The sequence below is a fragment of the Streptomyces sp. NPDC126510 genome (genome assembly GCF_040302345.1).
Lineage (GTDB): Bacteria > Actinomycetota > Actinomycetes > Streptomycetales > Streptomycetaceae > Streptomyces.
The window spans coordinates 1-57,671 of sequence record NZ_JBEORR010000011.1 but is presented as its reverse complement, the minus strand read 5'-3'; the positions used below and the strand labels follow the sequence as shown (position 1 = coordinate 57,671).

Below are 57,671 nucleotides of genomic sequence, written 5' to 3'. Positions count from 1 at the left end.
ACCGGTGCGGACGGGCGGGTCACCCCGTTCCAGGGCGGCCGAGTCACCGGCCGGATCCCGCGGACGGCGACGCTGCGTCCCACGGTCATACCCCTCGAATGGCACCGCATGGGTGACCCTCCGGCCCGGCGTCCGGTGCGGGAACTCGGAAACGGCCCGACCGACCTGGCACTGTTGGCCAGCGCGCTGGAAAGGGCGGCACGTGAGGTCGCGGCTGCGAAGGTGCCGTCGCTCCTGTGAGCGGGGAGGGTCATCGGCCCCACCCGCGTCATGGGGCCGCGTCCCTGGTCACGAGGGAGTCACGATCCCCCGCTTGACAGCCGACGCCATCTTGCCGCCCCCGCACACCCGGGCGTAGACCAGATCGCACGGGAGCGCGCTCGACGTTCGACGAGGAACGAAGAAGCGGGGCAGTCATGCGCATGACGAGCAGCACCATCCGGACACGCTGGTCGCCCAAGCGGGACACGGCGACCCCCCAGAGCCGCAGAGCCGTCAAGGCAGCGGCCGCCGTCGCGGCGGGAGCCCTCGCGCTCTCGCTCTCCGCCTGCGGAAGCAGCGACAACGACAGCGGTGGAAGCACGGGCGACACCGACCAGACCACCAGCGACGTCACCCTTCCCAAGCTGGAGGGGACGAGCCTGGAGGTCGCCGCCGTGTGGAGCGGCACCGAACAGGCCAACTTCAAGAAGGTCCTGCAGGAGTTCGAGAAGCGCACGGGCGCCAAGGTCACGTTCGTGCCCGCGCAGGACCCCATCATCAACTTCATCGGATCGAAGGTGGCCGGCGGGCAGCCGCCGGACATCGTGATGCTGCCGCAGCCCGGCGCCATCAAGCAGGCCGTCGACAAGGGCTGGGCCAAACAGTTGGGCTCCGACACCGTCAAGGAGCTCGGTGAGAACTACTCGCAGGGCTGGCAGGACATCGGCAAGGTGGGCGGCAAGCCGTACGGCGTCTATTACAAGGCCGCCAACAAGTCCCTGATCTGGTACAACAACCAGGTCTTCGAGAACGCGGGGGCCAGCGAGCCCGAGACCTGGCCGGACCTGCTCAACACCGCGCAGACGGTCTCCGACTCCGGCGTCACCCCGTTCTCCGTCGGCGGGGCGGAGGGCTGGACGCTGACCGACTGGTTCGAGAACGTCTACCTCTCCCAGGCCGGCCCGGAGAAGTACGACCAGCTGGCCAAGCACGAGATCAAGTGGACGGACCCGTCCGTGAAGGACGCGCTGACCACCCTCGCGCAGGTCTGGGGCAAGCCCGACTGGATCGCGGGCGGGGCGGACGGGGCGTTGCAGACCGACTTCCCGGCCTCCGTCACGCAGGTCTTCACCGGCGGGGACCAGCCCAAGGCGGCCATGGTCGCGGCGGGTGACTTCGCACAGGTCAACATCCCGTCGGGCATGAAGATCGGGACGGACGCGAAGGTGTTCCCGTTCCCGGCCGTGGGTGACCAGGGCCCGGTGGTCTCGGGCGGCGACGCGGCCGTGATCCTCGATGACTCCAAGGGCTCGCAGGCCCTGGCGACCTGGCTCGCCTCCCCGGACGCGGCGTCGATCCAGGCCAAGCTGGGCGGCTACCTCTCCCCGAACAAGAACGTGCCGAACTCCGACTATCCGAACGCGGTGCAGCAGAAGATCGCCAAGGCGCTCATCGACGCCGGTGACGACTTCCGCTTCGACATGTCCGACCAGGCCCCGCAGGCCTTCGGCGGTACGCCCGGCAAGGGCGAGTGGAAGATCCTGCAGGACTTCCTGAAGAACCCGAAGGACATCGCGGGGACGCAGCAGAAGCTGGAGACCGAAGCAGCCGCGGCGTACGGGAACTGACGTCATGACGTCGGTTTCGGCGGCAGGGGGCACCAAGCCCCCTGCCGCTCCCAAGTCGCGCAAGAGTGTGACCGGTACCCGCAGGACCGTCGCGGCGCTGTTCCTGCTGCCCGCGCTCGTCCTGCTCGGCGCGCTCGTGGTGTACCCGATCGGGTACTCGGTCGTGCGCAGCTTCTACGACCAGTCCGGTGACGGCTTCGCCGGAATAGACAACTACAAGGCCCTCTTCACCGACGAGGGCATCCGCACCGCGCTGAAGAACAACATCATCTGGGTGGTGTTCGCGCCGACGGTCGCGACCGCGCTCGGCCTGATCTTCGCGGTGCTGACCGAACGGGTGCGCTGGGGTACGGCGTTCAAGCTGGTCGTCTTCATGCCGATGGCGATCTCGATGCTGGCGGCGGGCATCATCTTCCGCCTGGTGTACGACCAGGACCCGGACAAGGGCGTCGCGAACGCGGTGTGGGTGGGCGTGCACGACACGTTCGCCCAGGCCTCGGCGTTCCCGAAGGCCCACCCGGGCCGCGACTCGCCGCTGAAGCCGGCCGGCGGGGGCGCGTTCATCACCACGTCGCCCGTCCGCACGGGCGAGGCGGTCTCGCTGCCCCTGGTGGGGGTGGCGCCCGATCAGATGCCCGACGGCGCGAAGGCCGCGGTGGCGCCGAAGCCCGAGCCGGACAAGGTCACGGGCACGACCTGGCAGGACTTCACGCGCGGCAAGGGCGTCGGCACACTCAACCGTGTCGACCCCTCCGAGCTGGGCTACGCCGGCATGCGGATCGAGGCCGTGAAGGACGGCAGGGTCGTGGCGTCGACGACGGCCGCGGGCGACGGCACCTTCACCCTACCCGCATCGGCCGACGGGTCCCAACTCCGGCTCCCGGCAGCCAACTTCAAGGAACCGTACAACGGCCTGGACTGGCTCGGCCCGTCCCTGGTCACCCCGGCCATCATCGGCTCGTACATCTGGATGTGGGCGGGGTTCGCGATGGTGCTGATCGCGGCCGGGCTCGCGAGCGTGCCCCGGGAGCTGCTGGAGGCGGCCCGGGTCGACGGCGCGAGCGAGTGGCAGGTGTTCAGACGCGTCACGGTGCCGCTGCTGGCACCGGTCCTCGCCGTCGTCACCGTCACCCTGATGATCAACGTGCTGAAGATCTTCGACCTGGTGTTCATCATCGCTCCGGGCTCCTCCCAGGACGACGCGAACGTCCTCGCCCTGGAGCTGTACCGCAAGGGCTTCTCCGAGGACCAGCCGGGCATCGCCAGCGCCATCTCGGTGTTCCTGCTGCTGCTGGTCGTGCCGGTGATGTGGTTCAACGTGCGTCGGCTGCGACGGGAGGTCAGGCGATGAAGGCGGCCCGGTCCTCCCCCGGCCGGGGGTCCGGGGGTCGTCCCCCGGGAAGGCACAGTAACGTGCGTCGGCTGCGACGGGAGGTCAGGCGATGAAGGCCGAGCGGTCGCTGGGATCGCGGCTCGCCGAGGGGGTCAGCGGCGGGGTGCTGCGGGTGGTCCTCATCGTCGTCGGGCTGTTCTGGCTGGTGCCGACCATCGGGCTGCTGCTGTCCAGCCTCCGTGCGCCGGAGGACATCGCGGCGAGCGGCTGGTGGAAGGTGTTCACCGAGCCCTCGCAGATCACGTTCGGCAACTACTCCAAGCTGCTGGAGAACGAGGACATCACCAGCTCCCTGCTGAACACGGTCTGGATCACCGTGCCGGCGACCCTGCTGGTCGTGATCATCGGCTCGCTCGCGGGCTACGCCTTCGCCTGGATGGAGTTCCCCGGCCGGGACTGGTGGTTCCTGGGCGTGGTCGGCCTGCTGGTCGTGCCCGTGCAGGTGGCGCTGATCCCGATCGCCGAACTCTTCGGCAAGATCGGCATCTTCGGCTCGGTGCTCGGCGTGGTGCTCTTCCACGTCGGCTTCGGCCTGCCGTTCGCGGTGTTCCTGCTGCGGAACTTCTTCGCGGAGATCCCGCGAGAGCTGCTGGAGGCGGCGCGCCTGGACGGGGCGGGCGAACTGCGCCTGTTCTTCCGTGTCGTGATGCCGCTCGGCGCCCCGGCGATCGCGGCCCTCGGCATCTTCCAGTTCCTGTGGGTGTGGAACGACCTGCTCGTCGCGCTGATCTTCTCGGACTCCGGGAGTCAGCCGATCACGGTCGCACTGCAAACGCAGGTACGGCAGTTCGGCAACAACATCGACGTGCTGGCACCCGGCGCGTTCATCTCGATGATCGTCCCGCTGGCCGTCTTCTTCGCGTTCCAGCGGCAGTTCGTGTCCGGTGTGATGGCGGGCGCCGTCAAGTAGCGATCAGAGCACGGTAGTCGAAGGGGTGGGCCGGGGGCGGTCCGCCCCTTCCGCGTTCCCCCGGATGCCGTAGCGGCCGTAACCAAGTCGGCCCATCGGCCGTTCCCGGGCCGAACGCCCGCGCCGACCGATGGATGGCCTCTTGCCCAGGTTCAGTGTCATTGTCCCCGCGTACCAGGTTCAGGCGTACCTGCACGAGTGCCTCGAATCGGTGCTCTCCCAGTCCTGTCCCGATCTGGAACTGATCGTCGTCGACGACTGCTCGCCGGACGCGTGCGGTGCGATCATCGACGAGTTCGCCGCCCGCGATGCCCGTCTACGCCCCGTCCACCTGCCGGAGAACGTAGGCCTCGGCCGCGCGAGAAACGCCGGCGTGGCGCACGCGAGCGGGGACTACCTGCTGTTCCTGGACGGCGACGACACCCTCACGCCCGACGCGCTGCGGTCGATCGCCGACCGGCTGAAGGAGACGGGCGAGCCGGACGTGCTGGTCTTCGACTACGCGCGCACCTACTGGACGGGCGAGGCGATCCGCAACCAGGCGGCCCTGCAGCTCACCGAGCAGGGCCCGGCGCCGTTCCGCCTGGAGGACCGGCCGGGGCTGCTGCGGCTGCTGATGGTCGCCTGGAACAAGGCCTACCGGCGGGAGTTCGTCGAGGAGGGCGGTTTCGTCTTCCCGCCCGGCGTGTACGAGGACACGCCGTGGACGTACCCGGTGCTGATGACCGCCGAGTCGATCGCGACCCTCGACCGGGTCTGTGTGCACTACCGGCAACGACGGCAGGGCAGCATCCTGCGCACCACCAGCGAGCGGCACTTCGACGTCTTCGAGCAGTACGACCGGGTCTTCGCGTATCTCGACGCGCGCCCCGAACTGGCCCGGTGGCGGCCGGTGCTGTTCCGCCGCATGGTGCACCATCTGGTGATCGTGTACTCCCGGCGGGACCGGCTGCCCCCCGGCTCGCGCGCCGACTTCCTGCGCCGGGCCCGCGCCCACTACCGGCGCTACCGCACCCCCGGCGCGCCCGTCCCTCCCGCACTCTCGACTTCGCTCGAGCGGGGGCGCCCCCGCTGCCGGATCCACCACGGTCTGATCCGCTTCGGCCTGCACCGCACCTACCGCGCCCTCCAGCTGGCGTCCGCCCTGCACCGCGCCGCCGTCCGGACCACCGGCAAGCTGCTGCGGGGCCTTCGGTCGGCCGCCCTCAGGACGCACTACCGCGTGCAGCGCTGCCTGCCGCTGCGCGCCGACCGCGCCGTCTTCACCGCCTACGACGGCCGCGGCCACGGCTGCAACCCCGGCGCGCTGGAGGCCGCGTTCCGCGACCTCGCGCCGCACATCCGCACGGCGTGGATCGCCCACCGCGAGCACCACCACACGATCCCGCCCGGCCCGTGCCGCCTGGTCCCCGGGACGGCCGCCTACTGGACGGCGCTCGCCCGCTCCCGCTACCTGGTCAGCAACACCGGCTTCGACGACCGGCTCACCAAGCGCCGGGGCCAGGTCCTGATCCAGACCGGGCACGGCACCCCGCTCGGCCACATCGGCCTCGACCTCCAGGAGCGCCCCGCGGCGGCCCGCGGCCGGGACTTCGCGCGGCTGCTGAAGGACGTCGACCGGTGGGACTACGTGCTGTCCGCCAACCGCCACACCACCCTGACGAACGAGCGTGTCCACCCCGGCCGCTACACCACGCTGGAGTACGGCTACCCCCGCAACGACGTGTTCCGGACGGCGACCCCGGCGGACGTGGCCCGGCTGCGCGCCTCGCTGGGCATCGCGCGGGGCGCGGTGGCGATCCTGTACGCGCCGACCCACCGCGACTACCGCCGCTCCCAGCGCCACCCCCTGGACCTCCAGCGGATCGCGCGCCGCCTCGGCCCGCGCTTCGTCATCCTGGCCCGCGCCCACCACGCCTACGACGCCCCGCTGACCAGCACCTGGGGCCGGGTCGTGGACGTCTCCGGCCACCCGAGCGTGGAGTCGCTCTGCCTGGCCTCGGACGTCCTGGTCACGGACTACTCGTCGCTGATGTTCGACTACGCCAACCTGGACCGGCCGATCGTCGTCCACGCCGACGACTGGGAGGCGTACGACGCGGCCCGCGGCACCTACTTCGACCTGCGCGACGTCCCGCCGGGGGCGGTCGCCCGCGGGGAGGACGAGCTGATCGACATCTTCGCCACCGGCCACTGGCGCGGCTCCCGCTCGACCCAGCTGCGGGCGGCGTTCCGCGAGCGGTTCTGCACCCACGACGACGGGCGGGCCGCCGAGCGGGTGGTGCGCCGGGTCGTGCTCGGGGAGTCGGAGCTGCCGCCGGTCGTGCCGCTCGGCGAGCGCCGCCCGGTGCCCTCGGCGGCGGCCTCGCTGACGCGGGAGCCGCTCACCACGGTGCCGCTGCCGACCGGTCCCCACGCCGTCGGCGACAGCCTCTGACCACGGCCCGCACTCCGGGGAGTCCGCATGCCCTCCAGCCCGTCGCGGCCGACGCCCTCCCGGCCGCCCTCCTGGCGGCCGTCGGGACGTCCGGGACGACCGCGACCGGTGTGACCCGGCCCGCCCCGACAGACCAGCCTCCCGACAGAAAGAGCCACATGCCCCGCTTCAGCATCGTCGTCCCGTCCCATGGGGTCGCGGGCCGGCTGTCCCTGGCGCTGGACTCCGTCCTCGCCCAGTCGTTCGGAGACTTCGAGCTGATCCCGGTGTGCGACGCCCCCGACGCACCGGAGGCGGACGTCGTCGCCGGGTACGCCGAGCGGGACTCCCGGGTGACGCCGGCGCACTCGCCGCCGTCGGACGGACTGGCCGGGGCGCGCAACACCGGGCTGCGGGCGGCCGTCGGCGGCCATGTGCTGTTCCTCGACGGCGACGACGTCCTGGTCCCGGGCGCGCTGGCGGCCCTGGACGCCCGGCTGGGCGAGACCGGCGACGTGGACGTCCTGTACTTCGAGCACGAGCGCACCCCCTGGTGGGAGGGCGAGCCGGCCAACCCGGCCGCGCCCCTGCTGGCCAGGGCGCCGGACGGGGCCTTTTCTCCCGACCGGGCCCCGCGGCTGACGGGCGTGGCGCTGCCGGCGTGGAGCGCGCTGTACCGCCGGGCCTTCCTCACCGAGCAGGCCCTCGCCTTCCCCGGGGAGCACTACACGGACGTCGGGTTCGGCGGGCTGGCCGGGCTGCAGGCGGAGCGGGTGGCGGTGCTGCGCGCGGTCGTCGTCCGGCATCTGCTGCGCCGGCAGGGCAACCGGCTGGGCCTGCCCGGCGAGCACCACACCGAGCTGCTCGACCAGTGCGAGCTGGTGCTGGCCCGGGCCGCGGAGCGGGGGCTCGCGGCGGACCGTCTGTCGCCGCTGTTCGAGCAGCTCTTCGCCGCCGTGCTGAAGACGGCCGCCCACCCCGGGCGGCTGACGTCCGGGCGGCGGGCCTTCTTCCGGCGGGCGAGCGCGCTCTACCGACGGCACCGCCCCGCCGGGTACCGGACGCCCGGCGGCAGCCTCGGCGTCCAGCACCGGCTGCTGGCCTCCGGGTCGTACCCGGCCTTCCGCGCCCTGCGCGCCGTCAACCGGACCGCGGTGCGGGCCGCCGGCCTGCTCCCCCGCCCGCGGGGACTGCGCACCCGGCTGCGCTACGCGCTGGGCCTGCGTCTCCCGCTCGACCCGAACCTCGTCGTGTACTGCGCGTACTGGGGCCGCGGCTACGTCTGCAACCCGGCCGCGATCCACGCCAAGGCCCGTGAGCTCGCGCCGCACCTGCGCGCGGTGTTCCTGGTGGAGCCGGACGCGGTGGGCAGCGTGCCGCCGGGTGTCGAGTACGCGGTGATCGGCAGCCGGAAGTACTGGGAGGTGCTGGCCCGCGCCAAGTACCTGGTCAACAACGCCAACTTCGCCGACGCCGTGGTCAAACGCCCCGGCAGCGTGCACCTCCAGACCCAGCACGGCACCCCGCTGAAGACCATGGGCGCCGACCAGGCGACGTACCCCGTGGTGGCCGCGGCGACCGGCAGCATCGCCAGGCTGCTGGCCCGGGTGGATCGCTGGGACTACAACCTGACCTCCAACCGGCACTCCACCGAGATGTGGGAGCGGGCGTTCCCGAGCGCGCACGAGACGCTCGAGTACGGCTATCCGCGCAATGACGTCTACTGCACGGCGTCCGCCGAGGACGTGGCCCGCGTCCGCAAGGAACTGGGCGTTCCCGACGGCAAGAAGGCCCTGCTGTACGCCCCCACGCACCGCGACTACGCCACCGGTTTCGAGACGGGCCTGGACCTGGCGGAGTTCTGTGAGGCGATCGGCGACGACTACGTGGTGCTGCTGCGCGCCCACTACTTCTACGACCAGGGGCCCGGCAGGGGCGGCGGGCGGATCATCGACGTCACCGGGCACCGCTCGTCGGAGGACGTGTGCCTGGCGGCGGACGCGCTGATCACGGACTACTCGTCGATCATGTTCGACTACGCCAACCTGGACCGGCCGATCGTCGTGTACGCCGACGACTGGGACGTCTACCGGGAGACCCGGGGCGTCTACTTCGACCTGATGGAGCTCCCGCCCGGCCGGGTCGCGCGGAGCCCCGAGGAGCTGGCGGCCGTCTTCCGTGACGGCTCCTGGGCGGACGGGTCCGCCGCGTCCCTGCGGGCCGCGTTCCGGGAGCGCTTCTGCCAGTTCGACGACGGGCGTGCCGCCGAGCGCGTCGTGCGCCGGGTGCTGCTGGGGGAACCGCCCGAGTCGATCCCGCCCGTGGTCCCGCTCGCGGAGCGCGTCCCGGCCCCCGCCGCCACTCTCGTGAGGAGCTGACCGAAGAAGTGCCCCGCTTCAGCATCATCGTCCCCGTCTACAGAGTGCAGGGCTTCCTGCGCGAGTGTCTCGACTCGGTGCTCGGCCAGTCCTGCGGCGACTTCGAGGTGATCGCCGTGGACGACCGCTCGCCCGACGGCAGCGGCGCGATCCTCGACGAGTACGCCGCCCGCGACGAGCGGGTGCGGGTGCTGCACCTGCCCGAGAACGTGGGCCTCGGCCGGGCCCGCAACGCCGGCCTCGCACAGGCGGCCGGCGACTACGTCCTGTTCCTGGACAGCGACGACCACTACACGCCGGGCCTGCTGGCCGCCGTCGCCGCCCGGCTCGCGGCGACGGGCGACCCGGACATCCTGGTCTTCGACCATGTGCGCACCCACTGGTGGGGCCGGGGCGGGCGCAGCGAGGCGGCGGACCTGCTGGCCGCGGCGGGGCTGGAGACGTTCGGCATCCGGCAGAGCCCGCAGTATCTGAACCTGTTCCTGGTCGCCTGGAACAAGGCCTACCGGCGGTCGTTCCTCCAGGAGCACGGGCTTCGGTACGCGGCGGGGCTGTACGAGGACGCGCCGGTGACCTACCGCTCCATGGTGCTGGCCGGGCGCATCGCCTGCCTGGACCGGATCGGCGTGGAGTACCGCCAGCGCCGGCAGGGCGCGATCACCAAGACGCCCGGGCGCCGGCACTTCGACATCTTCCCGCAGTACGAGGGTCTGTTCGCGTTCCTGGAGCAGCGCCCCGACCTCGACTGGGCGCGGCCGCTGCTGCTGGAACGGGCCCTGGACCACATGCTGTTCGTGCTGGCCCGCGAGGACCGGGTACGGCCCGCCGACCGGGGGGACTTCTACCGCGAGATCCGCTCCTTCCGCCACCGCCACCTTCCCGAGGGCGGCTTCCCGCTGCCGGACGGCTGGCGCGGGGTGGAGATGCGGCTGCTGGCCTCGGCGCCCTACGCGTCGTACGCGGCGGCACGCGGGCTGCGGGAGCTGCGCGCCGCCGCCCTGGGCGGGCGGCGGCGGGTGGCGAGGAAGGCATCGGAGACGGCCCGTCGCGGCTGGTACGCGGCCCAGTCGAAACGCCCCCTCGATCCGCACCTCGCCGTCTACTCGGCGACCCACCACCGGGGCGTGACCGGTGATCCGGCCGCGATCTACGCGAAGGCGCGCGAGATCGCCCCGCACATCCGGGGCGTGTGGGTGGTCCGGGAGGACGCCGTGGACGCGCTGCCGCCCGGCATCGAGCACGTGACGCCGGGCTCGCGGCGCTATCACGAGGTCGTGGCGCGGGCCACGTACTGGGTGAACAACGTCAACTGGCCCGGCACCCTGGCCAAGCGGCCCGGCAGCGTGCACATCCACACCCACCAGGGCACCCCGCTGAAGTACATGGGCGCCGACCTGCTGACCAAGCCGGGCGCCCGGCACGGCTTCGACGTGCCGCAGATGCTGCGCCGGGCGGACCGCTGGGACTACAGCCTGGTCGCGGGGCGGCACGCGGAACGGGCGTGGGAGCGGGCGTACCCGTGCCGCTTCACCTCGCTGCGGACCGGCAGCCCGCGCAACGACGTGCTGGTCGGAGCCGGGCCAGAGCGGGGCCGTGAGGTGCGCGAGCGGCTCGGCATCCCGGCCGGTGACACGGTCGTGCTGTACGCGCCGACCCGCCGTGACTACCGGCGGGGCGGCCATGTCGACCGGTTCGACCTCGCCCGGTTCGCCGAGGACCTGGGCCCCGGGCACACCCTGGTCGTCCGGCTGCACCCGTCGCTGGCGGCGGGCATCGCGCGAGGCCTCGGCCTGGCCGACCTGCACCGGCGGGGGGTGCTGGTGGACGCGACCGACGAGCCGCACGTCGAGGAGGTGATGCTCGCCTCCGACGTGCTGGTCACCGACTACTCCGCCCTGCTCTTCGACTACGCCCTGCTGGACCGGCCGATCGTCGTCCACGCCGACGACTGGGGCGCGTTCGCGGCGAGCCGAGGCGCCTACTTCGACATCACGGCCGACGCGCCGGGCCATGTGTCGCGCTCGTACCGCGAGCTGGCCTGGCTGTTCGCGTCCGGCACCTGGCAGGACGCGGAGGCGGCGCGGCTGCGATCCGCCTTCCGGGAGCGGTACTGCGAGTTCGAGGACGGGCGGGCCGCCGAGCGGGTCGTCCGGCTGCTGATGCTGGGCGAGCGGGGCGGGGCGCTGCTGCCCGCGGCCCGCCGGACCGGCGGTGTCCGCACCCGGCCCGAGGCGCTGATCGAGAGATGAGGACTCCCGCGACCCCCGAGGCCGCCCCGTCCCTGCCCGGCCAGCGGGCCTCCTCGGCCCGGCCGCCCGCCGTCGCCGAGCGGCTGCGGCCGGTGCACTGGTGGCACGCCGCCCTGGTCGCCGGGCCCACCACGGCCCTGTTCGTGCTGGGCTACCGGCGCCGCTGGATCTGCGACGACGGGCTCATCTACCTGCGCCCGGTCCGGCAGATCCTGGCGGGCAACGGGCCGGTGTTCAACGTCGGTGAGCGGGCGGAGAGTTCGACGGGGACCCTCTGGCAGTGGCTGCTCGCGCTCGCCGCCTGGGTCACCGGCGAGGACCCGGCGTTCCTCGCGGTCGGGCTGGGACTGCTGCTGAGCACCGCCGGGTTCGCGTTCGCCCTGCTCGCGACGTGCCGGCTGCACCGGAACGCCGGGGTGCTGCTGCCGGCCGGGGTGCTCGTGCTGCCGGCCGTGCCGCCGTTCTGGTCGTACATGACGTCGGGTCTGGAGAGCGGCCTGGGCGCCTTCTGGACCGGCCTGTCGTGGTGGCTGCTGACGCGGACCCGGCGTGGCCGCACAGCCCGTGAGACGTGCACGGCCGCCTTCGTGTTCGGGCTGGGCCCGCTGGTCCGGCCCGATCTCGCGGTGGTCACGGTGTGCTTCCTGGCCGCGCAGTGGTGGGTGCTGCGCCCCTCCCGGCGGGGCACGGCGGCGATGCTGGCGTCGGCGGGAGCGGTGCCGCTGGCGTACGAGGTCTTCCGGGCGGGGTACTACGGGATCCTGGTGCCGCTGCCCGCCATCGCCAAGGAGGCGGGTGCCAGCGACTGGAGCCGGGGCGCCGGGTATGTGCAGGAGACGCTCGGGCCGTATTGGCTGTGGCCCGTTGTCCCGGTGCTCGGGGCGCTGGCCGTCCTGCTGATGCGGCGCGCCCGCCGGGAGCAGCGGAGCCGCGTCCCGGGGCGGGCCTCGCTCGCGGTGCTGCTGGCGCCGGTCGCCGCGGGCCTGCTGCTGGCCGGGTACGTCGTGCGCGTCGGCGGCGACTACATGCACGCCCGCATGATCCTTCCGGCCCTTCTCCTGCTGCTGTTGCCGGTGCTGGTCGTGCCCGCGACCAGGGTCACCGGGGCCGCGAGCCTGCTGCTGGCGGTGTGGCTGTGCGCGGCGGTCAGCCCGCTGCGGGCGCCGTTCGACGTGCGCAGCACGCCCGGGTCGTTCAACGTGCGCACGTCCGACGTGGAGGGCCTCGGCGACCACAACCCGGTGCGCACCACCACCTGGGTGGCCAACTGGCCCGCCCTGCCGGAGGGGCGCGCCATGCTGGCCCGGGCGGAGCGTGCGCCCGGGCCGACGCTGCTCTACTTCGACGCCGGGCGGCGGCTGCACGCGACGCCGATGCGCGCGGACGCCCCCTACCGGGTGGTGATCGTGGGCCGTCACCTCGGAGTGACGGGAGCGGCGGCGCCACTGGACGCCTATGTCAACGACGCCTGGGGGCTGGCCAGCCCGATCGGCGCGCATCTGGCGCTGGAGCGGTGGAGCTGGCCGGGGCACGAGAAGTTCCTGCGCAACTACTGGGTCTTCGCCGAGTGGGCGGCCGAGCACCCGCCGCGGCGCGACCTGCTGCGGGCCGGGGCCTCGCGGGAGGCGATCGGGGCGGCCCGGGCCGCGCTGGGCTGCGGCGAACTCGCCGAGCTGCGGGAGTCGGTGCGGGCACCGCTCACCGCCGAGCGGTTCTGGCAGAACCTCACCGGGTCGGTCGAGCGGACGCGGTTCCGCTTCGCGCGCTGGCCGGCGGCGGCGCAGAGGGCGCTGTGCGACTGACCGTTGGCCGGTGCGGGTGGCGGCTGTCGGGCATGCTCGACGAGCGCTACGCCACCGACCATCGGCCAGTGCTGGGCGGCGGCCGACGGTTCCGCTGCAGCCGCACCGGCCCACGGCATGCTCGACGAGCACTGCGCCACCGACCATCGGCAGGTGCGGGTGGCGGCCGACGGTCCCGCTCCAGCCGCACCGGCCCACGGCATGCTCGACGAGCGCTGCGCGACGGACCGTCGGCAGGTGGAGGCAGCGGCCTCACCCGATGAAGTGATCCGGGGTCAGGGCATGCGTAGGGCGGGAACATTCGGCGCATGCCCCAGACCCCCTTCACCCTCCGGTGAGCGCCCCGGTCCTGGTCCGGCGGGCCGTGCGCGGCGCGACCGCACTGCGCGGCGGCCGTGTCGGGAGGCTCACCCCGTACCAGTTCTACGGCGCCCTGTTCTGGCTGGTGATGACGCTGGCGTACTGGCGGATCCCGCTGTGCTGCGACGCCGGGCAGCACGCGGCGGTCGTCGAGCGGCTCAAGGACGATCTGCTGCACCCGGCCCACTCCATGGCGGACCTGCCGGGCGAGGGCAGCCCGTACTACGGCCCGTACGCCGTCGCCCAGGGCGTGCTGGCGCGGCTGACGGGGCTGACGGGCTGGGAGGTCGTGAAGCTCGCCGGGCCGGTGCATCTGCTGGTGCTGCTGGCGGGGCTCGGCCGGTTCGTCAGGACCCTCACCCCGCGCCCCTGGGCGCCGGTGTGGGCTCTGCTGTTCATGACGCTGCTGTGGGGCACCGCGCGGATCCGGTGGAGCGGCTACCTCGGGCTGATGTCGATGACGACGAACCTCGGCTACCCGTCCACGATCGCCATCGGGCTGACGTTCTGGGCATGGGCCTGGACGGGCACCCGCGCGCGGGACGACGCCCCCGCGGTGCGGTTCGTCGGCCCGAGCGGGCTCGGCGGCTGGTGGGGGTACGCCGGGATCGGCGCGTTGTACGGGCTGATCCTGCTCACCCACCCCGTCACGGCGGCCTCCGCGCTCACCGGGGCGGTGGCGATCGTGGCGTCCCGGCAGCGCGGCTGGCGCCGGCCGGTCGTGGCGCGCTGGGCGCTCGCCGGGGCGTGCTGCGCGACCGTGGCCCTGAGCTGGCCGTACTACGACGTCCTGACACTGGTGAACGACACCGGCATGGACGCGATGCACCGGCAGCTGTACGAGAGGATGCTCGCCAACTCCTGGCTGGCCCTGCTCGGCCTGCCCGCGCTCTGGGCGCGGGCTCGCGGGTCGGCGCGTGATCCGCTGGTGTGGATGTTCCTGCTGGAGTGCCTGCTGGTGGCGTACGGCTGGGCGAGCGGGCACTACACGTACGCCAGGGCCCTGTGGGCCGTGCTGGTGCCGCTGCAGTTCGCCCTGGCGATGGAACTGGCGGCGCCCCGGCCCTGGCGGCGGGCCCGGCGGATGCTGGGCGGGGCGGCGGCGGTCGCGGCGTGCGTCGGGTTCGTCACCGTGCACGCCGGGGCGGTCGTGCCGCGCTCGGCCGACCCGGTGGGGTTCGCCCAGCCGACGCGATGGCCGTCGTACGACTGGGCCGCGCGGCACATCGGACCCGGCGAGGTGGTGATCACCGACGGGTACTTCGCGAGTCACGCGATCGCCGGGTACGGGCCGAACCTCGCCGCGCCCATCTGGCCCGACCCCGCCCTGGACGAGCGGCGGCGGGAGCGCCGGGCGGCCGACGTCCGGGCTTATCTCGCCCCGGACTCGACCCGCGCCGAGCGGTCCGCCGTGGTCCGCCGCTACCACGTGCGCTGGCTGCTGCTGACGCGCTGGCACCCGGTGCCCGAGGAGGCCGTGGTGGTGGCGTGGAGCGGACGGACGGGGGAGGTGCTGGCGCGGGTCGGGGGGTGAGCCCCGCCGGCTCTCGGGGTTACTCGATGACGAGGTCGACCTCGATGTTGCCGCGGGTGGCGTTGGAGTACGGGCAGACCTGGTGGGCCTGCTCGACGAGCTTGCGGCCGGTCGCCTCGTCCACGCTGTCGGGCAGCTCCACGCGCAGCGTGACGGCGAGGCCGAAGCCCTCGCCCTGCTTGCCTATGGAGACCTCGGCGGTCACGGCGGCGTCGCTGACGTCGACCTTGGCCGCGCGGCCGACGAGACCGAGGGCGCTGCCGAAGCAGGCGGCGTAACCGGCGGCGAAGAGCTGCTCGGGGTTGGTGCCCTGGCCGTTGCCGCCCAGCGCCTGGGGCATGCCCAGGGCGAGGTCCAGCACGCCGTCGGAGCTGACGGCCCGGCCCTCACGGCCGTGGGTGGCGGTGGCGACAGCGGTGTAGAGCGCGTCCATGGAAAACCTTCCCTCTCACGTCAACGTTCGGCGGCCCGCTTCCGGGCCGCCCGACACCAGAATTAGAGCACACAATTCAGTTGCGCGCAATTAAATGACGGGCGCGAGCTATCCTGGACGCATGAACACGCCGGACGACGACTGGCTCCGCCTGGACCAGCAGATCTGTTTCTCCCTGCACGCGGCCTCCCGCGCCTTCAACGGCGTCTACCGCGGGATCCTCAAGGACCTCGGCCTCACCTACCCGCAGTACCTGGTGATGCTCGTGCTGTGGGAGCACGACGAGCTGCCCGTGAAGAAGCTCGGCGAGCACCTGCGCCTGGACTCCGGCACCCTGTCGCCGCTGCTGAAGCGGCTGGAGGCGGCCGGACTGGTGCGCCGGGAGCGCAGCGCCCGCGACGAGCGGTCGGTGGAGGTGCGGCTGACCGAGGAGGGCGCCGCGCTGCGCGGACGGGCGCTTCAGGTGCCGCGCCGCATCGCGTCCTCGACCGGCTTCGGGCCCGAGGAGGTCCGCGCCCTGCGCGCCCGTCTCGACGAGCTCACCACCGCGCTGGACGCCGCCGCGGCCCTCGCGGAGCCGCAGGGCGGCTCGCCGGCGACCGGGCCGTCGTAGCCGCGCCGGGCGGGGTGCCGGCCTGCACATCGGGCGGTTCGTCGCCCGGCTGCCGCCGGACGTGGAGGCGGAGGACCGCCCCGTCCCGGGCGTGTTCCTCCCGGACGGTGAACTCCTCCCTCAGGACCGCGAGCTTGGTCCGCTCGACCGGATCGGACGGGGGCCGGAGCGGGTTCAGCACGCGCGCCTCGGCGACGACCCAGACGCGGTCCACCGAGGCGAGCCGTCGGCGCAGTTCCGCGGGGGCCGCCTCCCGGCCCCACAGCGTCCCGGAGCGGGGCGCGGACTCCCGCAGCGCGATGTCCCGCGCCCGCCGGAAGCCCTTCGGGTAGGCCAGCGCGGCGAGCCTGCCGACCGACGGCACGAACAGCACCGGGTCACCGGGGCGCATCTGACGCACGGCGAGCGCGGAGACCACGGCGAGGTTGTCCGGGCGGTGGGCGGCGGAGCGGTCCTGACGGTGCACGGGGAGCTGGGTCAGGAAGGTGCCGGCGAGGGCGAGGAGGCCGGTGACGCCCACGACGGCCCGCACCCGCCGCCCGCCGACCCGCATCCCCCGCCCGCCGAACCGCACCCGCACCCCGCCGACCCACATCCCCCGCCCACCGAACCGCACCCGCACCCCGCCGACCCGCACCCGCCGCCCACCGAACCGCACCCGCACCAGCGCCCGGCCCATTCGCCCGGCCCCCGCCGCGACCAGCAGGGACGCGCCCGCGAGCGCGTACAGCACGTACCGGTCGTGGTAGAGCGGCCGGACCTGCGACACGGTCATCAGGATCCCCGGCGGCACGAGCAGCAGCGGCACGGCGACCGCGGCCGTGCGCCGCTCCCGGAGCCCCAGGGCCATCAGCAGCAGCGCGCCCGAGAACACCGGCCCCGCCGGACCGGGGGTGAAGTTCCGGGCGAGCCTCTCGACCCGGTCCCACCCGGGCGGCACCAGCCACGACACCTGCCCGGCCTGCCCCTGCGACACCCACACCAGCGGCAGCAGAAGCAGTGCCACCGCCCCCGCCGCGCGCCCCCAGCCGGACCACACCCTCCCCGGCACCCGCAGCAGCGCCAGCGTCAGCGCGTGCGCGCCCAGCACCGGTACCGCCAGCTCGTGCAGCGCACAGGTCAGGGCGACGACCGTCCCGTACCCCCACCAGGCCCGGGTCGCGGCCCCCTCCACGGCCCTCACGAGCAGCAGCGTCGCCCCTGCCACACCCGCCGCGACCAGCGCGTACGACCGTCCCTCCTGGGCGTAGTGGCCGGTCATCGGGGTGATCGCGTAGAGGACGCCGGCCCCGAGGCCGGCCCGGGGCCCGGCCAGCCGGACGCCCAGGGCCGCGACCAGGCCGGCGGTCGCCGTCGCCGCGCACACCGACGGCAGGCGCAGCACGACCTCGTCCGGGTGGACGGTGAGGACGGCGTGCATGAGCAGGTAGTAGAGGCCGTGCACCGCGTCCACCTCGTGCAGCAACCGCCAGATCTGCGGGACCGTCCGCTGCGCGACCTGGAAGGTGACGCTCTCGTCGCCCCACATGCCTCCGCGGTCCAGTCCCCACAGCCCGATCGCGAGCATCACCGCCATGGGCACCGCCACGGGTGCCACCCCCGTGGCGAACCGGCCGCTCCCCCTCGACTGTCCGCTCCTCACGGGCCGATTCTGTGCTGAATCAGCCGGTTCGCTCAGGTTTGGTGGTGTGTTACCACTTTCATGTCATTCGCCCGGCTTACGATCCACAGTGATGAATGCCGAGAGCGAGTCCGAGAGGGACACCCGGAAGCCGCGTTCGCAGGTGGCCGTCGTGGTGATCGGTTATGACGACGCCGCCCATGTGACGGACGCCGTGCGCTCGGCGCTCGCCCAGGGGCCGGCCGTGCGCGAGGTGGTGGCCGTCGACGACTGCTCGAAGGACGGCAGCGCCGGCCTGCTGGAACGGCTGTCCGCCTCGGAACCCCGGCTGAAGGTGATCCGCCGCCGGGTCAACAGCGGCGGTTGCGGCACCCCCCGCAACACCGGGCTCGGCGCGGTGACCTCGCCCTACGTGATGTTCCTGGACAGCGACGACATCCTGCCGCCCGGCGCGGTCGAGGCGCTGCTCCGAGCGGCCGAGGGCGCGCACGCGGAGGTCGCGGGCGGCCTGTGCGTACGCCGGGAGCTGCCTTCGGGGCGCGAAGTCCCCTGGCAGGAGCGGCTCTACGGGCTGCACGCCGTGGTGCCTCATCCCGCGCAGCGGCCTCGGCTGGTCCACGACACGCTCTGCGTCAACAAGCTCTACCGCACCGACTTCCTGCACACGCGCGGCATCCGCTTCCCCGAGGGCCGCTTCCCGTACGAGGACGTCGTCTTCACCGCACGCGTACTGGCCGCGGCCCCGCGCATCGCCCTGGTCCCGGACCGGGTCTACGTCTGGCACGTGCGCCGCTCCGCCGGGCGGCTGTCGATCTCGCTGGACCGGGCCGGTGCCGAGAACTGGCGGGCTCGCACCGAGGCGTGCCGGCAGGCGCACGAGGTGCTGCTGGGCGCCGGGCAGAAGGAACTCGCGCGGGCCGTGCGCGCCAAGTTCCTCGACCACGACCTGCGGATGTACGTGCGCGAACTGGGATTGCGCGACACCACGTACCGGCGCGCATGGTGGGAGCTCACACGGGCGCACCTCGCGGAGTACGACGCCGACGACTGGGCCCGCAACCCGGGCGCTCCCGGCCGGCTGATCGGGCGGGTCGTCCTGGCCTCCCCGGAGCCGTGCGACCTGCCCCGGCTGCGGGAGCTCGCGGCCCGCCCGGCGCGCCTGTGCCCGCCGTACGCCCGCGCCGCGGACGGCACGCCCGTCTGGTCGCACGGCATCCCCCAGGTCTCCCTGGAGCCCCTTCAGGCCCGGCCGCTGCGGGCGCTGCCCCTCGCCGTCGACGGGGAGCTGCGGGCGGGCGCGCGGGGCACCCGGCTGCGGCTGCGCCTGCACGAGCTGTACGGGCGGGTGGCGCAGGCGGGTCCCGAGGCGGTGGAGGTGGAGTGGCGGCACCGGGACGACGGTGACGTGGTGGTCCGGGGTGCGAGCGTGGCGCTCGCGCCGTGTGCGAGGGCCCGCCGCGAGACCTCGGGGACGGCGCACTGCGCGGGAGCCCGCCCCGAGGCCTCGGGGACCGCCGGCCTCGACGGTCACGAGGCCACCTGGTCCGGGGAGACGGCCGTCGACCTCGCCGCACTGGCCGCGCTCGGCGCGGGCACCTGGGACCTGCGCCTTCGCGTCCGCTTCCGCGACGGCGCGAGCCGCGACATCACGGCGCACGCTCTCCGGGGCGCCGGTCTGCTGCGCCGCAGTGCCGTCCCGAGCACCCGGCAGGGCGTGGTACTCGTACAGCCGTACTCCACCCACTCCGGTGCGCTGGCGCTGCGAGTGGCTCCCGGCGTACGTGGTGCGCTGTCGGTCGTACGCGCACGGCTGCGCCGCCTGCTTCACTGAGGGCACGACGACAGCGACGACCGCGACGGATCAGCGCACAGCACCACCGCCACGGGCCAACTGACGAGGGGACGGCCGCACATGACCTGGTTGATCACCGGCGGCGCCGGCTACATCGGCGCGCACGTCGTACGGGCGATGACCGCGGCGGGCGAACGGACCGTGGTGTACGACGACCTGTCCACCGGCATCGCCGAGCGCGTGCCCGACGGAGTGCCGCTGGTGGTGGGCTCGACCCTGGACGCCGAGCTGCTCGCCCGCACCCTCGCGGACCACTCGGTCACCGGCGTCGTCCACCTCGCGGCGAAGAAGCAGGTGGGCGAGTCCGTCGAGCGGCCGCTGCACTACTACCGGGAGAACGTCGAGGGCCTGCGGGTGCTGCTCGACGCCGTGACGGCGGCGGACGTGCGGTCCCTCGTCTTCTCCTCCTCGGCGGCGGTGTACGGCATGCCGGACGTGGACCTGGTCACGGAGGAGACGCCGTGCGAGCCCATGTCGCCGTACGGCGAGACCAAGCTGGCCGGTGAGTGGCTGGTCCGTGCGACGGGCCGGGCGGCCGGGCTGTCGACGGCGTCCCTGCGCTACTTCAACGTGGCGGGTGCGGCGGACCCGGAGCTCGCCGACACCGGCGTCTACAACCTCGTGCCGATGGTCTTCGAAAAGCTCACGGGGGACGCGCCGCCGAGTGTCTTCGGCGACGACTACCCGACCCCGGACGGTACCTGCGTACGCGACTACATCCACGTCGTCGACCTGGCCGAGGCCCATGTCGCGGCGGCCCGGGTGCTGCGTTCCTCCCCCGGCCGCGACCTCACGCTCAACATCGGCCGGGGTGAGGGCGTCTCCGTCCGCGAGATGATCGACCGCATCAACGCGGTCACCGGCCACGACCGTCCGCCGGCGGTCGTGCCCCGCCGCCCGGGCGACCCGGCCCGCGTGGTCGCCTCCGCCGACCGCGCGGCCGCGGAGCTGGGCTGGAAGGCCCGGCTGGACGTGCAGGACATGATCACGTCGGCGTGGGAGGGGTGGGTACGGCTTCACCCGGAGGCACGGCGGGGCTGATCCGCCGAACCATGAGCGCGGCGGGGCTGATCCACCCGGATCCTGAGCACGGCGGGGCTGATCCACCCGGACCGCGAGTGAGCCCTGGGGCGCCTGCCGGGGTTCACTCGGACGGGGTCCCCCGACGGGCCCGACCTACAGGGCCTTCAGACCCTCCGACGTGGCCCGGGCCAGGGCGCCCAGGTACCCCTTCGGGAGCTTCGGGCTGCGGATCACCACCGAGCGCCAGTAGAGGGGCCCGGAGATCAGGTCGAGGGCGAGATCGTGGTCGATGCCCTCGCGCAGCTCGCCGCGGCGTTCCGCCGCCGTCACGATGCCGGTGGCGACGCCGTCCTGCCCCTCCCGCAGGGCCTTCTGCATGGCCTCGGCGATGTCCGGGTTGCGGGCCGCCTCCGCCTGGAGGTCGGGGATGACCTGGGAGGCGATGGGGTGGCGCAGGGCGCGGGACGTCACCTCGTAGAGAAGCCGCAGGTCACCCTCCAGGGAGCCGGTGTCCGGCGCGGGCAGGCCCTGCACGGCGAGGGCCGAGACGATGTCGAGGACCAGGTGCAGCTTGGAGCGCCAGCGGCGGTACACCGCCGTCTTCCCGACTCCGGCCCGGCGTGCGATCCCCTCGATGGACATCCGCGCGTAGCCGACGGCCGCGAGTTCCTCGAAGACGGCCGCCCGGATCGCTTCTGTCACGTCCTCCCGCAGTACGGCCGCCCCCGCGGGGGCCCGGCGACGCGTGGGCTGCTGGGGCTCGTCGGGGTTCGTCGTCATGCCGACAGCATAGGGCGTCACGACGAAACGGTTGCGTTCCGACGTTCGCCCGACGTACGCTCCCGTTACGACGATACGGTCCCGTCCCGACGTAAGAGTTCGTGAAGAGTCCGGTAAAAGCCCACCCCGCCCCCAGCTCTTCGCGCCCCCCTGGTCCCACAGCCCCCGAGCGAAAGCAGCGGATGTGAGTACGGTCCTCCACACACCGCCCCAGCCCCCGGCCCCGGCCGACCACGACCTCGCGGCCCTCGCCGCCCGCCACGGCCTCACGGTCAGCGGCGCGCGGCCTTCCCTGCCCGAGTACGTCCGGCAGCTGTGGGCCCGCCGCCACTTCATCACCGCGTTCGCCACCGCCAAGCTCACCGCGCAGTACAGCCAGGCGAAGCTCGGCCAGGTCTGGCAGGTGATGACCCCGTTGCTGAACGCGGCGGTCTACTACTTCATCTTCGGCGTACTGCTCGGCACCAAGCACGGCGTGCCGGACTACATCCCGTTCCTGGTCACGGGCGTGTTCATCTGGACGTTCACGCAGAGTTCGATCATGGCGGGCACCCGCGCGATCTCCGGCAACCTCGGCCTGGTGCGGGCCCTGCACTTCCCGCGCGCCGCGCTGCCGATCTCCTTCTGCCTGCAACAGCTCCAGCAGCTGCTGTTCTCGATGGGCGCGCTGGTCGTCATCCTGCTCTGCTTCGGCGTGCCGGTGTCCGCCTCGTGGTTGCTGGCGTTGCCGGCCCTCGCGCTGCAGTTCACCTTCAACGCCGGCGTATCGATGATCATGGCGAGGTGGGGCGCCAAGACCCCGGACATCGCGCAGCTGATGCCGTTCGTCCTGCGCACCTGGATGTACGTCTCGGGCGTCATGTGGAGCCTCGACAAGCTGGCCAAGAACGACCATCTGCCGCATGTGGTGAAGGTGGCGCTGGCGGCCAACCCCGCCGCCGTCTACATCGACCTGATGCGCTTCGCCCTGATCGACAGCTTCCACGCCGAGCAGCTGCCGCACCACGTGTGGCCGCTCGCCATCGGCTGGGCGCTGGTCGCCGGCGTCGGCGGCTTCATCTACTTCTGGAAGGCTGAGGAGACCTACGGCCGTGGCTGAGCACCCGAGCGAGAAGATCCCCACCGTCGTCGCCGACGGCGTCGACATCGTCTACCGCGTCAACGGCACCGGCGCCGGACGCGGCTCCGCGACCGCCGCCCTCAACCGCATCGTGCGCCGCAAGCAGACCGAGAAGGCCTCGGGCGTGCGCCGGGTGCACGCCGTGAAGAACGTGTCCTTCGTCGCCTACCGGGGTGAGGCGATCGGCCTGATCGGCACCAACGGCTCCGGCAAGTCGACCCTGCTGAAGGCCGTGGCGGGTCTGCTGCCCGTGGAGAACGGCGCCATCCACACCGACGGCCAGCCCTCGCTGCTCGGCGTCAACGCCGCCCTGATGAACGACCTCACCGGCGAGCGCAACGTGCACCTCGGCGGCCTGGCCATGGGCATGTCCCGCGAGCAGGTCAGGGACCGCTACCAGGAGATCGTCGACTTCTCGGGCATCAACGAGAAGGGCGACTTCATCACGCTGCCGATGCGGACGTACTCCTCCGGCATGGCCGCGCGGCTGCGGTTCTCCATCGCCGCCGCCAAGGACCACGACGTCCTGCTGATCGACGAGGCGCTGGCCACCGGCGACCGCTCCTTCCAGAAGCGCTCGGAGGAGCGCATCCGCGAGCTGCGCAAGCACGCGGGCACGGTGTTCCTGGTCAGCCACAACAACAAGTCGATCCGCGACACCTGCGACCGGGTGCTGTGGCTGGAGCGCGGTGAGCTGCGCATGGACGGGCCGACGGAGGACGTCCTCAGGGAGTACGAGGCGTTCACCGGGGACAAGGCGCCGAAGCCCAAGCCGAAGGCCGCCGTTCCCTCGTGAGGCCCACCCGATCGGCCCTTTTGTCTCATTGATGGCAGCATGACCGCATACGGTGCAGCTGTGAGAGGGGGTCCCCGGGATGACCGAGCTCAGTGTGATCGTCCACGGGCCGAACGTTCAGGATCATCTGACGGAACTCCTCGACTCCCTCGCCGCCCACCCCCTGCCGGACGCAGAGGTGATCGTGGCGGCGGTCGGCGACTGGGCCCGGGAGACGGCCGAGCGGCACACCCCGGACGTCCAGGTCGTAACCCTGCCGGACGGCACCGGTGACGCGGCGGCCCGGGCGGCGGGCGCGTCCCGGGCCGCCGGCCGCTGGCTGCACTTCGTCCACGCCAAGGACGGCCTGCCCGCCGGCACCCCCCGCACGATCGCGGAGCGGGTGGCCGAGCTCCCCGGCGAGGTCGACGTCCTCCTGCTCGACCATGTCCGCAGCACCTGGCACACCTCCGGCCTGCCCTCCCCCGACGGCCCGCTCCTCGCCCGGGCGGGCCGCGCCGAGCTCGCCCTCGACGACTGCGCGCCCCTGCTGCGGCTCACCCCGCTGCTCGGCACCCGCGTGCTGCGCGCGGACTTCTGGCGGGCGCACGAGTCGCGGCTCAGCACCGACGACGAGCCGTACGCCGCCCTGGCCGCCCTGCTGCTCGCCGACCGCGTCGCCTGCCTGCCGCACATCGCCCACGAGGACCGCAGGCTGCGCCCCGCGAGCCTGCCCCCGGTCGCGCCCGAGCAGCGGTACCGCCTCGTCGAGCGCTACGAGTCCCTCCTCGACCTCACCCGCGACCGGCGCGCCGCGCACACCGTGCTCTACGACCTGATGGTCCGCGACTGCCTGCGCGCCTTCGCGCGCGGCGGCATGACGGAGGAGGTCGCGCGCGAGTTCTTCCGCCGGGCGTCGCTGGCCGCCCTGCGCCGCCGCCCCGAGGGCTATCGCCGCCCGGCCGGGATCGAGGGCGTCCGCCGCTCTCTGCTGGAGGAGGGCGCCTACGGGAAGTACCGGGCCTTCCAGGCCGTCAACCGCGCCCGCCGCAACGCCAGATCGGTCGTACGGACCCGTAAGCGCCAGGCCGGTGCCAAGCTCCGCGACCACCAGTACCGCAGGGCGCTCGGCCGTCCCGTCAACCCGCATCTCGCGGTGTTCGCGGCGTACTGGAACCGCGGCGTCGCCTGCAACCCCGCCGCGATCGCCGCCAAGCTCGCCGAACTCGCCCCGCAGATCCACGCGGTGTGGGTGGTCACCGAGGAGAACGCGGCCCTCCTGCCGCCCGGCACCGACCACGTGGTGCCGGGCAGCCGCCGCTACTGGGAGGTGCTGGCGAGTGCCAAGTACCTCGTCAACAACGTCAACTTCCCCAACGCGGTGGTCAAACGCCCCGACGCCATCCACGTCCAGACCCACCACGGCACGCCCCTGAAGCGCATGGGCCTGGACCAGATGGCGTTCCCGGCCGCCGCGCAGGGCCTGGACTTCCAAGCGCTGCTGGAGCGCATCGACAAGTGGGACTTCAGCGTCTCGGCCAACAGCCACACCACCCGCATATGGGAGCGCGCCTACCCGTCGCACTATGTCTCCCTGGACCACGGCTATCCGCGCAACGACGTCTACTACACGGCCGGCGCCGACGACATCCGCGCGGTCCGCGACCGGCTCGGCATCGCCCCGGGCCGCCGCGCCGTCCTGTACGCGCCGACGCACCGCGACTACGAGGCCGGCTGGACCCCGCGCCTGGACCTCGCCGCCCTCGCCGACCGCCTGGGCGAGGACACGGTCCTGCTCGTGCGCGGCCACTACTTCTACGGCGGCGCCGCCTCCCCGCTCACCAACCTGCGCCGCACGGGCCGGATCATCGACGTCTCCTCCTACGACCCGGTCGAGGAACTGTGCCTGGCGGCGGACGTCCTGGTCACGGACTACTCCTCGATCATGTTCGACTACGCCAACCTCGACCGGCCGATCGTGATCCACGCCGACGACTGGGAGACGTACCGCACCACCCGCGGCGTCTACTTCGACCTGATGGACCAGGCGCCGGGTCCCGTCGCCCGCACCCAGCAGGAGCTGACGGAGATCCTCGCCACCGAGGCCTGGCGCGACGAGAACGCGGCGAAGACCCGGGCGGTGTTCCGGCGCCGGTTCTGCGAGTACGACGACGGCCGCGCCGCAGAGCGCGTCGTCCGCCGAATCTTCCTCGGCCAGGACGAGCGGGACCTGCCTCCCGTGCTGCCGATCGAGGAGCGCACCCCCGCCCCCACCCCGCAGGAGGCGACCGCATGAGCACCCCCGACGTCACGGTGACGGTCATCGTCTACAACGACGCCGAACGCCTCACCCGCGCGGTCGAATCGGTGCGCCGCCAGACCCACGCGAACCTCGAGATCATCATCAGCGACGACCACTCCACGGACGAGACCCCGGCGGTGGCACAGCGGCTGGCGGCCCAGGACCCCCGCGTCCGGCACCTCCGCCTGGAACGCAACAGCGGCGGCTGCAGCGCCCCGCGCAACCGCGCCCTGCGGATCGCGCGGGCGCCGTTCCTGATGTTCCTCGACAGCGACGACGAACTCCCCGGCAGCGCGGTCGAACTGCTGCTCGCCGCGCACCGCGAACGCGAGATCGACTTCGCGATGGGGGCGGTGCAGCGGGTCCGGGTGGACAACGGCCGCTGCTCGACGTGGATGCCGCACCTGGTCGCCGAGCGCCGCACGCTCGACGGCATCGAGGCCGACCCCCGCCTGTTCTTCGAGCACCTGTCCACGAGCAAGATGTACGCCCGCGCCTTCCTCGACCGGCACGACCTGCGCTTCCCCGAGGGCATCCACTACGAGGACCAGTTGTTCTCGGCGCAGGCGTACTGCCTGGCCAGGAGCTTCACGATCGTCCCGGAAGCGGTCTACCGCTGGTACGTGGCGCCCTTCGCGGCCTCCGAGGCGGCCTCGATATCGAACCAGCGGCACAAGCTCGCCAACGTCCGGGACCGGATCCACGTCCAGCACCTCATCGACGCGTTCCTGGCCGAGAGCGGGCACGAGTCGCTGCGCGAGGACAAGGACCACAAGTTCCTCAAGCACGACCTGCGGATGTACGCCGGTGACCTGCCCTACCGGGACGACGCCTGGCTGACGTCCTTCGCGGACATCGTCACGCCCTACCTCGACACGCTCTCGCCGGGCGCCTTCGCACGCCTGCCGCGCGCCGAACGCGTCGTCATCCAGCTGATCCGCGACCGCCGTCTGCCGGAGGCACGCCTGGCCGCCCGGGGCCTGGGCCACGCAGTGGGCCCCAGGAGCGTGACCGCCGACGCGGCAGGCCGCACCTACTGGGGAGAGCGGGTCCCCGAGTCGGAGTGGGCACGCCGCGAACTGGGCGTCTGCGACCTGGAGCTGGAGACCCGCCCTTTCCCGAGTGCCCAGTTCCGCCACGAGATCAAGGAGATCACTCGGGGCCCTGGCGCTTCGATCGACCTCACGATCCGCACCTACGACCCGGCGCTGCGCCTTCCCGTCGGCCCCCAGCGCGCGACCCTCCTCATCGCCCCGGGCGGCCGCCGCCTCCACGCCCACTTCCGCCTCTCACCCGTCCGCCCCGGCCTCTTCGAGGGCCACGCCCACCTGGACCTCGCGGCGGCCCCGCTCCCCCTCCAGGGCTTCGCGGGAATCCGCCACCCAATGCTCCGCCTCCAGCACCAGGGCCTGTCCCACACGGGCCCGCTGCTGGCCCCCCTGACCTTCCCGACCCTGACGACCCGTGTCCCCGCCCACCACCTGACGGTAGAACCGGAGGGCCACAACCCGGGCCGCCTCCAGGTGCGCTGGGAGCCGGTGGGCATCACGGCGACCCTGATCCGCCCGACGGTACGCCGGCTGGCCCGCCCGCGGGTGAAACGGGCGGTGCGGCTGGTGGCGAGCGCATTGAAGTAGCGCCTCCGCCGCGGCCATGGTCACCGAGACGAGAGTGAGGCGAGGAGCCCGGTCCCTTGCGCCGGCACTCCAGGCTGCCCGAGGGCACGTCAACGCACCACCGCGTACAGCACCTGCCCCTCCGGCCCCCGAGCCACCTCCCGCAACCCGGCGCTCCGCATACCGATCCCCGCCATGACCCACCGCACCCCGTACTCCCGCAGGATCCCCGCCCGCTCCTCCTCCGACGTCCCCTCCGCGAAGTACCGCCGCACGGCCCCCGACCGACGCCCTTCATCCGGCAGGAAGAAGTCGGGATACCCGGGAGCCACCGTGTATGCCCCGTACGCCGGGATCTGCCGTGCCGGCCGCCCCTCCCGCGCCATCACCACATCCCCGTACTTCACCCAGGGCGTCATCCACTGGTACCCCGTCCACGGCCGCCGGTACTTCTCCGCGACGGCCTCGGGAAGATCCCCCCGTTTCACCACGTACCCGACCGTCCCCACCTGCGTCCACGCCCCCAGAGCCAGCGCGGCGCCCAGCACGCACGCCCACCCCACCCGCACCGCCCGCCGCCCGGCCTCGCACACCTCCACGGCGGCCGCGACCTGCGCCGGGATCAGCACCGCCGGCAGGGCCCGCCCCCACGACCAGTGCCCGCTCACCCCACCGGCCGTCACCAGCACGGCCCCGAGCACGAAGAACAGCACCAGCGGATCCCACCGGTCCCGCCACCACCGCACCCCGAGGGCCACCACTCCGAGCAGCACCAGCCAGTACCGCCCCACCAGGTCGTCGTACAGCGGCCGGTGCACCGCCTCGAGCCCGCCGCCCGCCCCGAACAGCGCGAAGAAGTCGTAGTACGGCCACAGCGCCAGCACCCCGAGCCCCACCGCCGGCCCGCCCGCGAGCCGCAGCCACACCTCACGCCCGGGCCGGGCGGCGATCACCGTCGCGGCCGCCCCCAGCGAAGCCACCACTCCCGAGAACTGGTGGCACAGCAGAATCACCGCCCACAGCACCCCGAGCCCGAGCCACACCCCCCATCCGGCACCCTCGCGCGCCGCCCGCCCCAGCCACGCCCAGAGGTGAAACGCCAGCCCGAGCGCGAACAGGCTCGGATACGGCACCGTCAGCGCCAGCGAGTCGAGCCCGTAGAAGCCGCTCCACTTGAACACGGCCGTCCCCCACAGCAACAGCAGGCTCAGCAGGGCCAGCGCGGGCGCGGCGCGATGACCGGTCAGGGTGCGTACGTAGCGCCACACCCCCGTCACCAGCAGCCCGAGCCCGGTCAGCGCCGCGAGTCGCAGCACCACGAAGACCGACAGCCCGGTCACCCGCGCCACACACCCCAGGACCAGCGTCCAGGGCGAGTAGTACGGGCTCGGCGTGTCCGCGTCGACCAGCGGATCGCCCGGGTCGACCAGGTCGTGCCGCAGGCGCTGGACGGTCGCGGCGTGCATCCCGAGGTCCCCGGCCCAGGGCAGCCGCACAATGACCAGGAGCAGCAGCAGGAGGGTCACCGAGGCAGTGACCCACGCGGCGAGGACGGCCGGTCTAGGCATGGCGCGCATCATGCGGGAACACCCAGGTCCGGTAGACGAGGAACCGGAAGGCGGAGGCCAGCACGATGGACAGTGCCTTGACCGCGTTGGATTCCAGCGGCCCGTCCAGGCCGAGGCCGTGGTAGCCGACGTAGAACAGCCCGCTCTCCATGGCGACGCCGATCGTGCTGAGGACGAAGAACAGCGCGATCTGACGCCGGGTCCCAGGCGCCCGGTCGCGGTAGGTGACGTACCGGAAACCCAGGTAGTTGCCGCCCATGGCGATCAGGCTGGCCGGCACGGTCGCCACCATGGCGGGCAGGTGCAGCCCGTGCAGGAGCGCGTTGAACACCAGGAAGTTCACCGCGACGCCGCTGCCGCCGACCAGCGCGAAGTGCACCACTTCGAGGGCGACGCGCCTGGCCGGGCGGGCGGGGGCGGCCAGGCGCTCCTCGGAGACATCGAGAGTCACGTCCCTAGCCTTAGCCGGATCGGGTAAGTCCTCCAGTCGAATCGCCCTAAGGCACGCCAAGAAGAGGCGCCCCGGGCCGGAAACCGGCCCGGGGCGCCCGTCACGCCGTACGCCCTACGAGTGCGTCCGCAGCAGCGTCCTCATCGTGCGCATCGCCACCGACAGGTTGGCGAGGTCGAACGCGTCGGAGCTCTGGATCTCCTCCAGCGTGCTGCGGGCCCGGCCGAGGATCGCCGCGTTCTTCTGCTCCCAGGCCTTGTAGCGCTGCTCCGGCGTCGCGGTGCCGTTGCCCACCGCCAGGACGTCGGCGGTCAGCGCCGCGTGCGCCGCGTACAGGTCCTCGCGGATCGCCGCGCGGGCCATGGACTGCCAGCGGTCGGCGCGGGGCAGCTCGATGATGCGGTCCATGAGCTGGGTGATGCGCAGCCGGTCGGCGAGGTCGTAGTAGACCTCGGCGACGTCCATCGGCTCCCGGCCCATGCGGTCGGCGATCGAGACGATGTCGAGCGTCGGGAAGGCGGAGGAGAAGCCCGCCACCCGGGTGGCGAGTTCCTCGGGGACGCCCGCGCCCGTCAGCTCGTCGTGGATCTTCTGGTACCACTCCAGGTCGGCGCCGCGCAGCAGCTTCGGCAGTTGTCCCCAGACCTGCTCGACCCGGTCGGCGAAGAAGTCCACCGTCCCGGCGAGCTCCAGCGGCTGCGGCCGGTTGTTGAGCAGCCAGCGCGTGCCGCGCTCCACCAGGCGGCGCGCGTGCAGCCGGATGCGGGTCTGGACCTCGGCCTCGACCTTGTTGTCGAGCGCCTCGACGCCGTCCCACACCGGGGACTGGCGGAAGATCGCCCGGGCCGCGGTCTGCGCCCGCACGATCTCCTCCAGCGACGCGCCCGTCTCCTCGCGCAGCCGGTGCAGATACGTCGTACCGCCCGTGTTCACCGTGTCGTTGACCAGCACGGTCGTGGTGATCTCACGGCGCAGCGGGTGGCAGACGAGGTGATCGGGGTACTGCTCGCGCAGCTCCTTGGGGAAGTACGCGTGCAGCAGGGTGCTCAGGTACGGGTCGTCCGGCAGCGAGGTGTGCAGCAGCTCCTCGGCGACCGTGATCTTCGTGTACGCCAGCAGTACGGCCGTCTCCGGGCCGGTCAGGCCCTGGCCCTGGGCGAGCCGCTCGCGGATCTGCCGGTCGGTGGGCAGGAACTCCAGCGCCCGGTCGAGGTGCCCCTCCCTGACCAGGTGCTTCATGAAGCGCTGCTGGGCGTGGAGCATGGCGCTGGACTGGGCGAGGGCGTTGGCGATCGCCGTGTTCTGCGCGTAGTTGTTGCGCAGCACCAGGCGGCCGACCTCGTCGGTCATCTCGGCGAGCAGCTTGTTGCGCTGCTTGACGGTCATGTCGCCGTCCCGGACCAGGCCGTTGAGCAGGATCTTGATGTTCACCTCGTGGTCGGAGGTGTCCACGCCCGCGCTGTTGTCGATGGCGTCGGTGTTGATCCGGCCGCCCTGCAGCGCGAACTCGATCCGGCCGAGCTGGGTCAGTCCGAGGTTGCCGCCCTCGCCGACGACCTTGACGCGCAGGTCCTTGCCGTCGACGCGGATGGCGTCGTTGGCCTTGTCCCCGACGTCCGCGTTGGACTCGGTGGAGGACTTGACGTACGTGCCGATGCCGCCGTTCCACAGCAGGTCCACCGGCGCGTGGAGGATCGCCTTCATCAGGTCGGCCGGGGTCAGCTTGGTGACCTTGGCCTCGATGCCGAGGGCCTCGCGGATGTGGGCGTTGACCGGGATCGCCTTGGCCGTGCGCGGGAAGATGCCGCCGCCGGCCGACAGCAGCTCCGTGTTGTAGTCCTCCCAGCTGGAGCGGGGCAGCTCGAACAGGCGGCGGCGCTCGGCGTAGGAGGTGGCGGCGTCCGGGTTCGGGTCGATGAAGATGTGCCGGTGGTCGAAGGCGGCGACCAGGCGGATGTGCTCGGAGAGCAGCATGCCGTTGCCGAACACGTCACCGGACATGTCGCCGATGCCGACGACCGTGAAGTCCTCGGTCTGGGTGTCGACGCCCATGTCGCGGAAGTGCCGCTTGACGGACTCCCAGGCGCCGCGGGCGGTGATGCCCATGCCCTTGTGGTCGTAGCCGGCGGAGCCGCCGGAGGCGAAGGCGTCTCCGAGCCAGAAGTTGTAGTTCTCGGCGACCCCGTTGGCGATGTCGGAGAAGGTCGCGGTGCCCTTGTCGGCGGCGACGACGAGGTAGGTGTCGTCCTCGTCGTGCCGGACGACGTCGGCCGGGGGCACCACATCGCCCGCGACCATGTTGTCGGTGATGTCGAGCAGCGCCGAGATGAACGTCTTGTAGCTGGCGATGCCCTCCGCCATCCACGCGTCGCGGTCCACGGACGGGTCGGGGAGCTGCTTGGCGACGAAGCCGCCCTTGGCACCGACCGGCACGATGACGGTGTTCTTCACCATCTGCGCCTTGACCAGGCCGAGGATCTCGGTGCGGAAGTCCTCACGCCGGTCGGACCAGCGCAGACCGCCGCGGGCGACCTTGCCGAAGCGCAGGTGCACGCCCTCGACGCGCGGCGAGTACACCCAGATCTCGAACGCCGGGCGCGGCGCCGGCAGGTCGGGGATGGCCTGCGGGTCGAACTTCATGGAGACGTAGTCGTGCGGCTTGCCGCCCGCCGCCTCCTGGAAGAAGTTGGTGCGCAGCGTCGCCTTGATGACCGTGAGGAAGGACCTGAGGATCCGGTCCTCGTCGAGCGAGGCCACCTGGTCGAGGGCCGCGTCGACCTCTTCCAGCAGCGCGTCCACGATCTCGTGCCCCGCGCGCTGCCGGTCCGGCGACATCCGCGCCTCGAACAGGGAGACGAGCAGGCGGGTGGTGTGGACGTTGTTGCGGAGGGTGTCCTCCATGTAGTCCTGGCTGAACGTCGACGCCGCCTGGCGCAGGTACTTCGCGTACGCCCGCAGCACCATCGCCTGGCGCCAGGTCAGCCCGGCGCTCAGCACGAGGGCGTTGAAGCCGTCGTTCTCCGCCTTGCCGGTCCAGGTGGCGGCGAAGGCGTCCTGGAAGCGCTCGCGGGCGTCGTCGCCGAAGTAGTCCCCGCCGCCGTTCGCGCGGGGCATGCGCAGACCGAAGTCGTAGATCCAGGCCACGCTGCGGTCCGAGCAGCGCAGCTCGTAGGGCCGCTCGTCGACGACCTCGACGCCGAGCCGGTTGAGGACCGGCAGGACGGCGGAGAGGGAGATGGCGTCGCCGGTGCGGTAGATCTTGAAGCGGCGCTCCTCGGGGGCGGCGCCCACCGGCTCGTACAGGCTGAGCGAGAAGTCCTTGTCCGCCTCGGCGTTGAGCTGCTCCACGTGGACGAGGTCGGCGACCGCGGCGCGCGGGTTGTGGTCGGCCTTGTAGCCCTCGGGGAAGGCGTGCGCGTAGCGGCGCAGCGCTTCCGCCGCGTGCTCCTCGCCGAGCTCGGCGTTGAGCGCCTCGGCGAAGGCGTCCTCCCAGGAGCGGGCGGCCTCCACCAGCCGGGCCTCGATGCGCTCCTTGTCCGAGTCGGACAGCTCCGGCAGCTCGGTGCCCTGCGGGACGCGCACCACGAAGTGCAGCCGGGACAGGATCGACTCGGTGTTCCAGGCCGTGAAGTCGACGCTGATCCCGCCGAGCTCCTCCTTCAGGATCTCGATGATCCTCAGGCGCACGGCCGTGGTGTAGCGGTCGCGCGGGAGGTAGACGAGGGCGGAGTAGTAGCGCCCGTACTCGTCCTGGCGCAGGTAGAGCCTGAGGCGCCTGCGCTCCTGGAGGTACAGCACGGAGGTGACGATGGCCTGCAGTTCGTCGACCGGGGTCTGGAACAGCTCGTCGCGCGGGTACGTCTCCAGGATCTGCGTCAGGTCGCGGCCGTCGTGGCTGTTGGGTGAGAACCCGGCACGCTCCAGGACCTCCTCGACCTTGCGCCGGATGACCGGGACCCGGCGCACGGACTCGGTGTAGGCGGCGGAGGAGAACAGCCCGAGGAAGCGCCGCTCGCCGATGACGTTGCCGTCGGCGTCGAACTTCTTGACGCCGATGTAGTCCAGGTACGACGGCCGGTGCACGGTCGCCCGGCTGTTCGCCTTGGTCAGCACGAGCAGCTTGTGCTCGCGCGCCTTGGCCCGGGCGTCGGCGGGCAGCCGCTCGAACGACGGGCTGACCGGGTGGCTCTCCTCGGCTGCGTGGTGCGGGTCCGCGCGCAGTATGCCGAGGCCGGTGCCGGGCACGGCGGCCAGGGAGTCGTCGTCGCGCAGCTGGTACTCGCGGTAGCCGAGGAACGTGAAGTGATCGTCGGACAGCCAGCGCAGCAGCTCGCGGGCCTCCTCGACCTGGGGTCCGGGCAGGTCACCGGGAATGGGCTCGTCCGGCAGCCCCTCCGCCAGCCGGATCGCCGCTTCGCGCATCTTGCCCCAGTCCTCGACGGCCTCACGGGCGTCGGACAGCACGCGCAGCAGGTCGGCGGTGATCTGCTTCAGATCGGCCCGGTCGGTCTCGCGGTCGATCTCGACGTGGATCCAGGACTCGACGTGCGCGTCGTGCGGAAGGTCTCCGGTCGCCGGGGTCGACAGGACCTCGATGAGCTTGCCGGTGACATCGCGCCGCACGACGAACTGCGGGTGGATGACGACGTGGATCCCACGCCCCTGCCGCGTCAGCTCATTGGTGACGGAGTCGACGAGGAAGGGCATGTCGTCGGTGACGACCTCGACCACGGAGTGGCTGCAGGTCCACCCGTTCTCTTCCACGGTGGGGGTGTGCACCCGCACGTTGGCCGTGCCCTGGGGGCGGTTCTCGGCCAGCCGGTAGTGCGATACGGCCGCTCCGAAGACGTCGACCGGGTCGCGGTCGGTGAGGTCCTCCGGGGCCGTGTGCAGGTAGTAACGCTGGAGGAACGTGTGGAGGGTCTCGCGGTCCGGGGCCTTCTGGGCGTCTGGGGTCTCCTCGCCCGTCGACCCGGTCGGTAGGTGCCCCCCGACCGGGCTGTTCTCAGCTACCCGGGCGGCCCTCTCGAGCAACTCGGCCTTGGCTTCGTCCAGCTTGGTCTGCATTGTCCTCTGGCTCCTGTCGCGCGCCGTTGCGTGACGTAGAAGGAAGTACGGTCTCTGCGCTGACGACCTCACGTCGTGACACGGGGTATCCGGTCTGTTCCGACGCTATGCCGCAAGGCGAGATGAGCGGGGGTGTCTGAGCCAATTTTGAGCTGCGCCACCGGTGTGACGCTGCTCTCCGCGACACCCGGGTACGGATGATGCTCGGCGTCCCGGGAGTCCTCGATGGCACGTCCCGCCCGCGAAGACCAGCGACTGCCGCCCGGTCACGGATGTCGTCCGTGCTCTCCGGGCGCAGGGCAGGGACGACGACGTCCCCGCGAACTATCGCGCTGATCACGCCACCAAGGCTATCGCTCTTCACAGGGGCTCCGTCATGAGCCGGAGGTGTACAAAACCAGCCGTGGAAGTTTGACGTTCTGCACAGTGCCGCTACGGGTTCCGGTCGGGAAGGCAGGTCACGCGGCGAGCCGCTCCGCCTCCGCGACCGCTTCCTCCAGCGTGTCCACGACAGGAACGCCGACGGTTTCCAGACTCACTCTGCTGTGCGATCCGCCGGTGTACAGCACGGCCCGGGCCCCGACGTGCAGCGCCGCCACCGCGTCGTCCGCGGCATCCCCGATCACCACGGTCCGCTCCGGCGCCACCCCGCTCAGCGACGCCAGGTGGCGCACCATGTGCTCGGCCTTGCTGCCCCCCGACGGCCCGGTCCGCCCGTCCACCCGTATGAAGTGCGGCTCGATGCCGAACCCGCGCACCAGCGGAACCAGCTCCTCATGCACGTACATGCTCAGGATCGACTGGCTGCGGCCCGCCGAGCGCCATCCGGCCAGCAGCTCCACGGCCCCCACCGTCAGCCCGCACGCCGTCCGGTGCTCGGAGTAGTACCGGTGGAAGACGTCGTCCATGGCCTCCCACTCGGCATCGGTCGGCAGCCGCCCCATCAGCCGCTCGTAGAACTTCGGCACCGGTACGCAGTACAGCTCCCGGTATTTCTCCAGCGTCAGCGGCTCGAGGCCCAGCTCGGCGAAGGCCGCGTTCGTCGCTCCGATGATCGCGTCGTTGTCGTGGAACAGCGTCCCGTTCCAGTCCCAGACGATGTGCGCGCCCGTCTTCATCCCCATGCCCGAAAACGTACCCGTCCCCACTGACAATCAAGAGAGCGGCGCATCGACGCGCCCCCGGCGACGGGTTCAGTCCCCGTGCCCCACCAGGTTCGCGATCTCCTGGGTGGCGAACCACAGCAGCTCGTGGTCCTCCGCCCCGTCCACGACGGACTGTGCGTCGTCGTCCCCGCCGTCCGCCGCCGGCAGCGCCTCGGCGGCCGCCGTCACATCGGCCTCCGCGTCCCTCGCGTCGACGTGCACCGACGCCGCCTTGCCGAGCGGCACCGGGCCCGCGACCCGCACCTCCCCCGGCGCCTCCCGGCCGTCCGCGCTCGCGGCCCGGTCGGCGACGTCCACGGCGATCACGACCCGGCGGCGCGGCGCCCCGGGCTCGGCCGCCAGCAGGCGCAGCGAGGCCAGCGCGGCCCGGCCGAGCGCCGCGTACTCCAGTTCCTCGATGTCGTCGGAGGCGTACCACTCGCGCAGCCCCGGCGTCACGGCGTAGGCGACGAACGGCCCGCTTCCCAGCTCACCCGTTTTGTACGCCTCGGCGAGGCCGGGGAGGGACAGGGGCACGTAGACACGCATGGCTGGCCGCTTTCGTGGTCGTGGTGGTCGCGGTCGGAGGTCTCGGCACGGCTCCGGAAGGTCTTCAGGATACGTGCGGGGCGTCCCCTTTCGAGCTCCGCCCCATGACGCCGGAAGCGTCCACCCGCGGCCCGGAATTCACCCGGGACATCCCCGGTATCCAAGGGCCCCGCGCCCTGGCATCACCCGGATAGGTGAACTTCTCGGCGCCCGCCACCCGATCCGCGCTTCCTTGCCGTGGTGCCGGTCCACCCCGTACAAGATCACCAACCCGAAGTTACTCCCCGGTACTCACCGGGCTCGCGAAACGGTGCCCCCCATGCACAAGGTCATGACCAGGACCCACCACCGCCCGGCCACGCCGACACCCCGCCCGCAGGTGAGCCCCGCGCCCCGCACACCCGGGTACGCCGCCCCCAGCGCCCCGGTCCGCACCGGCTCCGCACCGCCCCTGCCCGGCGGCTCCGCGCCTCCGCGCTCCCCCGGCAGCGGACGGACCCGGCCTCCGGCTGCGGGCGGTCGTCCGCCGGCCTCCGCCCGCGCCAGGGCTTCCCGCACCCGCCCCGCGGACACGCGCCCACCGTCCTTCTCCGCGACCCGCACGGCCCCGCGCCGGACCCCGGAAGCGGCCGGCTCCCCGGCCGGCCCGAACGCCACCGCCCCCACCGAGACCGCCCCCCGCGTCCCCGCCCAGGGCTCACGTCACGCGACGGTCCCCCAGCTGCTGCCCACCGACGTCTTCGCCGACCTCCTCGTCGCCGTCCTGAGCGGCCACCGCCCCGTCCACTCGATGCTCCGCCACACCCGCGGCCGCGCTTACGACGAGCTGGCCTGGCTGGCCGAACGGGGCCCCCTGCGCACCCGCGGCGCCCGCCCCGTCGTCCGCGACATCGGCTGGTACGAACCCCGGCCGGGTGCCATCGAAGCCTTCGCCCGCATCGGCGCGGGCGACCGGCTGCGCGCCATGGCCTTCCGCCTGGAACTCGGCCAGGACCTCCGCTGGCGCTGCACGGCGGTGGAACTCGGTGGCCCCCGGCCACCCCGCCCGGAGGCCGACTGAGCCCGTCGAGGCCCCGAAAACCCACCGACTGCGGCCTGTCGAGGCCCGAGAGCAGATGCTTGCACGTCGGGCACCGCGCAGACCCGCCCATGACGAAGGGCCGGACACCCGCAGGTGCCCGGCCCCTCGATCCGCTACGCGGCAACCGTCACTTCTTGCGACGCCCCCGGCCCCGCGCCTGCTTGCGCCGCTCCGCACGCGTCAGGCCATCGGCCTCCGAACGCACCGGCTCGCCGTCCTCGTTGAAGTCGCCCTCGATGGTGCCGCCCTCGCCGTCGACCGTCGGCGCGGAGAAGTGGAGGTTGCGCCGCTGCGGGACGTCGAGCCCCTTGGCACGGATCTCCGGACGGGAACCCGCCTGCGCCGGCACCGCGTCGTGCTTCTCCAGGTCGGCCACCGGCTTGGTGTCCTCGACCGGGACCTCCTCGACCTGCTGCTCGACCTGGACCTCCAGGTTGAACAGGTAGCCGACGGACTCCTCCTTGATGCCCTCCATCATGGCGGTGAACATGTCGAAGCCCTCGCGCTGGTACTCGACCAGCGGGTCCTTCTGCGCCATGGCGCGCAGACCGATGCCCTCCTGGAGGTAGTCCATCTCGTAGAGGTGCTCGCGCCACTTGCGGTCCAGGACCGACAGCACGACCCGGCGCTCCAGCTCACGCATGATCTCGGAGCCGAGCTGCGCCTCACGCGCCGCGTACTGGTCGTGGATGTCGTCCTTGATGGAGTCGCCGATGAACTCGGCGGTCAGCCCGGCGCGGTCACCGGCCGCCTCCTCCAGCTCCTCGACGGTGACGTTGCACGGGTAGAGCTGCTTGAAGGCGCCCCACAGCCGGTCGAGGTCCCAGTCCTCGGGGAAGCCCTCGGCGGTCTCGGCCTGGACGTAGGCGTCGATGGTGTCGTCCATGAAGTGCTGCACCTGCTCGTGCAGGTCCTCGCCCTCCAGGACGCGGCGCCGCTCGCCGTAGATGACCTCGCGCTGGCGGTTGAGGACCTCGTCGTACTTCAGGACGTTCTTACGGGTCTCGAAGTTCTGCTGCTCGACCTGCGACTGGGCGGAGGCGATCGCGCGCGTGACCATCTTGTTCTCGATCGGCACGTCGTCGGGGACGTTCGCCATCGACATCACGCGCTCGACCATCTGGGCCTTGAACAGCCGCATCAGGTCATCGCCGAGGGAGAGGTAGAAGCGGGACTCGCCCGGGTCGCCCTGTCGGCCGGAACGACCGCGCAGCTGGTTGTCGATGCGCCGCGACTCGTGCCGCTCGGTGCCCAGCACGTAGAGCCCGCCGAGCTTCTCGACCTCGTCCTTCTCGTTCTGGACGGCCTTCTCGGCCCGCTCGAGCGCCTCGGGCAGGGCGTGCGCCCACTCCTCGATGTGCTCCTCGGGGTCGAGGCCGCGCTGGCGCAGCTCCGCTTCGGCGAGGTCGTCCGGGCTGCCGCCGAGCTTGATGTCCGTACCACGGCCGGCCATGTTGGTGGCCACGGTGACGGCGCCCTTGCGGCCGGCCTGGGCGACGATCGTCGCCTCCCGGTCGTGCTGCTTGGCGTTGAGCACCTCGTGCTGGATGCCGCGCTTGCTGAGCTGCTGCGAGAGGTACTCGGACTTCTCGACGGAGGTCGTGCCGACGAGGATCGGCTGGCCCTTGCGGTGCTTCTCCTCGATGTCGTCGACGACCGCCTCGAACTTGGCGACCTCGGTCCGGTAGATCAGGTCCGACTGGTCCTTGCGGACCATCGGCCGGTTCGTCGGGATGGGCACCACGCCGAGCTTGTAGATCTGGTGGAACTCCGCGGCCTCGGTCATGGCCGTACCGGTCATGCCGCAGAGGCCGGGCTGTTCCTTCTCGTTGTGGTCGTGGCGCTTGTAGAGGCGGAAGAAGTTCTGGAGGGTGATCGTGGCGAGCGTCTGGTTCTCGTCCTTGATCGGCACCGCTTCCTTGGCCTCGATCGCCTGGTGCATGCCCTCGTTGTAGCGGCGGCCCGCGAGGATACGTCCGGTGTGCTCGTCGACGATCATGACCTCGTCGTCGATGATGACGTAGTCCTTGTCCTTCTTGAAGAGCTCCTTGGCCTTGATGGCGTTGTTCAGGTAGCCCACCAGCGGGGTGTTCACCGACTCGTAGAGGTTGTCGATGCCCAGCCAGTCCTCGACCTTGGCGACACCGGACTCGTGGATGGCGACCGTGCGCTTCTTCTCGTCGACGTCGTAGTCGCCGGTCTCCTCGATGCCCTTGAGCGGCTGGCCGGCCTCACCGCGCTTCAGGCGCTTCACCAGCTTGGCGAAGTCCCCGTACCACTTGGTGGCCTGGTCGGCCGGGCCGGAGATGATCAGCGGCGTACGGGCCTCGTCGATGAGGATGGAGTCGACCTCGTCGACGATGGCGAAGTTGTGGCCGCGCTGGACGAGCTCGTCCTGGGACCACGCCATGTTGTCGCGCAGGTAGTCGAAGCCGAACTCGTTGTTCGTGCCGTACGTGATGTCGCAGGCGTACTGCTCGCGGCGCTGAGCCGGCGTCATGTTGGCGAGGATGCAGCCGACCTCGAGCCCCAGGAACCGGTGGACGCGGCCCATCATCTCGGAGTCGCGCTCGGCCAGGTAGTCGTTGACCGTGATGATGTGGACGCCCTTGCCGGACAGCGCGTTCAGATACGCCGGCAGCGTGCCGACGAGGGTCTTGCCCTCACCGGTCTTCATCTCGGCCACGTACCCCATGTGCAGGGCCGCGCCACCCATCATCTGCACGTCGTAGTGACGCTGGCCGAGGACGCGCTTGGCGGCCTCGCGGACGGTGGCGAACGCCTCGGGCAGCAGGTCGTCCAGGGTCTCGCCGTCGGCGTAGCGCTGCTTGTACTCATCGGTGAGAGCGCGCAGCTCGGCGTCGGAGAGGTCGACGAAGTCCTCTTCGATGGAGTTGACCTGGTCCGCGATGCGGTGCAGCTTGCGCAGGATCTTGCCTTCGCCTGCACGCATGATCTTCGAGAGGACGGACACGGGGGTTGGTCTCCTTGCCGGTCGGGCCTGGGACGGTCGGTTACCACTTGACTTACTGAGCAACGGCCATCGTATGCGAGGACCCCACCGCGCCGGGAGGGCCTGCCGTGACGGCGACCGTCCGCTGCTTCGATTCTGATTCACGTCTGCTTCAAAGGGGACAACGTGCGGCACCCCCGGATAGTGCCGCACCTCCCCACCGAATGACACAAAGCGTGATCGCCGCCTCACCGAGAGCGAAACAGATAGCACTGTGGCCCGCCGCCGAGCAGAATCGGCCGATGGACCCCGTCACCCTCACCACGGACCGCCTCCTGCTGCGCACGGTGGGCCCGCAGGACACCGACGCGGTGTACGACGCCTGCCAGGACCCCGACATCCAGCGCTGGACCACGATCCCCTCGCCCTACCTGCGCGAGCACGCCCGGAGCTTCACGGAACAACTCGTCCCGGACGGCTGGGCGGACGGCTCCATGTTCACCTTCGGCGTCTTCCTGCACTCCGGAGAACTGGCGGGCATGACCGGCATCACGATGCGCGCCCTGGGCATGGGGGAGATCGGCTTCTGGGCCGCGAAGCAGCACCGCGCCAACGGCTATGTCACCGAGGCGGCTCTCACCGTCTGCCGCTGGTCCTTCACCCATGCCGCGCTCGACCGCGTCGAATGGCGGGCGACCGTGGGCAACCGGGCTTCCCGCGCGGTGGCGGAACGAGCGGGCTTCACGATCGAGGGCACGCTGCGCTCCGCCACGAACAACAAGGGAGTACGCCAGGACACCTGGGTGGGTTCCCTGCTCCCCTCGGACCTGGGCCTCCCGTCGACGGCCCCGTACCTGCCGGCGCGCTGACCCCCGGCCGCCCGGGCGAATCCGCAGGTCACACCTCCTTGTCAGTCCCACCCCCTACGCTGCGACCATGACCACCCCGCCCCCCGCCGCAGAGCTCTCCGCCGACGAGGCCCGCAGGATCGCGCTGCGCGCCCAGGGCTTCCTCGGTGTGCCCGACCGCCGCGCCGGCGTCCGCGGCATCCTCCGCCACCTGGGCGCGATACAGCTCGACACCATTTCGGTCCTGGCCCGCTCCCACGAACTCGTTCCGTACGCGCGCCTGGGCGCGGTGGGCCGGAAGACGGTGGAGGACGCCTACTGGCGGGACACGCACTCCTTCGAGTACTGGTCGCACGCCGCGTGCATCCTGCCCATCGAGGAGTGGCCCCACTTCGCCTTCCGCCGCCGCGCCTACCGCAACCGCCCGCACTGGAACCACGATCTTCCCGACGGCGTCTACGACCAGGTCATCAAGCAGCTCCGCTCCGAAGGCCCCCTCACGGCGACGGAGCTGGGCGGCGCGAAGAAGACGAACGACTGGTGGGACTGGTCCGGCTCCAAGGTCGCCGTCGAACGCGCCCTGATGTACGGCGAGGTGGTCTGCGTGGAGCGCCGCGGCTGGAAGCGCGTCTACGACCTCGCCGAGCGCGCCGTTCCCGAGGAGCTGCTGCACGACGAGCTGGACGACACCGAGTGCCTGCGCCGCCTGGTCCGCCTGGCCGGCCGCTCCCTGGGGGTGGGCACGCGCGCGGACATCGCCGACTACCACCGCCTCAAGGGCGAGCAGGTCGACGCGGTGATCGCCGATTCGGGCCTGGTCCCCGTCGACGTCGAGGGCTGGGGCAAGCCCGCCTGGGCAGATCCCGCGGCCCTGGAGACGCCCCCGCGCGGCCGCCACCGCACCACGCTCCTGTCGCCCTTCGACTCGCTGATCTGGGAGCGGGCGCGCACGGAGCGGATCTTCGGCTTCACACACCGCCTGGAGGCCTACGTCCCCAAACAGAAGCGTGTGTACGGCTACTTCGCGATGCCGGTGCTGGCCGGGGGGCGTCTCGTCGGCCGCGTGGACCCGGCCCGCGAGGGCCGCACACTGGTGGCCAAGCAGGTCACGCTCGGCGGCCCCAAGGCGGTCCCGGCCGTCGCCCAGGCCCTGGCGGAGGCGGCGACCTGGGTGGACTGCACGGACGTCCGTGTGGAACGGGTCGACACCCCGGACCTGCGCGAGCCCCTGGCAAAGGAACTCGTCCGTACTTTCGGCTGAGACCGGCTAGCGGATTTCGAGGATCTTCTCCCGCATCGCGTACACCACCGCTTCCATCCTGGAGTGCAGTTGCAGCTTCTCCAGGATGTTGCGGACGTGGTTCTTCACGGTGTTCTCGGAGATGAACAACTCCTTGGCGATGTCCCGGTTGTTCATCCCCGTGGCGACGAGCTTGAGAACTTCGAGTTCACGGTCGGTCAGACGCGGTGCGGGCACCAGCCGCCGTTCGTCCGTGCGCTGGATCATCGACTTGAACTCGGTGAGGAGTTTCGACGCCATGGACGGACTGATCTGCGACTGCCCGTCGGCCACCGCACGGATGGCGGTGGCCACCTCGTCCGTGGAGATCTCCTTGAGGAGATAGCCGGTCGCGCCCGCCTTGATGGCGTCGTAGAGATCGGCTTCCTCGTCGCTGATCGTCAGCATGATGATCTTTGCGCTGGGTGCCACCTCCTTGATGGAGGTGCACGCCTCGATCCCGCCCCGCTTGGGCATCCGCACGTCCATCAGGATGATGTCGGGCAGCAGGTCGGCGGCCTTCTCCACGGCCTCGGCGCCGTCGCCCGCCTCTCCGACGACCTGGATGTCCTCCTCGGCCGCGAGCACGATCTCAAGGCCACGACGGAACAAGGCGTGGTCGTCCACCACGAGGACTCTGATCGGTTCCTTGCGTGGAGTCCCCGAGTCCGGGCCCATGCCGACGACGCCGTCGTGGGCATCCCCGTCACGCATCGGTCCGAAGCTGTCCGCCATCGTTCCTCCCCCTGAAGGCTGTGGCCTGAGGTCCTGAGCCATCGCCAACCCAGAGCAGCGACCCACCGGTTGGGCCGTGGCCACCATGATTTCATGCCTGGACGGCACCGGGGTGCCCGAGCGGGGCGCGAAGTGGTCGCACGGAGGTGCCCCTGGGGGCGCACACGCGCTCCAGGGGCACCTGTTCCGCTGTCACCCGGCATGGTCAGCCGCCGAGCGCACCGCCCGCGTCGGGAGAGTGCGCCTGTGTGACCATCGTGTCCGTGCTGAGGTGGATCACGCCGTAGTCGTAGGCGTGCCGTCGGTAGACGACACTCGGTTCCTTGGTCTCGGAGTCGACGAACAGATAGAAGTCGTGCCCGACCAGCTCCATCTCGTAGAGAGCCTGGTCGAGGGTCATGGGGGCTGCGACGTGCGTCTTCTCACGGACGACGATGGGGCCGTCACCCTGCACTTCCAGCGAGCCGATCTTCTTCGTGGGTACGGCCTCGGGCTCCTCCTCGGAAGCCGGCACCAGACCGTTTCCGTTGAGCGTCGCCACACCCGGGACGTGGTCGGCGACCTCGGCGGCCGGGATCCGGCGCGCACCACGGCGCGAGTACCGCTTGTCGTGCTGCCTGCGCAGCCGGGCTTCCAGCTTTTCCGCCGCCAGGTCGAGCGCCGCGTACGGATCGCTCGCCGCTGCCTCCGCCCGGATCACCGGGCCGCGGGAGCGGAGCGTGATCTCCACTCGGTCACAGCGGTCGGCCTGCCGGGGGTTGGGCTCCTTGGACACCTCGACGTCGAGGCTGATCACCTTGCCATCGAGCTTCTGGATCTTCTCCAGCTTCAGCTTCTCGGCCACGTGCTTCCGGAACCGCTCGGGCACCTCGGTCTTGCGGCCCTTGACGACGATGTCCACGCAGAACTCCGTTCCCGGATCGCTCCGCTTCGATGCGGAGCGTCTCCCTTTTGCACCAGGCTCCGGTGAGTCCCGGAACCTCGGACTCGCGGTGACTTCCACCTCCTCCCCCGAGAGCGAGATCTCCACTCCACCGCCGCGAGTGATGAAAAAACCCGCAGTACGGCATTCGGATTGAAGAGGTGTGGCCTGCGGCTTTCCCTCTCAACCGAACATATCTCGCCCGGCCGGATGTCGTCACCCTCTACTGCGGCGTACCTCCGTTCAGGTGAAAAGGCCCTCTCGTTACCTGCAACGACACAAGATCTCAATCAGTTCCGGTTTATTTCGAAAGAGTCCGGTGAGGCCGCGACCACCGCCGCGCACGCCACGTCGACGACACCGTCGGCGTCGGCCACGCCCGCGTTCACCTGCCGGGCGGGCCGCCGGCCCGTCCTCTCCCGCCTTGATCCGACGTTCTGTTCCTCTCTGCTTTCCCAGGTCTCTCCCCCGTACACGGCCGAAGTTCCTGCATCGTTCCAAATCGGCCCCGTCACCCCGGGCGGCGTCCGAGAATCACGCGAGGCCGCCCGGACGGCGCGTGCGGCCTCCGCGAGGGACGCCCCCGTGGTCATCACGTCGTCGACGAGGACGACCGGCCCCGCGCGCAGCAGCCGGGCACCTCCCGGCGCCACCGCCAGCGCGCCGGCGAGATTGGCCAGTCGCTGCCGGGAGTTGAGCCCCGACTGGTCGGCCACGGCGCGTCGCTGCCGCAGCACACCGGCCACCCGGGCCGGAAGCCCCCTCCGCCGCAACTCACCCGCCGCCGCGAGCGCGATCCGCCGCGCCGGATCATGCCCCCGGGCCCGCACGGCCCGCCTCCCCGACGGCACCGGCACGAGCAGTACGGGAACCCTGCCGCCCCGGGACCGCACCACCCCGGCCCCGGCCGAAACAGGGACGTCCCGGAGCCCGGCGTGCACGGCTCCCGCCAGCGCCACCCCGAGCGGCCCCGCGAGCGCCAGGGCACCCCGCTCCTTGTGGGCCAGCAGCGCCGCCCGGGCCTCGTCCGCGTACCGCGCAGCCGCGTACACCCACGGCAGCCCGGGCGGCTCCGGCACCGGCCGCACCCGATGCACCGCTCCCGTGCTCAGCACCGCACGGCACCGCGCGCACAGCACCGTACGAAGCGCCCCGCAGCCCCCGCACTCGCCCGGCAGCACCAGGTCGGTGAGGTCCTGCCACCACCCCCGCATGGCCACCACTGTGCCGACACGGGCCCAGCCCCGCCACCCCTGTGGACAACCGCCTGTGGACAACCAACCGCCCGGCCACCTGCGCGTCCCCCACACGAGTGACAACCCTCAGGAATCACACACGGGCCCGGTCAGAGGGCCGCCATCGACAAACCGGGTACGGGCGTCCCCCTCAGAGGCACAAGCGACCCCGGACACGCCGACGGCCGCCCCCGACGAGACCGACCTCGTCAGCAGCGGCCGCCCACACTCCGGTCACGCCTCCCACCGGAGCGGCCACGCCTCACCCCGGATAGACCGGCGCCGTCCCCTCCGTCACCTTCTGCCACTGCTCACCCGACGGCAGCCGGACGATGCCGTCCACCGAGTACGCCACCAGCGGCAGCTGGTCGTCCTCGGCGGCGGTGACCTCCTTGACCCCGGTCAGGGCCGCGGGGGCCGGGACGTCCGGCGTGGAGCCGTCGACCTGGACGTACCGCATCTGCTCCACCCCGCCGTGCTCGCGCCCGACCACCACGAGCCGGCTGTCCCCGGCCCACGACATGGTGGTGACCTCCTCCAACTCCGGTGTCGCGGAGCGCAGTTCGGCCACGCTGACGGCGGGCTTCGCGCCCGGCCTCTCGTCCCGCTCGATCAGCCCCACGAGCAGGGTCTTCTTGCCGCCCTTCTCCACGACCAGCGCGATCCGCACCCCGTCGGCGGCCACCCGCACGGACTGGATCCGTCCGCCCAGGTTCGGCATGCGCACCTCCACCGGGTCGCCCTTGCCCTCCTGGAAGAGGACCAGACGGGGATGGTCGGGGTCGCGGTCGGCCACCCACAAGCCGTCGTCCGCGTCCCAGCTCGGGGTCGTCAGCCGGTCCTTCTCGGCACGGCCCTGACTGCGCAGCACCGGCTCGCCCAGGGAACCGCCCGAGACCAGCGATCCCACGTACAGCGACTTGCCGTCGAGGCTGACCCCGGCCGCGGTGTGCTCGTCACGCGAGACCGCCACGGACCGCAGCGCCGTCTCGCCCTCGCCGAGCGCTCCGGGCGCCGGGTCCGGCTTCGTGCCGCTGTTGCCCGCGGGGATCCGTACGAGCCGGTGCTCGCCGTCCACCAAGTACAGGTAGTCGGGGTGTCGCGCCGAGCTCCTGGTCGCAGTCGCGTCGGCCTCGCTCTGGGTGAGCGTGCACAGCTCCGACCCGCCGGCCCGCAGCCCCACCTCGTCAACTGCCGGGCTGAGGTTCCGCAGCGTGAGCAGGATCTGGGCGGCCATCTCCTCGCACCGGTTCGCTCCGATGCCCGCGGCCTTGTCGTTGAGCGGGACCGTCAGCATGTTCCGGTCGTCCGGCGTCAGCGTGTCGGCGTCCTTCGCCAGGGCCGTACCGGTGGGGAAGCTCGACCTGACCACCGGCCCGAGCCACCGCGTGGGCCCCTTGAGCAGGGAGCTCACCACCTGCGTCATGGGCTCCACGCGCCGGCGCACGTAGACGGGGTCGGCGACCGCGGTGGGCTGCGCGTTCGACCCGGTGGCGGAGGTGTTCGAAGCGAAGAAGTACTTGCTGACGGACATGTAGTTGCGCTGGAAGTCCGACTCGCCCATGACGACGCCCTGCGGCAACGCGTCGATGCGCCACTGCCGCTTGGCGTCCTGCGTCAGGTGCACGCTCCTGCCGTACGCCCCGGTGGCCGGTGCGTACGCCTGCTGCGCGTCGACGGTGGCGACCTTCGTGCCGGTCAGCAGGTACGAGATCTCGCCGGTGGCCTCCCCGCCGCCCCCCGCCTCGGGCTTGGCGCCCGGCCCGTCGGTCAGCACCGTGGCGGACGCCTCGGGCCGCCATGTCTTCGCGGCCTGGCCTGTCAGGTACTGACGAGCGGTCTTGTAATGCGGATCGTCGCTGGTGAGCGCCTCCAGGAAGCCCTGCACGATCTCCGAGGGCGGCGCGTCCTCCCCCGGCGGCACGGCGAACACCCGCACCTGCGTCTCCTGGCGGGGGGTGGACTCCACGCCCCTCAGATCCCCGCTGTCCGGCATCGAGGCACACCCCGCCAGCACCAGGACGCCACCGGCGGCGTACGCCATCACGCGCGCGGGCCTGTGCCGGCCGCGCCCGTCGCGGTCAGCGCCCACGAGATGCCTCCCCTTCCCTGTCCACGTCCCCCCGCTCGGCCTCCCGGCCACCAGGGCCCGCGGAGCCGTTGTCCTCGTCCCGCGGCCCGTTCGGCGCCGGGTCCCGCCCGGTCCGGCCGCCGGCATCCCCGTCGCGCCCGGTCCCCTCCCGGCCGCTCGGGCCCGCGCCGGTGCCCGACTGCTCCGCCTCCGCCGCTTCGTCGGGCGGTCGCGTGCCCGAGGCGGGCCTGGGCACCACGCGCGAACCGTTGCCCGGCAGTGCCGTCGGGTCCGCCGTCGGAGCGACACGCGGGGGTATCGGGTCCCGCTTCGACCCCTGCTGCACCGGTCCGCTCACCGGCTGCGCCGGTACGGTCGCCCGCTTCTCGCCGTCCCCGCCGGACGGCAGTCCGGCGTCGTCGAGACCCCGGTTGCGCCGGGAGTCCTTGGGCTCCAGCGGTATCGGGGAGCCCCGCAGCGGCTCGTCGGCCGTCCTGGGCAGCGTCAGCCGGAACTGCGAGCCGCCGCCCGGCTCGCCCCACGCCTGCAGCCAGCCGCCGTGCAGCCGCGCGTCCTCCAGGGCGATGGACAGCCCCAGACCCGTACCACCCGTGGTACGCGCGCGTGCCGGGTCGGCCCGCCAGAAGCGGCTGAACACACGGGTCGCCTCACCCGGCTTGAGCCCGACCCCGTAGTCCCGTACCGCCACCGCGACCGCACCGCCCGCCGCGGCGAGCTTGACGACGACGTCCCTGCCCTCGCCGTGCTCGACGGCGTTGACGACGAGATTGCGCAGCACGCGCTCCACGCGCCGGGCATCGGCCTCCGCCACGACCGGCTGCTGGTCACCGCGGATCCGGATCCGGGTGCCCTTGCGCTCGGCCAGCGGTTCGGCCCCGCTGACCACCCGCCGTACGACGTCCCTGAGGTCTATCGGCTCCGCCTCGAGCGCCGCGGCGCCCGCGTCGAACCGGCTGATCTCCAGCAGGTCCGCGAGCAGCGACTCGAACCGGTCCAGCTGGTCGGCCAGCAGCTCCGCCGACCGCGCGGTGATCGGGTCGAAGTCCTCCCGCGCCTCATGGATGACGTCAGCGGCCATCCGTACGGTCGTCAGCGGCGTACGCAGCTCGTGCGACACGTCCGACACGAACCGGCGCTGCATCCGCGACAGGTCCTCCAGCTGGCTGATCTTCAACTGCAGGTTCTGCGCCATCTTGTTGAAGGCCTCACCGAGCCGCGCGATGTCGTCCTCGCCGGTGACCTTCATACGTTCCTGGAGCCGCCCGGCCGACAGCCGCTCGGCGATCCCGGCCGCCATCCGCACCGGCGTGACGACCTGCCGCACGACGAGCCACGCGATGGCCCCGAGCAGGACGACGACGAACAGCCCGGCCGTCGCCAGCGTGCCCTTGACCAGGCTCAGCGACTTCTCCTCCTGGGTCAGCGGGAAGAGGTAGTACAGCTGGTACGGCTCGCCGTTGGGGTCGTTGACCTGCTTGCCGATGACAAGGCCCGGCTGGGAGTCCTGGGCCTCGTTGTTGTAGACGATGCGCGTGTAGCTCTGCGCGGCCGTCGTATTGCTGCCGATCCGCTCACGCAGGTCGGCGGGCACGCTCTTGCTCCAGTTCACCTCGCCCGAGGCACGCGGTCCGCGCCCGCCGGTGCCGTCCGCGTCGGAGGCCGGGAGCGTGACCACGTCGAAGGCGCCCTGACCGCCGCTGGACAGGGACGACACGAGGTCGCTCATCCACTGGATGACGTTCTGCGCGGGCCGGCCGTCCGCCGTGGCGACATCGTCGCCCGTGCCGCTCGCCGCCTCGTCGGCCCGCTGCTTGGCCACCGCGAACCCGCCCGTGGCCTGGCTCTGGGACGCCTTCACCTTGGCGTCCAGCAGGCCGTTGCGCACCTGCCCGATGACGACGAAACCCAGCAGCAGCACCACGCCCAGCGACATCAGCAGGGTCGTGACGACGACCTTGAGCTGGATGTTGCGCCGCCACAGCCGCATGACGGGCAGCAGCGGCCGGCGCACCCACCGCATGAACAGGCGGATGACCGGGCTGCCCTGCATTCCGCCCTGGAGCAGCAGCCCGCTCTCCAGGAACCGCCCCCAGCGGGAGCCGGACCTCTTCCGCCCGACAGGCCGCTCCGGGCGGGCCCCGGACCGGCCGGGCGCCGAAGCGGCACTGTCGCCGGACATGTCAGCTCGGCCCTGCCTTGTACCCGACGCCACGGACGGTCACCACGATCTCCGGCTTCTCCGGATCCTTCTCGACCTTGGAGCGCAGCCGCTGCACATGGACGTTGACCAGCCGCGTGTCCGCCGCGTGCCGATAGCCCCAGACCTGCTCGAGCAGCACCTCGCGCGTGAACACCTGCCACGGCTTGCGCGCGAGCGCGACCAGCAGGTCGAACTCCAGCGGCGTCAGCGCGATCGACTGACCCTCCCGCTTCACGGAGTGCCCCGCCACGTCGATGACCAGGTCACCGATGGCGAGCTGCTCCGGAGCGGGCTCCTCCGACCTCCTGAGCCGCGCCCGGATCCGGGCCACCAGCTCCTTCGGCTTGAACGGCTTCACGATGTAGTCGTCGGCACCCGATTCCAGGCCCACGACCACGTCGACGGTGTCGCTCTTCGCCGTCAGCATCACGATCGGCACGCCCGACTCCGCCCGGATCAGACGGCACACCTCGATGCCGTCCCGGCCGGGCAGCATCAGATCGAGCAGCACCAGATCGGGCTTGGCCTCACGGAACGCGGCCAGCGCCTTGTCACCGTCGGCCACGAACGACGGCTCGAAACCCTCACCACGCAGCACAATGCCGAGCATCTCGGCCAGTGCGGTGTCGTCGTCGACGACAAGGACTCGTCCCTTCATAAACGACATCATCCCATTCTCATAACAGTGGTGAAGGCAGTGGTGAGGTAGTCACCCGGCCAGTGACCATAGTCGCAGCAAGCGCTACTGTCTGCCCTCGCCCGGCCGCGGATGATCAGACCCCGGTCGCCGCCCGCTCCGCGTCCGGGCCCGGACGCGGGGAAAAGGGTGCCGGAGCCCTTTCCGCCCCGCACACCCTCCGTGACCCCTGAGCGCCCGCTCAGCCCGCGGCCACTCCTCGGGAGCGCGCACACACCTCCGCGAGTGCCTCAGCCGTCACAGGTGAAACGGCACCCTCCTCCGTGACGATCGCCGTCACCAGCTCGGCCGGAGTCACGTCGAACGCCGGGTTGTACGCCTGCGTCCCCAGCGGGGCCACCGGAATCCCCCCGCCCGCCTCCGTGCCGGCCACCGGCACCTGGGGCGCCGTCACCTCGGTCACCTCGTGCCCGGGACGCTGCTCCACCTCGACGGACGCCCCGTCCGCCGTGTCCAGATCCACCGTCGTCACCGGGGCCACCACGATGAACGGCACATGGTGGTACCGCGCCAGCACCGCCAGCGGATAGCTCCCGACCTTGTTCGCCACCGAACCGTCCGCCGTGATGCGGTCCGCCCCGATCAGCACCGCGTCCACCTCGCCCGCAGCGAACAGCGACCCCGCCGCGTTGTCGGTGAGCAGCGTGTACGCCATCCCGCTGCGAGCCGCCTCGTACGCCGTCAGCCGAGCGCCCTGCAGCAACGGCCGCGTCTCGTCCACCCACAGCCGCCGCAGCCGCCCCGTCCGGTGCGCCGCGAGCGCCACCGCGAACGCCGTCCCCTCGCCACCCGACACCAGCGAACCGGTGTTGCAGTGGGTGAGGATCCGATGCCCGCCACCGGGCAGCAGCTCGTCGAGCAGCGCCAGCCCGTGCTCGGCCATCCGGCCGCTGGCCTCGGCGTCCTCCCGGTGCAGCTGCCGCGCCGCGGCCAGCGCCGCCGCGGCCGCCTGCCGGACGTCACCGCCCTTGGCGAGCGCCGCCTCGTGCGCAGACCGCGCCCGGCGCACACCCACGGCCAGGTTCACCGCGGTGGGCCGGGCACCCGCCAGCGCGGCCGCCGCCTCATCCACGTCGAAACCCCGCACGGCGGCGAGCGCGACACCGTACGCCCCCGCGATGCCGAGCAGCGGCGCCCCCCGCACCGCCAGCGAGCGGATCGCCTCGACGAGCGCGGACGCATCCGTACAGACCAGTTCGACCTCCTCGGCCGGAAGCCTCGTCTGGTCCAGCAGGACCAGAACGGGGCCCTCCGGTGGCTCTTCCCAGCGGATCGCCGGGATCTCGGTCGGCCGCTTGTCATCGCCGCTGTGCGCGTACTGATCAGCCATGCCGTCAGTCTGCCCCCTATCGAGCGGACAATTGAAGGTACGCAGCCCATACCGCGGCCGGTCACTCCAAGACCACCCCATGGCACGATGGCTGCCAACCTGCCACCGCGACCGCGGACGGGCACCGTGAAGGAGCGACGATGAACGACACTCCGGGCTGGGCCTCGCCCGGATCCGCCCCGTCCGACGGCCCGAAGCCGGACCAGTCCGGCCCTGCTGAGCCCGCCGACCGCCCCGGCCCCGCCCAGCCCGCGGACCAGCCGGACCAGGCCCCGCAGAGCCCGGGCCCGCACTGGTCCAAGGAACAGCCACCTCCTGCCCAGTGGTCCGCCCCCAGCGGCCCGACCGCCCCCGGCCAGGCACCCCCGCCCCCGCCGCCCGGCCCGGGCTGGGGCAACCAGCCCCCCGGCGGCCACGGCCCCGCAGGCCCCGGCGGTTACGGCGGCTACCGCGCCCCCGGAGGCCACGGCGGCTGGGGAAGCGGCTGGGGCGGCCCCCCGCCCGCCGCAAAGCCGGGCGTCATCCCGCTCCGCCCGCTCGGCGTGGGCGAGATCCTCGACGGCGCGGTCTCCACCATGCGCACCTACTGGCGCACGGTCCTGGGCATCTCGCTCACCGTCGCCGTCCTCACCGAGGTCATCGTCGTCCTGTTCCAGGGCCTGGTCCTGGACGACACCAGCACCGAAGCCCTCAACGACCCCAGCGCCGACCTCAGCGAACTGAGCCGCGCCATGGGCGACGCCATGCTCAGCTCCACCGTCGTCTTCGTGATCTCCCTGGTCGGCACCGTCATCGCGACCGCCCTGCTCACCACCGTCACCAGCCGCGCCGTACTCGGCAAGCCGGTGGCCCTCGGCGAGGCCTGGCGGGACGCCCGCCCTCAGGTCCTCAAACTCTTCGGCCTCATCTGCCTGTTGCTGCTCATCACCGCCGGCGTCGTCACCGTGGGCACCCTGCCCGGCATCCTCGTCGGCGTCGCCGTGAACGGCGGAGCAGGCGTCGGACTGACCGTCCTGGGCGTCATCGGCGCCGGCATCGTCGCCCTCTGGCTGATGATCCGCTTCTCCCTCGCCTCTCCCGCCCTCATGCTGGAGAAGCAGGGCATCAAGAAGGCCATGAGCCGCTCCGCGAAGCTCGTCCAGGGCACCTGGTGGCGGATCTTCGGCATCCAGCTGCTCGCCACGCTCATCGCGAGCGTCGTCGCCTCGATCATCGTCATCCCCTTCACCCTCCTCGCCGCGGCCCTCAGCGGCGACGGCCTCACCGGCTGGCTCGACACCGGCGCCGGCGGCCTGGGCTGGACGTTCCTCATCATCAGCGGCATCGGTTCGGTGATCGGCTCCATGATCACGTTCCCGATCACGGCGGGCGTCACCGTGCTCCTCTACATCGACCAGCGCATCCGCCGCGAGGCCCTCGACCTCGAACTGGCCCGCGCCGCCGGTGTGCAGAGCTACGGCTCCACCGCCCCCGGCACCACCCCGGGGAGCTGATGCGGTGAGCCGGGCGGGGGAACTTCTCACCACGGCGCTGCCACGCGCCGGCATACGGACGCTGCTGAGCGCCGGTGACACCTCGGTCCTGTCATCGGCCCGCTCCGCGGACGAGCCACCCCTCACCATCCCGCGCGACCCCGCGCGCGAGGCGGCCCGGCGCGAGCTGTCCAAGCGGATGTACCACGAGAACGACCCCAGCCTCTTCCAGCGCGCACTCGACGCCTTCTGGGAGTGGCTCGGCAAACTCCTCAACGCCGCCTCGGACGCCACCCCCGGCGGCACACTCGGCCTGCTCGTCATCGTCCTGGCCGTCGTCGCGGTCCTGGCCGCCCTGTGGTGGCGCCTGGGCACCCCACGCCGCCAACCCACCTCGTCCGCAGCCCTGTTCGACGACCGCCCCCGCAGCGCCGCCGACCACCGCGCCGCCGCCGAGGCGCACGCCGCCCAGGGCCACTGGAGCCAGGCCGTCCAGGAACGCATGCGGGCCCTCGTCCGCGACCTCGAGGAACGCGCCCTCCTCGACGTCCGCCCCGGCCGCACCGCCGACGAAGCCGCGGCCGAAGCCGGCCGCGCCCTGCCCGCCCACACCGACCGACTGCGCACCGCGGCCCGCGACTTCGACGACGTCACATACGGCGGCCGCTCGGCGACCGAGCAGTCGTACCACCGGATCGCCGAACTCGACCGCGACCTGGAACGCACCAAACCCCAGCTCGCGACGAGCAGCGCCGCCACGGCCCCCCACGCCCACCAGGGAGCCGCCGAATGACCACCGGGGCCACCCTCACGTCCACCTCGGCCTCGCCCACCGCCCGCCAGGTGTGGACCCGCGCGCGCGGCATCGCCCTCGCCCTCGTGGTGCTCCTCGCGGGAGCGGTCGCCATCGCCGCCATCCGCTCCGACGCCCGCCACGGCGAACTCGACCCGCGCTCCGCCGATCCCTACGGCAGCCGCGCCGTCGCCGAACTCCTCGCGGACCGGGACGTGGACACCCGCGTGGTCACCACCCTCGACGAAGCGGCCGCCGCGGCCGGCCCGGACACCACCCTCCTGGTCGCCACACCCGACCTGCTGACCCCCCGTCAACAGATCCGTTTGCACAAGGCGTTCGCCGGATCCCACGGCCGCACGGTCCTGGTCGCCGCCGGCAGCGCCTCCATCGAACGGCTCGCCCCCGGTGTCACCGCCGACCCCGCCACCAGCCTCGACTCGACACTCGCCCCCGACTGCGCCCTGCCCGCCGCCCGGCGCGCCGGCACCGCCGAAACGGGCGGCGTCCGCTACTCCACCACCGACCTCGGCGCCGACGCGTGCTACCCCAGCGAGCGCCTGGCCACCCTGCTGCGCATCCCGGACCAGCGCGGGGACGGCGACACCATCGCCCTCGGCGCGCCCGACATCCTCCTCAACGACCGCCTCGACGAGCAGGGCAACGCCTCGCTCGCCCTGCAACTCCTCGGCTCGCGCCCCCATCTGGTCTGGTACCTCCCCTCGCTCTCCGACGCGTCGGCCACCGGCCCCGACGACGAACGCGGCTTCTTCGACCTGCTCCCCTCGGGCTGGCTCTGGGGCACCCTGCAGCTCTTCATCGCCGCAGCCCTGGCCGCCCTCTGGCGGGCACGCCGACTCGGCCCCCTCGTGCCCGAAAAACTCCCCGTCGCGATCCGCGCCTCCGAAACCGCCGAAGGCCGCGCCCGCCTCTACCGCAAGACCGACGCCCGCGAGCGCGCGGCCAACGCTCTTCGCTCCACCACCCGCACCCGCCTCGCCCCCCTCACAGGCGTCCCCGTCACCCAGGCGCACACGCCCGAGGCCCTGCTCCCCGCCCTGTCCGCCCATCTCCACGGCGACGGCCAGGACCTGCACGCCCTCCTCTTCGGACCACCGCCCAGCGACGACGCAGCACTCATCGCACTCGCCGACCGACTCGACGCCCTCGAAAGAGAGGTACGCCGTCCATGATGGACCCGACCACTGACAACGCCGGGAACACCGAGGCCCCGGGCACCGCCCGAGACGCCCTGGAGGCCCTGCGCGCCGAGATCGCCAAGGCCGTGGTCGGCCAGGACCCCGCCGTCACCGGCCTCGTCGTCGCCCTGCTCTGCCGCGGCCACGTCCTCCTCGAAGGCGTCCCCGGCGTCGCCAAGACCCTCCTGGTCCGCGCCCTCGCCTCCGCCCTCGAACTCGACACCAAACGCGTCCAGTTCACCCCCGACCTGATGCCCAGCGACGTCACCGGCTCCCTGGTCTACGACACCCGCAGCGCCGAGTTCTCCTTCCAGCCCGGCCCGGTCTTCACCAACCTCCTCCTCGCCGACGAGATCAACCGCACGCCCCCCAAGACCCAGTCGTCCCTCCTGGAAGCCATGGAGGAACGCCAGGTCACCGTCGACGGCACCCCCCGCCTCCTCCCCGACCCGTTCCTGGTCGCCGCGACCCAGAACCCGGTCGAGTACGAGGGCACCTACCCCCTCCCGGAAGCCCAGCTAGACCGCTTCCTCCTCAAACTGACCATCCCCCTCCCCTCCCGCCAGGACGAGATCGACGTCCTCACCCGCCACGCCGAGGGCTTCAACCCACGCGACCTCCACGCCGCCGGCGTACGCCCCGTAGCGGGTCCCGCCGACCTGGAAGCGGCCCGTGCCGCGGTCGCCAAGACGACCGTCTCCCCCGAGATCACCGCCTACGTCGTCGACATCTGCCGCGCCACCCGCGAGTCGCCGTCCCTCACCCTCGGCGTCTCCCCCCGAGGCGCCACGGCCCTTCTGGCCACGGCCCGCGCCTGGGCCTGGCTGACCGGCCGCGACTACGTCATCCCCGACGACGTGAAGGCACTCGCCCTCCCCACCCTCCGGCACCGCGTCCAACTGCGCCCGGAGGCCGAGATGGAAGGCGTGACGGCCGACTCCGTGATCAACGCGATCCTCGCCCACGTCCCCGTCCCCCGCTGATGGCACTCACCGGACGCGCCGCCCTCCTCGCGGCCCTGGGCTCCCTCCCCGTCGGCATCTGGGAGCCCAGCTGGGCGGGCATCGTGGCGGTCAACGCTCCCCTGGCCGTGGCCTGCGCCTGCGATTTCGCCCTGGCCGCCCCCGTACGCCGACTGGGTCTGACCCGCTCCGGCGACACATCCGTGCGCCTCGGCGAGACGGCGGACGTGATCCTCACCGTCACCAACCCGTCCCGCCGCCCCCTGCGCGCCCGTCTCCGCGACGCCTGGCCGCCCAGCAGCTGGCGGCCAGGCACGGAGACTACGGCCTCCCGCCACCGCCTCACGGTCCCCCCGGGCGAACGCCGCCGCGTGACCACCCGCCTGAGCCCCACCCGCCGAGGCGACCGCCAGGCCGACCGCGTCACGATCCGCTCCTACGGCCCCCTCGGTCTCTTCTCCCGCCAGGGCACCCACAGGGCCCCGTGGACGGTACGCGTCCTGCCCCCGTTCACCAGCCGCAAGCACCTGCCCTCGAAGCTGGCCCGCCTGCGCGAACTGGACGGCCGCACCAGCGTCCTCACCCGCGGCGAGGGCACGGAGTTCGACAGCCTGCGCGAGTACGTCCCCGGCGACGACACCCGTTCCATCGACTGGCGCGCCACAGCCCGCCAGACCTCGGTCGCCGTACGCACGTGGCGCCCCGAGCGCGACCGCCACATCCTGTTGGTCCTGGACACCGGCCGCACCTCGGCCGGCCGCGTGGGCGACGCACCCCGCCTCGACGCCTCGATGGACGCGGCCCTCCTCCTCGCAGCCCTCGCCTCCCGCGCCGGCGACCGAGTGGACCTCCTCGCCTACGACCGGAAAGTCCGCGCCCTCGTCCAAGGCCGCACGGCAGGCGATGTGCTTCCCGCTCTGGTCGACGCGATGGCCACGCTCGAGCCGGAGCTCGTCGAAACGAACGCCCGGGGCCTGACGGCCACCGCCCTGCGCACGTCCCCCCGCCGCTCTCTGATCGTCCTGTTCACGACCTTGGACGCGGCCCCCGTCGAAGAGGGCCTGCTCCCGGTCCTCTCGCAGCTGACCCAGCGCCATACGGTCCTGCTGGCCTCGGTGGCGGACCCGCACATCAGCGAAATGGCCAAGGCCCGGGGACATGTGGACGCCGTCTACGAGGCCGCCGCAGCCGCCCAGGCCCAGTCGGAACGCCACCGCACCGCGGAGCAACTCCGCCGCCACGGCGTCACGGTCGTCGACGCCACACCGGACGACTTGGCGCCGGCAGTGGCGGACGCGTACTTGGCCTTGAAGGCAGCCGGACGCCTCTAACAAAACCCCCCGCGTGGGTCTGCTCCCAGCCGTAGTGCCGCGCGAAGTCAAAAACCAGGCTGCGGAGGAACGTCTGATCGCACCAGGCGGACTCGCGCGGCTGGTATGCGGCCGGGCAGGTAGACGAATCCGTTGCCGTTGTCGAGGAGCAACCCCTCATCGATGCCGTCCACGGACCAGAGATCAACCGGCCCACCCGTGTTGTTGATCTGAAGGAAGAACTCCGCGTCCTCCTCGCCCCGACAGACGAAGATCCCCTCCACCTCGGGGCGGCGGCTGCCGGCGATTCCCCGTGCGGCGCCCATCCGGGTCCAATCCAGGCCATGCTGCGCGATCGACTGCCGATTGAGTACGGACGAAACGTGGAAGAGCGACGACGTATCAGACACGCCAGGAGTATAGGAGGCAGTGAGCCCCGGAAAGGGGCCCTGAAACGCAGAAAACCCCCGCATCCGAAGATGCGGGGGTTTTCCCAAAAATTGTTCGGCGGCGTCCTACTCTCCCACAGGGTCCCCCCTGCAGTACCATCGGCGCTGAAAGGCTTAGCTTCCGGGTTCGGAATGTAACCGGGCGTTTCCCTAACGCTAAAACCACCGAAACACTATGAAACTGTCAGCCGCACCACGCGTGGCAGCGTGGGGCTGTTCGTGGTTTCAGAACCAACACAGTGGACGCGAGCAACTGAGGACAAGCCCTCGGCCTATTAGTACCGGTCAACTCCACACGTTACCGTGCTTCCATATCCGGCCTATCAAC

The 57,671-nt window shown here is 72.0% G+C and carries 41 protein-coding genes and 1 rRNA gene (1 of these 42 running past the window's edge); 24 read left to right on the top strand and 18 right to left on the bottom strand.

Annotated features, from left to right (window positions below; translation table 11 throughout):
• The 9 genes from ABTX60_RS17420 to ABTX60_RS17380 form a co-directional block, all read left to right on the top strand.
• Positions 1–240 carry part of the coding region annotated (locus ABTX60_RS17420) for an FtsK/SpoIIIE domain-containing protein (RefSeq protein ID WP_502992342.1) on the top strand (this coding region is incomplete at its 5' end). The annotated region extends 2,725 nt beyond the left edge of the window, so 240 of the 2,965 annotated nt are shown.
• 176 nt (positions 241–416) lie between these two features.
• Positions 417–1,829 (top strand): ABC transporter substrate-binding protein, encoded by a 1,413-nt coding sequence (locus ABTX60_RS17415; protein WP_352097903.1) that lies wholly within the window; start codon positions 417–419, stop codon positions 1,827–1,829.
• Positions 1,830–1,833: 4 nt separating this feature from the next.
• Positions 1,834–3,180, top strand: coding sequence for a carbohydrate ABC transporter permease (locus ABTX60_RS17410; protein WP_352097902.1), 1,347 nt, complete (start codon positions 1,834–1,836; stop codon positions 3,178–3,180).
• Between the two features lie 91 nt (positions 3,181–3,271).
• Positions 3,272–4,132: a carbohydrate ABC transporter permease gene (locus ABTX60_RS17405; RefSeq protein ID WP_352097901.1), complete on the top strand. Its 861-nt coding sequence runs from the start codon at positions 3,272–3,274 to the stop codon at positions 4,130–4,132.
• 142 nt (positions 4,133–4,274) lie between these two features.
• Positions 4,275–6,569 carry a bifunctional glycosyltransferase/CDP-glycerol:glycerophosphate glycerophosphotransferase gene (locus ABTX60_RS17400; RefSeq protein ID WP_352097900.1) on the top strand — a complete coding sequence of 765 codons (2,295 nt, stop codon included), beginning with the start codon at positions 4,275–4,277 and terminating at the stop codon, positions 6,567–6,569.
• Between the two features lie 158 nt (positions 6,570–6,727).
• A complete protein-coding gene (locus tag ABTX60_RS17395; RefSeq protein WP_352097899.1) occupies positions 6,728–8,926 on the top strand; it encodes a bifunctional glycosyltransferase/CDP-glycerol:glycerophosphate glycerophosphotransferase in 2,199 nt (732 codons plus the stop codon).
• An 8-nt stretch (positions 8,927–8,934) separates the two neighbouring features.
• Entirely contained in the window at positions 8,935–11,175 is a 2,241-nt protein-coding gene (locus ABTX60_RS17390; protein WP_352097898.1) for a bifunctional glycosyltransferase/CDP-glycerol:glycerophosphate glycerophosphotransferase, read from the top strand.
• Positions 11,172–12,977: an arabinofuranosyltransferase AftB family protein gene (locus ABTX60_RS17385; RefSeq protein ID WP_352097897.1), complete on the top strand. Its 1,806-nt coding sequence runs from the start codon at positions 11,172–11,174 to the stop codon at positions 12,975–12,977. The genes ABTX60_RS17390 and ABTX60_RS17385 overlap by 4 nt, the downstream gene beginning before the upstream one ends.
• A gap of 334 nt (positions 12,978–13,311) precedes the next feature.
• Positions 13,312–14,871, top strand: a complete 1,560-nt coding sequence (locus tag ABTX60_RS17380; RefSeq protein WP_352097896.1) for a hypothetical protein — start codon at positions 13,312–13,314, stop codon at positions 14,869–14,871.
• Between the two features lie 19 nt (positions 14,872–14,890).
• Here ABTX60_RS17380 and ABTX60_RS17375 read toward each other — a convergent pair whose 3' ends face one another.
• On the bottom strand, positions 14,891–15,304 hold the full coding sequence (locus ABTX60_RS17375) for an organic hydroperoxide resistance protein (RefSeq protein ID WP_161368937.1): 414 nt from the start codon (positions 15,302–15,304) through the stop codon (positions 14,891–14,893).
• Positions 15,305–15,398: 94 nt separating this feature from the next.
• Between ABTX60_RS17375 and ABTX60_RS17370 the strand changes: the two genes are divergently transcribed.
• Positions 15,399–15,917: a MarR family winged helix-turn-helix transcriptional regulator gene (locus ABTX60_RS17370; protein ID WP_502992341.1), complete on the top strand. Its 519-nt coding sequence runs from the start codon at positions 15,399–15,401 to the stop codon at positions 15,915–15,917.
• Here ABTX60_RS17370 and ABTX60_RS17365 read toward each other — a convergent pair.
• Positions 15,844–17,493 carry a glycosyltransferase family 39 protein gene (locus ABTX60_RS17365; RefSeq protein ID WP_352098093.1) on the bottom strand — a complete coding sequence of 550 codons (1,650 nt, stop codon included), beginning with the start codon at positions 17,491–17,493 and terminating at the stop codon, positions 15,844–15,846. The genes ABTX60_RS17370 and ABTX60_RS17365 overlap by 74 nt on opposite strands.
• A 157-nt stretch (positions 17,494–17,650) precedes the next feature.
• Between ABTX60_RS17365 and ABTX60_RS17360 the strand changes: the two genes are divergently transcribed.
• Positions 17,651–19,369: a glycosyltransferase family 2 protein gene (locus ABTX60_RS17360; protein ID WP_352097894.1), complete on the top strand. Its 1,719-nt coding sequence runs from the start codon at positions 17,651–17,653 to the stop codon at positions 19,367–19,369.
• Between the two features lie 81 nt (positions 19,370–19,450).
• Positions 19,451–20,431 (top strand): UDP-glucose 4-epimerase GalE, encoded by a 981-nt coding sequence (galE, locus tag ABTX60_RS17355; protein WP_352097893.1) that lies wholly within the window; start codon positions 19,451–19,453, stop codon positions 20,429–20,431.
• 135 nt (positions 20,432–20,566) lie between these two features.
• Here the strand turns inward: galE and ABTX60_RS17350 are convergent, their stop codons facing one another.
• Entirely contained in the window at positions 20,567–21,193 is a 627-nt protein-coding gene (locus ABTX60_RS17350; RefSeq protein ID WP_352097892.1) for a TetR/AcrR family transcriptional regulator, read from the bottom strand.
• 184 nt (positions 21,194–21,377) lie between these two features.
• Between ABTX60_RS17350 and ABTX60_RS17345 the strand changes: the two genes are divergently transcribed.
• The 4 genes from ABTX60_RS17345 (at position 21,378) to ABTX60_RS17330 (ending at position 27,027) form a co-directional block, all read left to right on the top strand.
• The gene (locus ABTX60_RS17345) at positions 21,378–22,292 is read left to right on the top strand and encodes an ABC transporter permease (RefSeq protein ID WP_352097891.1); all 915 of its coding nucleotides are present in this window, start codon (positions 21,378–21,380) and stop codon (positions 22,290–22,292) included.
• Positions 22,285–23,109, top strand: coding sequence for an ABC transporter ATP-binding protein (locus tag ABTX60_RS17340; RefSeq protein WP_352097890.1), 825 nt, complete (start codon positions 22,285–22,287; stop codon positions 23,107–23,109). The genes ABTX60_RS17345 and ABTX60_RS17340 overlap by 8 nt, the downstream gene beginning before the upstream one ends.
• A 79-nt stretch (positions 23,110–23,188) precedes the next feature.
• Positions 23,189–25,384 (top strand): CDP-glycerol glycerophosphotransferase family protein, encoded by a 2,196-nt coding sequence (locus ABTX60_RS17335; RefSeq protein WP_352097889.1) that lies wholly within the window; start codon positions 23,189–23,191, stop codon positions 25,382–25,384.
• Positions 25,381–27,027: a glycosyltransferase family 2 protein gene (locus ABTX60_RS17330; protein ID WP_352097888.1), complete on the top strand. Its 1,647-nt coding sequence runs from the start codon at positions 25,381–25,383 to the stop codon at positions 27,025–27,027. The genes ABTX60_RS17335 and ABTX60_RS17330 overlap by 4 nt, the downstream gene beginning before the upstream one ends.
• A gap of 89 nt (positions 27,028–27,116) precedes the next feature.
• Here ABTX60_RS17330 and ABTX60_RS17325 read toward each other — a convergent pair whose 3' ends face one another.
• The 5 genes from ABTX60_RS17325 to ABTX60_RS17305 form a co-directional block, all read right to left on the bottom strand.
• Positions 27,117–28,583, bottom strand: a complete 1,467-nt coding sequence (locus tag ABTX60_RS17325) for a putative glycosyltransferase family protein (RefSeq protein ID WP_352098092.1) — start codon at positions 28,581–28,583, stop codon at positions 27,117–27,119.
• Positions 28,567–29,025 (bottom strand): GtrA family protein, encoded by a 459-nt coding sequence (locus ABTX60_RS17320; protein WP_352097887.1) that lies wholly within the window; start codon positions 29,023–29,025, stop codon positions 28,567–28,569. Before ABTX60_RS17320 ends, ABTX60_RS17325 begins: the two co-directional genes overlap by 17 nt.
• Before the next feature lie 114 nt (positions 29,026–29,139).
• Positions 29,140–34,092, bottom strand: coding sequence for an NAD-glutamate dehydrogenase (locus ABTX60_RS17315; RefSeq protein ID WP_352097886.1), 4,953 nt, complete (start codon positions 34,090–34,092; stop codon positions 29,140–29,142).
• Between the two features lie 458 nt (positions 34,093–34,550).
• Positions 34,551–35,216 carry an HAD family hydrolase gene (locus ABTX60_RS17310; protein WP_352097885.1) on the bottom strand — a complete coding sequence of 222 codons (666 nt, stop codon included), beginning with the start codon at positions 35,214–35,216 and terminating at the stop codon, positions 34,551–34,553.
• A gap of 69 nt (positions 35,217–35,285) precedes the next feature.
• Positions 35,286–35,786, bottom strand: coding sequence for a DUF6912 family protein (locus ABTX60_RS17305; protein WP_352097884.1), 501 nt, complete (start codon positions 35,784–35,786; stop codon positions 35,286–35,288).
• A 319-nt stretch (positions 35,787–36,105) separates the two neighbouring features.
• Here ABTX60_RS17305 and ABTX60_RS17300 point away from each other — a divergent pair, with 319 nt between their 5' ends.
• Positions 36,106–36,846 (top strand): Rv3235 family protein, encoded by a 741-nt coding sequence (locus ABTX60_RS17300; protein WP_352097883.1) that lies wholly within the window; start codon positions 36,106–36,108, stop codon positions 36,844–36,846.
• 148 nt (positions 36,847–36,994) lie between these two features.
• On the opposite strand, the gene secA is transcribed toward ABTX60_RS17300, so the two are convergent.
• Complete coding sequence (secA, locus tag ABTX60_RS17295) at positions 36,995–39,841, bottom strand: preprotein translocase subunit SecA (RefSeq protein ID WP_352097882.1); 2,847 nt, start codon at positions 39,839–39,841, stop codon at positions 36,995–36,997.
• 281 nt (positions 39,842–40,122) lie between these two features.
• Here secA and ABTX60_RS17290 point away from each other — a divergent pair, with 281 nt between their 5' ends.
• Positions 40,123–40,689 (top strand): GNAT family N-acetyltransferase, encoded by a 567-nt coding sequence (locus ABTX60_RS17290; protein ID WP_352097881.1) that lies wholly within the window; start codon positions 40,123–40,125, stop codon positions 40,687–40,689.
• A gap of 67 nt (positions 40,690–40,756) precedes the next feature.
• Positions 40,757–41,929 (top strand): winged helix-turn-helix domain-containing protein, encoded by a 1,173-nt coding sequence (locus ABTX60_RS17285; RefSeq protein ID WP_352097880.1) that lies wholly within the window; start codon positions 40,757–40,759, stop codon positions 41,927–41,929.
• Positions 41,930–41,935: 6 nt separating this feature from the next.
• Here ABTX60_RS17285 and ABTX60_RS17280 read toward each other — a convergent pair whose 3' ends face one another.
• The 7 genes from ABTX60_RS17280 to mtnA form a co-directional block, all read right to left on the bottom strand.
• Entirely contained in the window at positions 41,936–42,682 is a 747-nt protein-coding gene (locus tag ABTX60_RS17280) for a response regulator (RefSeq protein WP_352097879.1), read from the bottom strand.
• Between the two features lie 205 nt (positions 42,683–42,887).
• Positions 42,888–43,583 (bottom strand): ribosome hibernation-promoting factor, HPF/YfiA family, encoded by a 696-nt coding sequence (hpf, locus tag ABTX60_RS17275; RefSeq protein WP_033308245.1) that lies wholly within the window; start codon positions 43,581–43,583, stop codon positions 42,888–42,890.
• Positions 43,584–43,894: 311 nt separating this feature from the next.
• Entirely contained in the window at positions 43,895–44,818 is a 924-nt protein-coding gene (locus tag ABTX60_RS17270; protein ID WP_352097878.1) for a ComF family protein, read from the bottom strand.
• A gap of 283 nt (positions 44,819–45,101) precedes the next feature.
• Positions 45,102–46,931, bottom strand: coding sequence for an LpqB family beta-propeller domain-containing protein (locus tag ABTX60_RS17265; RefSeq protein WP_352097877.1), 1,830 nt, complete (start codon positions 46,929–46,931; stop codon positions 45,102–45,104).
• Positions 46,921–49,110: an MtrAB system histidine kinase MtrB gene (mtrB, locus tag ABTX60_RS17260; RefSeq protein ID WP_352097876.1), complete on the bottom strand. Its 2,190-nt coding sequence runs from the start codon at positions 49,108–49,110 to the stop codon at positions 46,921–46,923. The genes ABTX60_RS17265 and mtrB overlap by 11 nt, the downstream gene beginning before the upstream one ends.
• A gap of 1 nt (position 49,111) precedes the next feature.
• Entirely contained in the window at positions 49,112–49,801 is a 690-nt protein-coding gene (gene mtrA / locus ABTX60_RS17255) for a two-component system response regulator MtrA (protein ID WP_193478414.1), read from the bottom strand.
• Between the two features lie 208 nt (positions 49,802–50,009).
• Positions 50,010–51,158, bottom strand: coding sequence for an S-methyl-5-thioribose-1-phosphate isomerase (gene mtnA, locus ABTX60_RS17250; protein WP_352097875.1), 1,149 nt, complete (start codon positions 51,156–51,158; stop codon positions 50,010–50,012).
• Positions 51,159–51,298: 140 nt separating this feature from the next.
• Between mtnA and ABTX60_RS17245 the strand changes: the two genes are divergently transcribed.
• Genes ABTX60_RS17245 through ABTX60_RS17225 form a run of 5 tightly spaced genes read left to right on the top strand, consistent with a single transcriptional unit; the run spans position 51,299 to position 56,915 of the window.
• The gene (locus tag ABTX60_RS17245; RefSeq protein ID WP_352097874.1) at positions 51,299–52,651 is read left to right on the top strand and encodes a DUF7847 domain-containing protein; all 1,353 of its coding nucleotides are present in this window, start codon (positions 51,299–51,301) and stop codon (positions 52,649–52,651) included.
• A gap of 4 nt (positions 52,652–52,655) precedes the next feature.
• Complete coding sequence (locus tag ABTX60_RS17240; RefSeq protein ID WP_352097873.1) at positions 52,656–53,423, top strand: DUF4129 domain-containing protein; 768 nt, start codon at positions 52,656–52,658, stop codon at positions 53,421–53,423.
• Complete coding sequence (locus ABTX60_RS17235) at positions 53,420–54,616, top strand: DUF4350 domain-containing protein (RefSeq protein WP_352097872.1); 1,197 nt, start codon at positions 53,420–53,422, stop codon at positions 54,614–54,616. The genes ABTX60_RS17240 and ABTX60_RS17235 overlap by 4 nt, the downstream gene beginning before the upstream one ends.
• Positions 54,616–55,605 (top strand): AAA family ATPase, encoded by a 990-nt coding sequence (locus tag ABTX60_RS17230; protein WP_352098091.1) that lies wholly within the window; start codon positions 54,616–54,618, stop codon positions 55,603–55,605. Before ABTX60_RS17235 ends, ABTX60_RS17230 begins: the two co-directional genes overlap by 1 nt.
• Positions 55,605–56,915, top strand: coding sequence for a DUF58 domain-containing protein (locus ABTX60_RS17225; RefSeq protein ID WP_352097871.1), 1,311 nt, complete (start codon positions 55,605–55,607; stop codon positions 56,913–56,915). Before ABTX60_RS17230 ends, ABTX60_RS17225 begins: the two co-directional genes overlap by 1 nt.
• A gap of 47 nt (positions 56,916–56,962) precedes the next feature.
• Here the strand turns inward: ABTX60_RS17225 and ABTX60_RS17220 are convergent, their stop codons facing one another.
• Together ABTX60_RS17220 and rrf are read right to left on the bottom strand one after the other, a co-directional pair.
• On the bottom strand, positions 56,963–57,304 hold the full coding sequence (locus ABTX60_RS17220) for a hypothetical protein (protein ID WP_352097870.1): 342 nt from the start codon (positions 57,302–57,304) through the stop codon (positions 56,963–56,965).
• A 92-nt stretch (positions 57,305–57,396) separates the two neighbouring features.
• Positions 57,397–57,513, bottom strand: a 5S ribosomal RNA gene (gene rrf, locus ABTX60_RS17215).
• Between the last annotated feature and the right edge of the window lie 158 nt (positions 57,514–57,671).

Excerpts from the sequence above, each read along its gene's own strand:
- ABTX60_RS17415 (WP_352097903.1), top strand. The coding sequence starts at position 417 with ATGCGCATGACGAGCAGCACCATCCGGACACGCTGGTCGCCCAAGCGG.
- ABTX60_RS17410 (WP_352097902.1), top strand. The coding sequence starts at position 1,834 with ATGACGTCGGTTTCGGCGGCAGGGGGCACCAAGCCCCCTGCCGCTCCC.
- ABTX60_RS17405 (WP_352097901.1), top strand. The coding sequence starts at position 3,272 with ATGAAGGCCGAGCGGTCGCTGGGATCGCGGCTCGCCGAGGGGGTCAGC.
- ABTX60_RS17395 (WP_352097899.1), top strand. The coding sequence starts at position 6,728 with ATGCCCCGCTTCAGCATCGTCGTCCCGTCCCATGGGGTCGCGGGCCGG.
- ABTX60_RS17385 (WP_352097897.1), top strand. The coding sequence starts at position 11,172 with ATGAGGACTCCCGCGACCCCCGAGGCCGCCCCGTCCCTGCCCGGCCAG.
- ABTX60_RS17375 (WP_161368937.1), bottom strand. The coding sequence starts at position 15,304 with ATGGACGCGCTCTACACCGCTGTCGCCACCGCCACCCACGGCCGTGAG.
- ABTX60_RS17370 (WP_502992341.1), top strand. The coding sequence starts at position 15,399 with ATGACGGGCGCGAGCTATCCTGGACGCATGAACACGCCGGACGACGAC.
- ABTX60_RS17365 (WP_352098093.1), bottom strand. The coding sequence starts at position 17,493 with ATGGCGGTGATGCTCGCGATCGGGCTGTGGGGACTGGACCGCGGAGGC.
- ABTX60_RS17360 (WP_352097894.1), top strand. The coding sequence starts at position 17,651 with ATGAATGCCGAGAGCGAGTCCGAGAGGGACACCCGGAAGCCGCGTTCG.
- galE (WP_352097893.1), top strand. The coding sequence starts at position 19,451 with ATGACCTGGTTGATCACCGGCGGCGCCGGCTACATCGGCGCGCACGTC.
- ABTX60_RS17350 (WP_352097892.1), bottom strand. The coding sequence starts at position 21,193 with ATGACGACGAACCCCGACGAGCCCCAGCAGCCCACGCGTCGCCGGGCC.
- ABTX60_RS17335 (WP_352097889.1), top strand. The coding sequence starts at position 23,189 with ATGACCGAGCTCAGTGTGATCGTCCACGGGCCGAACGTTCAGGATCAT.
- ABTX60_RS17330 (WP_352097888.1), top strand. The coding sequence starts at position 25,381 with ATGAGCACCCCCGACGTCACGGTGACGGTCATCGTCTACAACGACGCC.
- ABTX60_RS17325 (WP_352098092.1), bottom strand. The coding sequence starts at position 28,583 with ATGCGCGCCATGCCTAGACCGGCCGTCCTCGCCGCGTGGGTCACTGCC.
- ABTX60_RS17315 (WP_352097886.1), bottom strand. The coding sequence starts at position 34,092 with ATGCAGACCAAGCTGGACGAAGCCAAGGCCGAGTTGCTCGAGAGGGCC.
- ABTX60_RS17310 (WP_352097885.1), bottom strand. The coding sequence starts at position 35,216 with ATGGGGATGAAGACGGGCGCGCACATCGTCTGGGACTGGAACGGGACG.
- ABTX60_RS17305 (WP_352097884.1), bottom strand. The coding sequence starts at position 35,786 with ATGCGTGTCTACGTGCCCCTGTCCCTCCCCGGCCTCGCCGAGGCGTAC.
- ABTX60_RS17300 (WP_352097883.1), top strand. The coding sequence starts at position 36,106 with ATGCACAAGGTCATGACCAGGACCCACCACCGCCCGGCCACGCCGACA.
- ABTX60_RS17290 (WP_352097881.1), top strand. The coding sequence starts at position 40,123 with ATGGACCCCGTCACCCTCACCACGGACCGCCTCCTGCTGCGCACGGTG.
- ABTX60_RS17285 (WP_352097880.1), top strand. The coding sequence starts at position 40,757 with ATGACCACCCCGCCCCCCGCCGCAGAGCTCTCCGCCGACGAGGCCCGC.
- ABTX60_RS17280 (WP_352097879.1), bottom strand. The coding sequence starts at position 42,682 with ATGGCGGACAGCTTCGGACCGATGCGTGACGGGGATGCCCACGACGGC.
- ABTX60_RS17270 (WP_352097878.1), bottom strand. The coding sequence starts at position 44,818 with ATGCGGGGGTGGTGGCAGGACCTCACCGACCTGGTGCTGCCGGGCGAG.
- mtrB (WP_352097876.1), bottom strand. The coding sequence starts at position 49,110 with ATGTCCGGCGACAGTGCCGCTTCGGCGCCCGGCCGGTCCGGGGCCCGC.
- mtrA (WP_193478414.1), bottom strand. The coding sequence starts at position 49,801 with ATGATGTCGTTTATGAAGGGACGAGTCCTTGTCGTCGACGACGACACC.
- mtnA (WP_352097875.1), bottom strand. The coding sequence starts at position 51,158 with ATGGCTGATCAGTACGCGCACAGCGGCGATGACAAGCGGCCGACCGAG.
- ABTX60_RS17245 (WP_352097874.1), top strand. The coding sequence starts at position 51,299 with ATGAACGACACTCCGGGCTGGGCCTCGCCCGGATCCGCCCCGTCCGAC.
- ABTX60_RS17235 (WP_352097872.1), top strand. The coding sequence starts at position 53,420 with ATGACCACCGGGGCCACCCTCACGTCCACCTCGGCCTCGCCCACCGCC.
- ABTX60_RS17230 (WP_352098091.1), top strand. The coding sequence starts at position 54,616 with ATGGACCCGACCACTGACAACGCCGGGAACACCGAGGCCCCGGGCACC.
- ABTX60_RS17225 (WP_352097871.1), top strand. The coding sequence starts at position 55,605 with ATGGCACTCACCGGACGCGCCGCCCTCCTCGCGGCCCTGGGCTCCCTC.